Here is a 50,366-nt window from a genome sequence, read left to right on the forward strand (position 1 = left end):
ATTGAAGATACAGCCTTAATCATAGGAGGCGGTATTGGTGTTCCGCCCTTGCTGCAGGTAGCAAAAGAATTACATAGCAAAGGGGTCAAGGTCACTTCAGTTCTTGGATTTGCAACAAAAGCCGCCGTTATTTTGGAAGAAGAGATGAAAAAATATGGTCGTGTCATCGTAACAACAGATGACGGTTCTTATGGTCGCAAAGGCTATGTTTCCTCTGTTGTGAATGAGTTGTCAGAAAGTTTTACAGCGGTTTATGCTTGTGGAGCTCCCGGCATGCTCAAATATGTTGATGAAACATTTCGTAGTCATCCGCGAGCTTACATTTCTATGGAGTCACGAATGGCTTGTGGAATGGGAGCTTGCTATGCTTGCGTACTTCATGTGGCTGGTAAGGATCAATCAGTCAATAAGCGTGTCTGTGAAGACGGTCCAGTTTTTGCGACTGGTACAGTTTTGGTGTAGGAGGTGAACATGTCGAAAAATCGTTTAGCAGTTTCTCTTCCGGGTTTGGAACTGAAAAATCCAATTATTCCAGCTTCGGGCTGTTTTGGTTTTGGTCAAGAATATGCCAAATATTATGACCTAGATGTGCTTGGCTCGATCATGATTAAAGCAAGCACGCAGAATCCTCGTTTTGGCAATCCGACACCGCGCGTGGCGGAAACACCAGCTGGTATGCTCAATGCTATTGGTTTGCAAAATCCTGGTGTAGATGTGGTGTTAGCAGAAAAGCTTCCTTGGCTGGCTCAACATTATCCTAATCTGCCGATTATTGCTAATGTTGCTGGATTTTCTAATGAAGAATATGCTTTTGTTGCGGGAAAAATTTCTCAAGCACCAAACGTTAAAGCAATCGAACTCAATATTTCTTGCCCTAATGTGGATCATGGCAATGGAGGATTATTGATTGGGCAGGTGCCGGATTTGGCGTACGAGGCTGCGAAGGCAGCAGTAGATGTATCGGAAGTGCCGGTCTATGTGAAATTGACACCTAGTGTAGCAGATATTACGCAGATAGCTATGGCAGTTGAAGCTGCAGGAGCAACAGGCTTTACTATGATTAACACTTTGGTTGGCATGCGGTTTGACTTAAAAAGCAGAAAACCCATTATTGCAAATGGAACGGGTGGGATGTCAGGACCAGCTGTTTTTCCAGTCGCCTTGAAGTTAATTCGTCAGGTAGCTCAATCCAGCAGTTTGCCAATCATTGGTATGGGTGGAGTAGATTCAGCAGAAGCAGCCATTGAAATGTTTATTGCGGGAGCATCAGCTATTGGTGTTGGCACGGCAAATTTCACTGACCCTTATGCTTGTCCTAATATCATTGAGAACCTACCTAAAGTTATGGATAAGTATGGCATTGAAAGTTTGGAAAGTCTGCGAGCAGAAGTTAGAGAAAATTTTCTTGCTTAATTGATGTTTTACTTGACAAGAGATAAAGTAAATTATAAAATAATTGAAATAAAACCTTTAAAGAAGTCCAGAGAGGCTACTAAGGAAGATACGGTTAAAATGGCAGTTGCTGCCAATTTTCGTGTAACCTTGCCTCGGGCAAGGTTTTTCTATAGCTCGTAATAAGGCAAATTTAGAGCTATTGATGATTAGCTAGTGCTACTAAGCAACTTCACCGTTTGATGTAGTATAGTCAGTATTGAAAGGTGGCAGAGCTATAGATTCTGTCAAAAGGTTAAAAATGGCGAAAAGCCTATAAAAAAGGAGAAGAATCCATGCGTGAAGAACGTCCTATTATTGCCCTTGATTTTCCGTCATTTGATGATGTCAAGGAGTTTTTAGAGCATTTTCCAGAAGACGAAAAGTTATATGTCAAAATCGGTATGGAATTTTTCTATGCCATTGGGCCGGAAATTGTGCATTATCTGAAAGGTTTGGGACATAGCATTTTCCTAGATTTGAAATTGCACGACATCCCAAATACAGTGCGCTCTGCCATGTCAGTTTTGAGAACCTTTGGGATTGATATGGTGACGGTTCATGCGGCAGGTGGCGTGGAAATGATGCGAGAAGCCAAGAAGGTTTTAGGTAATCAGGCAAAGCTAGTAGCAGTGACTCAGCTGACTTCTACCAGTGAGGAAGATATGCGGGATTGCCAAAATATCCAAACAACTGTTTCAGAATCTGTTGTCAACTATGCCTGCAAAGCTAAGGAAGCTGGACTGGACGGAGTTGTTTGTTCGGCTCAGGAGGTTAAGCTGATTAAAGCCGCAACATCAGAAGATTTTCTGTGCGTCACTCCAGGTATTCGACCAGCTGGTTCTGAAATCGGGGATCAAAAACGAGTTATGACGCCGCAAGAAGCTCATCAAATTGGTAGTGATTACATTGTGGTTGGGCGTCCAATCACACGAGCAACTGATCCAGTAGCTGCTTACCGAGCTATAAAGGCGGAATGGGTGAATGGTTAGAAAAATCTATCGAGCAATCATTGACAGACCAATAGGTTACAAAGACAACTTTGGCAATTGTTATCCTATCAACTATGGTTATATTCCGGATTTATTTGCTGGAGACGGCGAAGAACAAGATGTTTATATCATTTCGGAAAAAATACGAGAACCTTTGGAATCTTTTGAAGGAGAATTGATTGCTGTTATTCACCGACAAGATGATGTGGAGGATAAGTGGGTACTGACCTCTACAAATGAGAATATTACCATAGAAGATATTAAAGAAAAGACATATTTTTTGGAACAATATTTTGTTTCCACTATTGAATTATTGTAAGGGAGAAATCATGACTTTAGAAAAAGATATTGCCCGTGACTTACTGAACATTGAGGCTGTTTACTTGAAACCGAAAGAACCTTTCACTTGGGCAAGCGGTATCAAGTCTCCAATTTATACAGACAATCGTGTGACCTTGGCCTATCCAGAAACGCGAACGTTGATTGAAAATGGCTTTGTAGAGAAAATCAAGGCTGAATTTCCAGAAGTAGAAGTGATTGCTGGAACAGCGACAGCGGGTATTCCTCATGGTGCTATTATTGCAGACAAGATGAATTTGCCCTTTGCCTATATTCGTAGTAAACCAAAAGATCATGGGGCTGGAAATCAGATTGAAGGTCGGGTAAAATCAGGTCAAAAAATGGTCGTGGTTGAGGATTTGATTTCAACTGGTGGTTCTGTTTTGGATGCCGTTGCTGCAGCAAAGCGAGAAGGTGCAGATGTCATTGGAGTGGTGGCTATTTTCACTTATGAATTACCTAGAGCAGAAAAGAATTTTTCAGATGCAGGTGTGAAATTAGTAACCTTATCTAACTATACTGAATTGATCAATCTGGCAGAACAAGAAGGCTATGTTTCAGCAGAAGGTTTGGCTCTACTTGAGAAATTTAAGCATGATCAAGAAAATTGGCAGGGATAAGAAAGATAAATCTAATAGAACTAAGTAGGAAGTATCCTCAGGCAGAAGTTTGGGCACATCCAGATGAATTTCCAGACTTATATGATTTGACATTGAGAGGAATTAAGCAAGCGACAAGTTCTTGGTTTGAAGAGTATGAAAAAGACAAGGTATCGTTACCTAAAGTTGGAGAAGTCTCCATCATGCTAGATAGAATGGAGAATCCTAGTCGAGCCTTGGTTATGGTGACAAAAAAAGTTCTTGTCCGTCCCTTTCATCAAGTGACAGCAGAAGAAGCTTTTGTAGAAGGGGAAGGCAATCGTAGTTTAAGAGATTGGCAGGCTATTTTTGGTGATTATTGGCGTAAAACCTTGCCAGAAGAAGGATTAGAATTTTCAGAGTCTGGTTTGGTTGTTACAGAAATTTTTACTGTTTTAGAAGATTATCTTTTAGACAATGAAGAAAACGGACGTAGCAAGTAATTAGACGTTAAGCAGCAATCTGACGATTGTTGTTTTTTTAAATAGCGAAACACTGTAGATTTTGTTATAATATCCCTATGCTAAAAATGTATTCTTTTTTCTTTTCGGCTTTGCAAAAAATTATGTTACTGATTGGCTTGCATTGGTTTTTTACTGCGATTAGTCATCTAGGGACAATTTCAAGTCTTGCTTTGATTGGAACAGTCATACTAGTATTTCTAGCTTATCGTTATCTAGAAAATTTAAAAAAATGCTACCACTACCTGATGAAGCACAAAGTTGTTATTATGATAGCGGTAATTATATTTCAGTTAGCAATGCTTTTGTCTGCTCAGTTGCTGATTCGGCGAGATGCAGCAGTTGTTTTCAACGGTGCTTTCAAATACTTAAAGGAATCTTCTATTTCCAGTTATTTGACACGCAATCCTAATAACTTTTTTCTCTTTTTATATGAGCGCTTTTTTTATAATATCTTTGGAAGCTCGGCTTTATGGATTTTGCAGGGATTAAATATATTTTATGCTGATATAACAGCACTCATTTTGTACAAGGGAATGAAAAAATATGTGAGCAAGCCTGCTGCTGATATGACATTTAGTTTGTATGTCTTGCTAGTTGGCTTTTCACCTTATTTTTATTCGATGTACACGGATATATGGCCTCTTCCGCTCATTGCTTTACAAATATTCTTACTTTTTGATTTATTTGAACTTCAATGGCAGGATAAGAGAGGACTCTTCATAAAGACAATCGGATTGGGCTTGATAAGTGGTCTTGCAGTTCTGATTCGACCAACTGTGTTGATTGTCATTATGGCAGGTTTTATGTTGCTATTTTTCAAAAAGGAATGGAAGAAATTTATCCTAATCTTTTTCACCTTTCTCTTATCATTTGGCGTAGCTTCTATCAGCGGAAACTATCTGAAAGCGACGCAAAGAGAAGTGACATTGATACAAGAGAAAGGATTGTCTAAAAGTCCTCTGCTCTTTATTGACTTAGGGTTGACTTTTATTGGACACGATCAAGAAGACATGAAAGAGGGTTTGCTTCAATACATTGATGTGGATCAGAGAGAACAGTATAATAATGGAATGTTTAAGCAAGAAAATGTAAAAAAAGAAATCAAACGACGTTTAAAAGAGTATTCATTTTTTGGATTTCTCAATCATCTTTACTATAAGCATTCATTAACTGTTTCAGAAGGAACTCTAGGCTGGTTGTATCGAGATGTGGAATATGAAAAAACGCCCTATATTTCTCCTCTTTATCCTTATACAAAAAAGAATCCTGTGGCGCAGTTTATCAGAACTTATTTTCTGAGTGTCGATAAGAATGAGTATCGGTATTATGAGATTGTGAAGCAGGTTATTTGGATTGTGATGAGTCTGGGTCTTGTTTTTGCCTTGTGGAAATATCGTGCAGATGATAAACTCAATATGCTCAGTCTTGCAGTCTTTGGTGGTTTGTTGTTTTTGCTCATTTTTGAAGGTGGAAAGACGCGGTATTTAATACAATTTTTACCGCAAATCATCATATTGTCTGCATTAGGATTGACTAAATATTTACCGGATTGGTTAAAAAGTAAGAAAGGAGAAAAGATAAAATGAGAAAATCGTTTTACACTTGGTTGATGACGGAGCGCAATCCCAAAAGCAAAGCACCGAAGGCGATTTTAGCAGACTTGGTGTTTCATGAAACAAATTTCCCTAAGCACACGGCTGATTTTGATGAAGTTAGCCGTTATTTGGAAGAACATGCTGACTTTTCCTTTAATCTTAGCGATTTTGATGCGATTTGGGAAGACTATCAGGCTCATTAGTTCGGAGAAATGATAGAATTTTCCGAGTTACTTTGCTATAATAATAGTAAATAATGTGAAGAAAGAGGTTCTTTATTTGCAAGAACATTCAGTAGAAATTACCTTACAGCATCCGGATGATGCTTTTCATCTTTTTGGTTCCAATGAACGTCACTTGCGTTTAATGGAACAGGAGTTACAGGTAACCATTCATGCAAGGACGGAGGTTGTCCAGATTATCGGTAGCGAAGCAGCTTGTGAGGAGACTCGCCAGGTGCTTCAAGCTCTGCTAGTTTTGGTGAATCGCGGGATGACGATTGGGACACCAGATGTAGTGACGGCTATTACCATGGTCAAAAATGGTGAAATTGATAAGTTTGTGGCTCTGTATGAGGAAGAAATTATCAAAGATTCTTATGGCAAGCCCATTCGTGTCAAGACCCTAGGGCAGAAAGTTTATGTCGATAGCATTAAGAACCATGATGTTGTCTTTGGGATTGGACCAGCAGGAACAGGTAAGACTTTTCTTGCCGTAACTTTGGCTGTGACAGCGCTGAAGCGAGGGCAGGTCAAACGGATTATATTGACTCGTCCGGCGGTTGAAGCTGGTGAGAGTCTAGGATTTTTACCAGGGGATCTAAAAGAAAAAGTAGACCCTTATCTACGACCAGTTTACGATGCATTGTATCAGATTTTAGGCAAGGATCAAACAACGCGCCTTATGGAGCGAGAAATCATAGAGATAGCCCCCTTGGCTTACATGCGTGGACGGACCTTGGATGATGCCTTTGTCATTCTCGATGAGGCGCAAAATACGACCATCATGCAGATGAAGATGTTCTTGACGCGTTTAGGTTTTAATTCTAAGATGATTGTCAATGGAGATATCAGCCAGATTGACTTGCCGAAGAATAGTAAATCAGGTCTCATTGATGCGACAGAGAAATTGAAAAATATCAAGCAAATTGATTTTGTTTACCTGTCAGCCAAGGACGTTGTGCGTCATCCTGTGGTTGCAGAGATTATCCAAGCCTATGAACATTCTACTGAAGTGGTGCATCATCATTTTTCTAAAGAAGAAAAATCAAGTTTGACCAATTCCAAAATCGTCGGTGAGCCAGCCAAGGAGTCAGAAGATGATGAAGGAAAAGCTCTTGACTAATCTGGACAAGTTGCACACGACTGATTTTGAGGAAGTACGCTTGCAAAAGAATCTGCTACGTGACTGATGACTATCAATGCATCTTCCTATGTCATAATCACAGGACACAGAAAGTAAGAATTAAAAAATGATTGACCAACTATCTAAGTATTACAGTTGTAGAATACTAACTGAAAAGGATATTCCAAGTATTTTATCTTTATATGAAAGCAATCCTCTATATTTTCAGTATTGTCCACCAAAGCCAAATTTGGCAAGTGTAAAAGAGGACATACTTCGTCTACCTGAAGGTAAAGCTAAGGCTGATAAGTTTTATGTTGGATTTTGGAATGGCTCTGACCTTGTGGCTGTTATGGATTTTGTCTATGCATATCCTGATGAGGAGACTGTTTTTATTGGTTTGTTTATGGTTGATCAAGCCTATCAGAGGAAAGGGATTGGCAGTCAGATTGTGACAGAAGCGCTAGCTTATTTTGCTAACAACTTTCGAAAAGCACGTTTGGCCTATGTTAAGGGAAATTCTCAATCTCAGCATTTTTGGGAAAAGCAGGGCTTCAAACCAATTGGAAGTGAGGTCAAGCAAGAACTCTATACGGTTGTTATCGTTGAACAGAGCTTAGGAGATTAGAAATGGCATCAAGTAAGAACTATTTGGAATTTGTTTTGGAGCAATTATCAGGATTAGATGATGTGACTTACCGTTCCATGATGGGGGAGTATATTCTTTACTTCCGTGGCAAGATTATTGGTGGCATTTATGACGATCGCTTTTTAGTTAAACCCGTGCAAGCAGTCTTAGATAAGATTGACCAACCTTCTTTTGAGTTTCCATACGAAGGTGCCAAAGAAATGATTTTAGTGGAAGACCTTGAAAATCAGGTGTTTCTAGAAGACTTAATTTTAGCCATGTATGATCAATTGCCGCTACCTAAACCTAAAAAGAAAAATAAATGGAATGAAGCAAAGAGGTGGATTTGAAAGCTCTTTTCTTATAGTTATACGACTTAAAATGATAAGTAAAAAAGAGTCTGGGACAATAGCGTCTCAGACTCAAATTATTTTTATAATAAATGAGTAGTGTAGTAGGTGATTGTTCAAAAAAACTGCAAGGTGGTGTATAGGACTTGCGAAGCAAGTTGGCATATCCTTTTATTTTCAAAACTTATACTAAATCATTGATATCGGTGTAGTCACGATTAAGCCCTTCTGCGACGGGTCGGCTAGTGAGATAACCTTTATAAGTAGTCACTCCTTGTTGTAGCCCCCAATCATCTGCAATAGCTTGTTCAAACCCTTTGTCCGCCAAAGCTTCAATGTAAGGAAGTGTTACATTTGTTAAAGCAAGAGTTGATGTGCGAGCAACAGCACCAGGTATGTTGGCAACGGCATAGTGAAGTACACCATGTTTTTCATAGACAGGTTCATCGTGAGTGGTTACACGATCAGCAGTTGCAACAACTCCACCTTGGTCAACGGCTACGTCAACGATGACAGAACCTGGACGCATTTGGCTGACCATATCATCCGTAACGAGTTTAGGTGCTTTGGCACCAGGGATTAGCACGGCTCCAATCACTACATCAGCATCTTTGACGCTTTCAGCAATATTGAAAGAATTAGACATAAGGGTCTGGATTTGGTGACCAAAAAGGTCTTCTAGTTCTGACAGTCGTTTAGCGCTGATATCAAGAATAGTAACATGCGCTCCCAGTCCTAAAGCGATGCGAGCTGCGTGTGTCCCAACAACTCCACCTCCGATGATAGTGACTTTTCCTTTAGGAACACCAGGAACGCCGCCTAGTAGCACGCCGGAACCGCCTTCTTGTTTGGTTAGAAAGTGAGCCCCAATCTGCACAGCCATTCTCCCTGCAACCTCACTCATAGGAACGAGCAGAGGAAGTTTTCCTTCTTGGTCACGAACGGTTTCGTAAGCAATCCCTGTTGTCTTGCCCACAATCATCGCATCGGCCAATTTAGGCGCAGCAGCCATGTGTAGATACGTGAAAAGCAAGAGGTCATCACGTAAGAAACCGTATTCAGTAGCTAAGGGTTCTTTGACTTTGACAACTAGATCAGCTGCCCAAACTTTGGCTGCAGTTGTAACAATTGTCGCTCCCTGTGCTTTGTAGTCAGCGTCTGTAAATCCAGAACCAAGACCAGCTTTGGTTTCAATCAAAACCTGATGACCTTTTTGGACGAGACTGTGAACGCCAGCTGGTGTTAAAGCAACACGATTCTCATTGTTTTTAATTTCTTTTGGAATACCGATTAACATAGATTTACTCCTTTTTTGAGATGTTTTTATTGTATATGAAAACGCTTTAAAAATCAAGGCAAAATTAGAAACATTGATTTCAGTGAATATTTATGTTATGCTATGAGGCAACATAGGAGGTTCGTGTAAAATGGAAAGTATTTATCTAAAGCTAGCTGAAAACCGAACTTTGGAAACAGAGCGCCTGCTCCTACGACCTGTGACCTTAGATGACGCTGAGGGCTGAGGCTATGTTTGAATATTCTTCTGATGAAGAAAATACTCGCTATACTTTTTTACCTAACAAAGACTTGGAAGAAACTAAAAATATTATTGCTCGTTTGTTTATGGGTCGACCACTTGGAAATTGGGGGATTGAGTTAAAAGAAAATGGAAAACTGATTGGCAGCATTGACCTACACAAGTTAGATCCGGTCCTCAAAAAGGCGGCTATCGGCTATGTGATTCATAAGAATTACTGGAATCAGGGCTTGGCAACGGAAGCTTTGAAAGAAATAATCCAGCTGGCTTTTGAAAGTTTGAATATGAATATGTTGGTGGCTCTCCATGATGTGGAAAATCCAGCTTCAGGACGAGTTATGGAAAAAGCTGGTATGAACTTTTCTCACATAGATCCGTATGCTGCCTTGGATTTACATAAAGAAGGTCGAATTTCTCAGAGAGCTTATTATCGTTTGACAAAGGAAGATTATTTAAAAAAATATTGATGTGAATGTGAGATTTATAGGAAATTTCAATGGTGACTAGGTTCTTTTTGGAACGTTCTAGCAAAATTTTTTTCTTTTAATGAAAACATTTTTCAAATCTATTGACAAGAATCTATCTGCATGATATAGTAGATAGGTACTGCTGATTTAGCTCAGTTGGCAGAGCGCATCCATGGTAAGGATGAGGTCGCCGGTTCGATCCCGGCAATTAGCATGAAGAACAGGAAAAAGCCCAATTTTAATGGGCTTTTTTGCATTGGTGACGATATTAAGACATCAAATTCATCAGCTATTATAGGTGATGGTATTCTCTTAGGTCAAAGCGTTGGCACAGACCTAGTCGGTTTGGACTTCTATCAAATAATGCCGGCAAATAATGCTAGTATCTGACCCGATTACAGGCGCCTCCGGCTAACTTCATCATGGTCAATACTTAAGGAAAACGTTTTGTAGATGAGTACGGTAGTCGAGATAAATTGGACCAAGCAGCGATTGACAATGGCGGTCTTTTCTATCTGATTGCAGACGAAAATATCAAAGAAACGGCTTATAATACCAGTCAAGAAAAGATTGATGCGCAGGTAGCACATGGAATGATTTACCGATCAGATAGTTTGGAAGAGTTGGCTTAACAGCGACAAATGGAGCTACAGGTCTTTATCAAGACGATCACAGCTTATAATATTTATGTTGATGCGGGCTATGATCCTGAATTTGAAAAGGAAGCTTTCGATCTCAAGGTTGAAAAAGCACCGTTTTATGCCACTCTTCGAAAACCAGCCGTTCACCACACTATGGGTGGGCTTAAGATTGATACGGAAACACATGTTATCAATAAACAAGGACAAGTTATCCAAGGTCTCTATGCAGCTTGAAAGTAGCTGGCGGATTGCATGCCGGAAACCGTTTAGTTGGCAATTCTCTTACTGATATTTTCACTTTTGGACGTATCGCAGCCGAAACCGCTATTGCAGAGAAATGTTAATCTTGATTTTTAGGTAGAAATCCTCTCAGTTTTGGGAGGATTTTTTGTAAATATTCTTGACAAGCATTTCTTTTAATGTTAAAGTATTAACTAATTAAAAGTAGAAAGGAGAATGTATCATGAATGATGTAAAACAAAACAGTACTCAGGTATATCATACGACAGAACTCCTTTCTAGCACAGCACTGTAATTTATTTTTGATGAAAAAATAAATAAAACAAGTAAGCTCAGGACAGGTTTATTCTGTCTTGGGCTTTTTTGTGCGTTTCGGGAAGGATTAGGATGATTAAAAGTTTGTTTGGATATATAAAAGAGCATAAATGGTTATATTTATCCATTGCTCTGGTTTTACTATTGTATGATTTTACCATGTTGATTCCAACACAGGTGATTCAGCGTTTGGTAGATCATCTGTCGCATCATACTTTGACACAGCAGAATTTAATTAGAGACGTTGGTTTGTTAGCTTTGGTGACAATTTGCAACTATCTGTCGGCTTACTATTGGCATTTAAAAATATTTCAGTCGTCTATTGACTATAAGTTTCTCATGCAAAGAAGAGCTTTTGAGAAATTGGTAGCTATGAGAACGCCTTTCTACGAAAAATTTCGTTCTGGCGATATTCTAACGCGTTTTTCAACAGATGTTGAGGGAATGATGGAGATGGCTGGCTATGGGATTGTCATTCTCTTATACGCAGGAGGCATGATTGCCTTTGTCGTTCCGACCATGTTTTTTATCTCATGGGAAATTAGCTTACTGGCTATGCTTCCGCTTATGATATTGATGATATGGATTTATGTTCTTGGGAAAAAACAAGATAAATTAGTTGAAAATAATCGTGAAGCAGTGGCATCTTTGAATGATGAGGTATTGGAAACGATAGAGGGAGTCCGAGTTGCGCGTGCTTATAGCAAGAAAGCAACTCAGAAAGAACAGTTCCAATTGCGCACGAAAGCTTTATCTAAGGTCGGCGATCAAATTGCTGGCATTCAATATCTTTACGCACCGCTCTCCTCGGTCTTTATCGCTTTATCAACGATTATTGTGCTTCTTATTGGTGCTGCTTTTATAAAAACGGGACAGTTGACAATTGGGCAAGTGATTGCTCTTCAATTGTATATGATTAGCCTGATTGAACCTTTTTGGATGCTGTCGGATTTTATCTTGGTCTATCAAACGGGGAAGACGTCTTTTAAAAAGGTAACAGAACTGATTGAAACGACAGATGATATGGAAATGAGTGGAAAAGAGGAGTTGCAACATCTTATCTCTATTCGTTTTCAGGATTATCATTTCACTTATCCACAAACAAAAAGACCTAGCTTGCGTAACATAGCTTGGCAAATTGAAGCAGGAAAGACGTATGGTATTGTTGGAAAAACTGGCTCTGGTAAAACAACCTTAGTTCGTCAGCTTCTTCAGCAATATCCTATTGGACAAGGTGAATTTCAGATAAATGGAAAATCTGTCGGTCACTATTCACGTCAGTCGATTGAAGCGATGATTGGCTATGTCCCACAGGAACATATTTTATTTTCAAAATCCGTCAAAGACAATATTGCCTTTGGCAAGAGGAATGCGACATTAAGTGATATTGAGCGGGCTATTGAAACAGCGGCATTTTCAGAAGATTTAAAACGAATGCCAGACGGACTGGAAACTCTTATTGGTGAGAGGGGAGTGTCAATATCTGGCGGTCAAAAACAAAGAATTTCTTTGGCACGCGCTTTTATTAGACAGCCAGAAGTCCTTATTTTGGATGATTCTTTGTCTGCAGTTGACGCTCAGACAGAACGCCGAATTATCCAAAATATCCAGAAGGTACGAGCGAATCAGACAACAATCATTGTGACGCACCGTTTGTCAGCTATCCAGCAGGCAGACTGGGTTCTTGTCTTAGAAGACGGACAAATTATAGAAGAAGGGACTCCGAACCAGTTGCTTAATAAAGGAGGTTGGTACGCCGAACAATATCAGCGGCAGCAACATCAGAAAGGAGGGAGTGAATGAGTATCATTAGTCGTTTATTAAAAGAACTAAAAGTTGTTCGAATTGCATTTTTTCTTGCGGTTGGAATTGCTGTCTTAGCAACGGTGACTAGTCAACTGTCCCCTCTCTTTTTGAGAAATATGATAGACGGACCGCTTACACAGATTGGAAACGGAAAAGATTGTCAGGTTCAGCTTTTGCAATTAGCTGGATTATACCTAATTGCTGTAGTTTTGGGGAGTGCCTTGACTTACTTAGGCGACCGACTTTTAGCGCATTGTGGCAACAAAGTCGCCGAACATCTGAGAAATGAAGCTTATCAAGTCATGCAAAATTTGCCGATTTCTTACTTTGATGATAAGCCGGCAGGGAAGATTGCGACCAGAATTGTAAATGATACGGAAACCTTACGCAGACAATTTTATGCCAGTTTGGTTAGTGTTTTGATTCAAGTCCTTCGGATTGTTTTTACCTACGTTTTGTTGTTTTATCTTAATCCGCTTGCTGCCTCTATGCTGTTGCTGTTGCTTCCTGCTTTTTATGGGATACAAGTATTTTATAAAAAACTAACGGACAAGCCGATGAAAGACTTTTATGATTCACGTAGTGACATCAATAATCAAGTGAATGAATTGATGCATGGAGCTAGTCTGATACAGCTATATCATCAGGAAAAAACTGTTCTTTCAGAATTTGATGTAACTGCCCGAAAAATGAGCCAAGCTGATAAACAAATTGTATGGGTAAGCGCTCTTTCGTCTTGGCCGTTAACGGAATTTTTGAAAAATGCAGTGCTTGCTGTTATTTTGACAATAGTTGGTCAGCAATTTTTAGGCGGTCATAGCGTTATTACCGCAGGTGTACTGTTTGTCTATCTCAATTATATTATTGATTTATTTGAGATGATGGGTTTTCTGGTTCGACTTTTCCCGAATGTACAACGATCATTGGAAACAGGAAAACGAGTTTTAGAATTGCTAGATCAACCTCAGGAAGCGGATGAGAAAACGCAGTTAATAGTCAATAAAGGTGAGGTTGTGTTTGAACATGTGAGCTTTGCATATGAGAAAGAAAAAACTATCCTGCACGATATTAGCTTTAAGGCAAAGCAAGGAGAGACGATTGCTTTGGTAGGGCATACCGGCTCTGGAAAATCTTCTATCATGAACCTACTTTATCGTTTCTACGATCCCCAAAAAGGGAAAATATATATTGATCAACAAGACATCCAACAATATTCTCGTGAAAGTCTTCGTAGTCACATGGGGATTGTTTTGCAAGATCCTTATCTATTCACAGGAACACTAGCAACTAATGTAGCGATGAGCCATTCAGGCATCAATCGTGAAAAAGTTTTGGAATCTTTAGAAAAAGTCGGTGCAGGGGACTTGCTGGCTCGTTGTAAAGAAGGAATTGATGAGCCTGTAAAGGATAAAGGGGCAGCATTTTCAAGCGGTGAACGGCAACTGATTTCATTTGCTCGAGCTCTCTATGCTAATCCTCAAATTTTAATATTGGATGAAGCAACTTCTCATATTGATACAGAAACCGAAGAACTGATTCAAAAAGCAATGGCGGTGGTCAAGGAGGGGAGAACGACTTTTATCATTGCTCACCGTTTATCCACCATTCAAGATGCAGACCAAATTTTGGTTATTTCTGAAGGAAAGATTGTGGAGAGAGGGAAACATGATACATTGGTAAAACAAAATGGAATCTATGCGCAAATGAGCCGTCTCCAGCAACAAGTATAAGTTTTGAAAGAAAAAATGTGCAATAAAGAGCAGAACTAAATAGTAAATGATTTATAAATCAGGCATCCCTATCTGAAATATGGTATAATGAAGTGATACTAATAAAGTGGGTGTAATATGTATATAGAAATGGTCGACGAGACAGGGCAAGTTTCAGAAGAAATCATCAAGCAAACACATGATATACTGGAATTTGCTGCTAAAAAGATTGGCAAAGAAGAAAAAGAAATGGCAGTGACATTTGTTACCAACGAGCGCAGCCATGAGCTGAATTTGGAATATCGAAATACAGATCGTCCGACAGATGTTATCAGCTTGGAGTGCAAGCCTGAGCTGGACATTGCCATTGACGAGGAGGATTTACTAGAAAATCCTGAGCTGGCGGAAATGTTAGAGGATTTTAATGCCTATATCGGAGAACTCTTTATTTCCATAGATAAGGCGCGTGAACAAGCAGAAGAATATGGTCACAGTTTTGAGCGGGAGATGGGGTTTCTTGCAGTGCATGGTTTTTTGCATATCAATGGATACGATCACTATACGCCGGAAGAAGAGGCGGAAATGTTTGGTTTACAGGAAGAAATTTTGACTGCTTATGGACTTACAAGACAATAAAAAAAACAAGCGCAAATGGAAGAATCGGGATGTCATTTCGAGTTTAGAATTTGCTCTGACAGGGATTTTTACGGCAATCAAAGAAGAACGTAATATGCGTAATCATGCCGTTTCAGCAGTTGCGGTCGTGCTTGCAGGATTGCTTTTTCGGGTATCTGCGATAGAGTGGCTCTTTCTCTTTTTGAGTATTTTTCTAGTCATTTCTTTTGAGATTATGAACTCTGCTATTGAAAATGTGGTAGACTTAGCTAGTGATTATCACTTCTCCATACGAGCTAAAAATGCCAAGGATATGGCAGCAGGAGCTGTTTTGGTTGTTTCGGGTTTTGCGGTTATAACAGGATTGATTATTTTCGTTCCGAAAATTTGGAATTTACTTTTTTAACATGAAAATCGGAGAATCCTTTCCGATTTTCTTATATTAGACTAATAAGGAATAAACGAGGTGAAAAATGACCTTTAAATCAGGATTTGTTGCTATTTTAGGACGTCCAAATGTTGGAAAGTCTACTTTTTTAAATCATGTTATGGGGCAAAAGATTGCTATCATGAGTGATAAGGCTCAGACGACTCGTAACAAGATTATGGGAATTTACACGACAGATCAGGAGCAGATTGTTTTTATTGATACGCCGGGGATTCATAAGCCTAAGACTGCCTTGGGCGACTTTATGGTGGAATCCGCTTACAGTACCTTGCGTGAAGTGGATACAGTTCTTTTTATGGTTTCTGCCGATGAAAAACGCGGTAAGGGTGATGATATGATTATGGAGCGTTTAAAAGTGGCTAAAGTTCCTGTTATTTTGGTCATCAATAAAATTGATAAAGTACACCCGGATCAGCTGCTGAGTCAGATTGATGATTACCGCAAGCAGATGGACTTTAAGGAGGTTGTGCCAATTTCTGCTCTTCAAGGCAATAATGTTTCGCATCTAGTTGATATTTTAAGTGAAAACTTAGAGGAAGGTTTCCAATATTTCCCAGCTGACCAGATTACCGACCACCCTGAGCGTTTTTTGGTTTCTGAGATGATTCGGGAAAAGGTTTTATTGCTGACACGTGAAGAAATTCCGCATTCAGTAGCGGTAGTCATTGACAGTATGAAGCGGGATAAGGAGACTGATAAAGTGCATATCCGTGCTACCATTATGGTGGAAAGAGACAGTCAAAAGGGCATTATCATCGGCAAAGGCGGCTCTATGCTTAAGAAAATCGGCTCTTTGGCACGCCGCGACATTGAACTCATGCTGGGTGATAAAGTCTTTCTTGAAACTTGGGTTAAAGTCAAGAAAAACTGGCGGGACAAAAAGCTAGACTTGGCAGATTTTGGATATAACAAAAAGGAGTATTAGAGGCTGAGGAAGATGAGGTCGTTATTTGTTGCAGAAAAAGGTCACCAAAATGATAAAAGTATTGTCCTTTTGCATGCGTCTGGTTCTAGCAGTTAGATGTGGGCACATCATATCGCTGAGTTAAAAAATGATTTTCACTGTATAGCTGTTGATTTGCCTGGACATGGTTCTAGCCGCGACATTGGGTGGACAAATTTTAATGATGTTACAGAAATGATTGCTGATATCATCAAAAACAGGGCTCACGGCAAGCCGCACCTTGTTGGACTATCGTTGGGAGGCAGTCTCGTTCTTAAATTGTTGGAAAAACATGCTGATTTATTTGATAGAGCGATTGTTGACGGTGCCTGTCACCACCCTATAAAAGGCTACCGCAAAGTCATTGCCGGTGTTTACATCATGTCGTTATTAAAAAACACTAAGCTAATGGGCAACCTTATGGCAAAAATGATGCAGAAAGATGGTGTACCTGAAGAGAGCTATCGTTAGTTCATAATGGATTTGCAAAGGGCTTCTGCTAAGTCTTTTCGCCGAGCAATGTTACAGGCAAATCTGCTGAGGATTACTGCAAATTTCGACAATCCTGTTTTCTCTGTTTCGGGCGGTAAAGAATCGAAGTCAATTCATGAATCTCATAAAGAATTGGCAAGAAAAAACAGACTGAGTAATTGTGCCTATTATCCAAATAAAGGGCATACTTGGTTGTTTAGTGATATTGACACGCATATACAATTACTCCGCTACTTTTTTAAGACGGAGCATTTCCATATAAATTGAAAGGTTTCTAAATATGGACTACATTTCCTACATTCGCTCAAAAGTTGGGCATGACAAGGTTATCCTGACCTTTGCTGGTGGTATTTTAGCAGATGACAAGAGATGCGTGCTGTTGCAACTACGCGGGGATAAGAAAACATGGGCTATTCCAGGCGGTGCAATGGAGCTTGGCGAATCCACTCTTGATACTGCTAAGCGTGAATTTTTTGAAGAAACTGGCATTGAAGTAGAAGCTACTCGTTTTCTCAATGTTTATAGTAATTTCGAGGAAGTTTATCCGAATGGTGATGCGGTGCAGACGGTTGTCTTCATCTATGAGCTGGCGGCGGTTTCACCAGTGAATATTGCAGATTTTCACAATGAGGAAACTCTACGCCTGCGTTTCTTTTCTAAGGAAGAAATTGAGAATTTAGAATCTGTGAGTAGTAAGCATCGCCTGATGTTAGCTGAGTATTTTGATGACAACTTTGCGATGGGACATTGAGTTGAGATTGACATATAATCCGTGATTAATTTATTTTTTAAGGAGGTAGGGCAATGGAATTTGTAAATCTTTTAGTGGAAAATGTGGAACGAGCCGAGGAGCGTTTTTTGTCGGTGCTGACTAATTTATCTGTGGAAGAAGCGAATGCTTTTCCGGTTGCGGATACAGTTCCATCCATTAAGTCTGTGACTTGGTTGACTTGGCATACGGCGCGGGAGCTGGATTTTCAGATTGCTGATTTAGCTAAGACCGAGCCAGTCTGGTTCTCTAAAGGTTGGAAGAAAAAGTTTGCCTTGGATTTGCCAGATGATACGGAAGATTGGCACCATACTCCTCAAGAAGCGCATAAAGTTGTGGTGACAGATATTGAGTTGCTCAAAGACTATCTGTCTGATGCGGTTGCGGCAACAATTGCTTATTTATTAGAGGTGAATGAAGACAGTTTGGACGATGTTGTTGATGAGAATTGGACTCCAGCTATTAAACGTGGGAATCGTTTAGTATCGATCATTGACGATGCTGCTATGCATTCAGGTCAGGCAATCTATGCTCGCCGCCTGCTAGGAATAGAAGATTGAAAAAGGTAATGGTAGGGGAAATTCGAGCGGTTGAAAAATCTCATCTAGCTGACTGGGCTTACTTTGCTCATTTAGCTTGGAAGATAGAGAAAAAGAAATTACTAGCAGCATTTTCTGAAGGCAAATTTCCTAATGAATTTTTATACTACTTAGAGGGAGAAGCCGTTGCTTGGATCAGCTTATCTATGCGTTCGGAGTATGTGGAAGGATCAGAGCAACTTCCTATCGCATATATTGAAGGCATAGCGGTAGCACCTGCTTTTCAAAGAAATGGCATCGCTCATCAACTTCTAGAGTTTGCACAGTCGTGGGCGAAAGAAAAAGGAGTGTACCAGCTAGCTTCAGATTGTGATATAGACAATGTAGTCAGTCAAGCTTTTCACAAGAGTGCGGGATTTGAAGAAATAAGTCGAACTGTTCATTATATGTTACATTTGGATAAGAAAGGATAAAGATTTTATGCCCGAATTACCAGAAGTAGAAACGGTACGCCGTGGTTTAGAGCGGCTGGTTAAAGGAAAAGAGATTGAAAAGGTAGATGTCCGTTATGCCAAGATGATTGGAACGGGGGCAGATCCTTTTGTCTTAGAATTACCGGGGCAAAGCATTGATGCTGTTGGGTGTCGGGGCAAGTATCTGATTTTTTATTTGACGAATTGGGTGCTGATTTCGCATTTGCGCATGGAAGGAAAGTATCTTTTCTATCCTGAAGAGGTCCAGTTGACGAAGCATTCTCATGTAATTTTTCATTTTACAGATGGCAGCAGCCTCGTTTATCAGGATGTTCGGAAATTTGGTACGATGGAGTTGTTGAGAAAAGAGCAATTAGAATCCTATTTTACTAAGCGAAGACTAGGACCAGAACCGACCGAATCAGATTTTCATTTACTGCCATTTGAAACCGCTCTGAAAAAATCTAAGAAATTGATTAAACCTTACCTGTTGGATCAAACTTTAGTAGCTGGTCTTGGCAATATCTATGTAGATGAAGTATTATGGCGGGCGCAGATTCATCCGGCAAGAGCAGCTCAAAGTTTGACTGCTGGAGAAGCAGAGGAATTACGCAAGCAGATTATTGCAGTCTTGCAGCTAGGTATTGAAAAAGGCGGTTCAACCATTCGCACCTACCGCAATGCTTTGGGAGAAGACGGAACCATGCAGGATTTCCTACAAGTCTATGGAAAAACAGGCCAACCTTGTACTAGATGCGGTCACGAAATTGAAAAAATCAAACTAGCTGGTCGTGGAACTCACCTTTGTCCACATTGTCAAAAAATGAGGTAGGACATGGCAAAAATAATCGGAATTACAGGCGGTATTGCTTCTGGCAAATCGACAGTCACAAATTATCTCAGGCAAAAGGGCTATCAGGTCATTGATGCGGATCAGGTGGTCCATGAATTGCAGGCGAAAGGCGGTAAACTCTATCAAGCATTGGTCAGCTGGCTAGGGTCTGCTATCTTGAACGAAGCAGGTGAGCTTGATCGTCCTAAACTATCTCAGCTCATTTTTTCTAGCCAAGAAAATTTAGCGAAATCTTCCCAGCTACAAAATGATATCATTCGGAAAGAGTTAGCCAATCGACGCGACCAACTGGCTAAGACTGAGGAGACTTTCTTTATGGATATTCCGCTCTTATTTGAGCAGGATTATGCAGACTGGTTTGATGAGGTTTGGCTGGTTTACGTGAATCCAGAGACACAAATCAAGCGGTTGAAGGCACGAAATGGCTATTCACAAGAAGAGGCGCAGCAACGCCTTGCCAGTCAGATGAAGCTGGAGGATAAAGTTCCTTATGCAGATTTTGTAATCAAAAATGATGGCAATTTAGAAGAGCTGATAGAACAGATTGATAAGAAGCTTAGGAGATTAAGAAATGATGAAAGCAATGGTTTATAGAGGAGGCGATTTGGGGAATGCTTTTGAAGTAAAAGAGATAAAACGCCCAATTCCTAAGGAACACCAGATTCTAGTGAAAGTAAACTATTCTTCTCTAAATAATGTTGACTATGAGCGCTTTAAAGGGAAAAAACTGTCTTTGTTTGCTCGAGCAACCCTTCTTTTTGGAGGTAAAGGAAAAATTTTGGGAGGTGAAGTTTCAGGGCAGGTCGAAGCAGTTGGAGAACAAGTTCAAAACTTTAAAAAAAGAGATGAGGTCTTTGGTCAAACATTAGGTTTCATGGCTTTCGGAGCTTGGGCTGAATATGCTTTACTGGAAGAAAAGCAGACTGTACTTAAACCAAGCTACCTCTCATATGAAGAAGCAGCTGTTTTAGCTAGTGCCTCTAAGACAGCCATAGGCGCTTTATGTACAGGGCAATTGCAGTCTGGTCAGAGTGTCTTAATTTATGGTGCTTCGGGCGGTGTAGGGCATCTTTTAGTGTGTTACGCCAAAGCTTTAGGAGCATCTATAACCGGTGTATGCAGCCAGCGCAATTTGAAGATGGCAACTGATTTGGGATGTGATAGAGTCATTGATTATCAACATGATGACTTTGAGAAAGCAGCAGGAAAGGATGATCTCATTTTAGCCGTTAATGGACATGTTGATTTGAAGATACTAAAGGCACATTTGAAGAAAGATGGTATTCTAGTAGGTGTAGGAGCGAGCTATCTGCCTGCTTCATTCTTGCAATCTTTCTTTTCAAAAAGGGTTCGCTATTTTAGTTACTTTCTAAAACCAAGAGCAGCTTATTATAATGAAATGCAGATGTTAGTGATGAAGAAAGAAATCAAACCTTTCATTGATAAGGTCTATCCCATTACTCAGGTTTCACAAGCCATCCAATATGTGATGAACGAACACCCCCAAGGAAAGATTGCTTTAAGAATGCATTTTTAGTATAGACAACCCTATATTAGATAGGCTATCATTCAGATGATGCTCAAAGTAGTCTAATAGATTGATTATTGGTTAATGACAAAGGATAAGAATTGTGTCAATTGAACATTGATTATAAAAAATTTTTAGAGACTGGCTGGGAAAATCATTATTAAAAATGCACAACTAGGATCTTCAGAAGAATTAAAAAGGCAGAGTGATGTTTATTATTCTGTGTTATAAACAAGTTGGAAAGAAGATGATTTTATTAAGAATCAAGTGAATTGGAAACGGAATTTATGGATTGCTTGGTTGGGGAACTTTTTTATAGGTGCTAGCCTGTCACTAGTTGTTCCCTTTATGTCTTTATACGTGGAAGAATTAGGCGCTAGAGGCTCTATGGTTGAATTTTATTCAGGCTTGGCGGTTTCGAGTACAGCTTTGACAGCAGCGCTTTTATCGCCTGTCTGGGGAAGTTTAGCTGATAGGTACGGTCGCAAACCAATGATGATTCGGGCAGCTTTTGCAATGACCTTTACGATGGGAGGCTTGGCTTTTGTACCGAATGTATTTTGGCTCATTGTATTGAGACTGTTAAATGGGGTGTTTTCTGGTTATGTACCGAATAGCACGGCTTTGATTGCTAGTCAAGCTCCTAAAAAACACTCTGGTTATGCCTTGGGAACATTGTCAACAGGTGTCGTAGCGGGGACTCTGATGGGACCTCTTTTGGGAGGAATGATTGCTCAAAGCTTGGGAATGAGAAATGTCTTCCTTTTGGTTGGATTTTTCTTGTTTGTTGTTACTTTGTGGACCATTTTTGGGATAAAAGAAGATTTTCATCCCGTCTCTAAGGAAAAAGAAGTTTCGACCAAGCAACTCTTTCAACGAATTCCTCAAAAGTCAATCCTTTTTGCTTTGTTCATTACTAGCATGGTGATTCAGATGATTGGGCAGTCCATTTCCCCTATTTTGACACTTTATATCCGCTCTTTAGGGCAAAAAGAAAATCTGCTGCTAGTATCTGGTGCAATCGTTTCAGCTATGGGAGTTTCAAGCATATTTTCATCTAGTTGGCTGGGAAAACTAGGAGATAAAATGGGAAATCACCGTTTGCTCTTACTGGCTCTTTTGTATAGTTTTGTTATTTATATTTTCTGTGCGAGGGCTGGTACGCCACTTGAATTGGGAATTTATCGTTTTCTGTTTGGTCTGGGGACGGGTGCGCTTTTGCCTGGAGTTAGCTCTCTGCTCAATAAAATTACTCCAAAAGAAGGTATTTCACGGATTTTCAGTTACAATCAAACCTTCTTTTATATTGGTGGCGTTATTGGACCGTTAATGGGGTCAGCTATTTCTGTTCATTTTGGCTATCATTGGGTTTTCTATAGCACAGCAGGTTTAGCTTTATTGAACTTCTTCTTTTTATTGTTTAGTTTTAGAAAATATTTAGGAGCAAAGGAAATCAGTGCGAGTAAAAATTAATTTAAAGTGTTCTTCTTGCGGCAGTCAGAATTATTTAACGAGTAAAAATATGAAAACACATCCAGAAAAGGTTGAGGTATTAAAATACTGTCCCAAAGAAAGAAAAGTGACCTTACATCTTGAATCAAAATAAGTTTTATGGTAAAATAAATGAGATTTTAAGGAGTTTGATATGTATAATTTATTATTAACCATTTTATTGATTTTATCAGTATTTATTTTAATTGCAATTTTTATGCAACCAACCAAAAATCAATCAAGTAATGTATTTGACGCAAGTGCGGGTGATTTGTTTGAACGACCAAAAGCCAGAGGATTTGAAGCAGTTATGCAGCGTTTGACGGGAGTGATGGTTTTCTTTTGGTTGTTGATTGCATTAATGCTGACAATCTTATCTAGTAAATAAAATGGGCTCTGACTTTGTCTTTGCCTATTTTTTCTGTAGTAGATGAGTAAAGGCGACTTAAAGTTTAGAAAACATAAGAAAAAAGGAAAGAATGAAAGAAGAAATTTTAAGCTATTTAAGAGAAAAAAAAGAAGCTAGTATGGATGAACTGGCGCAGGGATTAGGGAAAGAAAAGGCGAAAGACTTTAGAAACCTAGTCAAAACGATTTCTGAAATGGAGCGAAAACGTCAGCTGGCCTTTAGCGATGCAGGGAAAATCCAGCTTCGCAAAGAAAAGCAAATGCTTACCTTGAAAGGAATCTTTCACGCCCATAAAAATGGCTTTGGTTTTGTTACCTTAAATGAAGAAGAGGATGATCTTTTTATTGGTCGCAATGATGTCAACTATGCGATTGATGGTGATACGGTAGAAGTTGCAATCACTAAGGTTGCAGATCGCAGCAAGGGAACATCTGCTGAAGCCAAGGTTATTGATGTTTTGGAACACAGCTTGAAAACAGCAGTGGGTCAGCTTATCTTAGACGAAGAGAAGCCTAAGTATGCTGGCTATATTCGGTCAAAAAATCAGAAAATCAGTCAACCTATTTATATTAAGAAGCCTGCTTTGATTTTGGATGGAACAGAGATTTTAAAAGTAGAGATTGATAAATATCCAACTAAAAAGCATGACTTTTTTGTAGCTAATGTTTTAGATGTGGTCGGTCATAAGGATGATCCAGGAATTGATGTTCTGGAAGTTTTGGAGTCCATGGATATTGTGTCTGAGTTTCCAGAAAGAGTTTTGAAGGAAGCATCAACGATTCCAGAGGCGCTGTCTGAAAAAGATTTTGAAGGACGTTTAGATCTGCGTAATGAAATTACCTTTACCATTGACGGGGCGGATGCGAAAGATTTGGATGATGCAGTTCATATCAAGAAGCTGGAAAACGGGCATTTTGAACTAGGAGTTCACATTGCAGATGTTTCTTACTATGTCAAAGAAGGATCTGAGTTGGACAAGGAAGCCCTCAATCGAGCGACATCGGTTTATGTGATTGACCGAGTGGTGCCTATGCTACCTGAGCGCCTGTCCAATGGCATCTGCTCGCTCAATCCTAATGTAGATCGGCTGACGCAATCGGCTATCATGGAGATTGACCAAAAAGGTCAAGTTGTCAAGCATACTATTACTCAAACAATCATTAAAACTACCTTTCGTATGACCTATAGCGATGTGAATGACATGATTGCAGGAGATGAGGAAAAACGAGCAGCTTTTAAAGCGATTTTACCGAGTGTTGAAGCAATGGTGGAACTTCATACAATTCTTGAGCGGATGCGATACAAACGTGGAGCTCTTAATTTTGATACGAAAGAAGCTAAAATTTTGGTCAATAAGACCGGACGTCCAGTAGATATTGTTTTGCGCCAGCGTGGACTTGCGGAGCGTATGATTGAGTCCTTTATGCTAGTCGCCAATGAAACAGTGGCGGAGCATTTTGCTACGTTAAACCTGCCCTTTATTTATCGAATCCACGAAGAACCTAAGGCTGAAAAAGTACAGAAGTTTATTGACTATGCTTCCACTTTTGGCGTTCGGGTTTACGGAACTGCTAATTCTATGAGCCAATCTGCCCTTCAGGATATTATGAAAGCAGTTCACGGTCAGCCTTATGAGGAAGTGCTGTCTATGATGCTTTTGCGCTCCATGCAGCAGGCTCGTTACTCAGAGCACAACCACGGTCATTATGGTTTGGCAGCCGAGTTTTATACTCACTTTACTAGTCCGATTCGCCGTTATCCAGACCTTTTGGTTCACCGTATGGTGCGCGATTACGGGCGTTCTAAGAAAATAGCAGAGCATTTTGAGCAAGTCATTCCAGACATTGCCAGTCAGTCTTCCAGCAGGGAACGGCGAGCTATTGAAGCAGAGCGAGAAGTAGAAGCTATGAAAAAGGCTGAGTTTATGGAAGAATTTGTGGGAGAAGAATTTGATGGTATTGTATCAAGCGTTGTTAAATTCGGTCTTTTTGTTGAACTTCCAAACACAGTTGAAGGTTTGATTCATGTAACCAACCTGCCAGAATTTTTCCACTACAATGAACGCAATCTAACTTTACAGGGTGAAAAGTCAGGTGTTGTTTTCCGTGTCGGTCAACAGATTCACATTAAGCTAGTTCGGGCTGATAAGGCTACGGGAGAGATTGACTTTGAATACCTACCTAGTGAATATGACGTGATTGAAAAGAGAAAGCAATCCAATCGTGATAGGCGTCAACAGTCGCATCAAGATAACAGAGAACGAAGAGACAAATCTCCGAAAGGAAAAGCTCCTAGGGATAAGAAATTAAAGAAAAACAAGGGCAAGAAACCCTTTTATAAAGAAGTGGTAAAGAAAGGAAGCAAGAATGGCAAAGGGAGAAGGAAAGGTCGTAGCGCAAAATAAAAAAGCACGACACGACTATACGATTGTTGATACGATTGAAACGGGCATGGTTCTGACCGGAACTGAAATCAAAAGTGTGCGGGCTGCACGAATTAACCTGAAAGACGGCTTTGCTCAAGTCAAAAACGGAGAGGTCTGGCTCAGTAATGTTCACATCGCTCCCTATGAGGAGGGCAATATCTGGAATCAAGATCCTGAACGTAGGAGAAAATTGCTATTGCATAAAAAGCAAATCCAGAAATTAGAGCAGGAAACCAAAGGAACTGGAATGACTTTGGTTCCCCTCAAAGTTTATCTTAAGGACGGTTATGCCAAGTTACTTTTAGGATTGGCTAAAGGGAAACACGACTATGACAAGCGTGAATCCATTAAACTTCGTGAGCAAAATAGAGACATTGCTCGGACGATGAAGGCTTATAATGTGAGATAATATACAAGATGTAAAAATCGGAAGTTGTTTCCGATTTTTTAGTAGTTCGAGGTAGTTGATTGGTCAATCTTTATCAAAAACCCTTTTCTAACATGGCAAAATCTGAGAAATTTTTTCAGCTTTTTTATTTGTTTTACGAATAAATAGATAAAGCAAATTTTCATTCAACTTAGGAGGAAAGATGTTAGAGACAATCATTGAAAAGATGAAAGAGTATAAAATTTTGATTGGTCTAAGTTTGATTGGTTTGATAATAGCAGGATTTTTTCTGATGACTAGTAAATCTGCTAGACAATCTAATGTGGGAGATATTGCACAAGAGGCCACAAATGCAAAACTAGAACGGAAAGAAACTTCAACTGAAACGAAGAAAAACTCACAGAAAGAAAAAGCAGAGCCTCAAACGAGTTCCAGTGAAGAATCAGAATTTTTAACCGTAGATGTCAAGGGTGCAGTCAAAAATCCAGGTATTTATCAACTGAAAAAGACCAGCCGTATCAATGATGCGATTCAAAAAGCAGGTGGTTTAACGACAGACGCTGATAGCAAATCCGTCAATTTGGCGCAAAAGCTAACGGATGAAGCTGTTGTTTATGTGGCAACTATGGGTGAGAATGCGGCGAGTGTTTCAAGCAATACAGGACAATCTTCAACGTCAGGAACTAGTGAAGTCGCATCGCAAAAAGGGAATAAGGTCAATCTAAATACAGCTGATTTATCTGAGCTGCAGACCATTTCTGGTATTGGTCAAAAACGTGCACAAGATATTTTAGATTATCGTGAGGCAAACGGGAAATTTAATTCTGTTGATGACTTGAAAAATGTATCAGGAGTAGGCGCTAAAACACTAGAAAAATTGAAAGAATATGTCACAGTGGATTAAAAAATTTCCGATTAAGCCAATTTACATTGCTTTTTTGCTTGTCTGGTTATATTTTGCAATCTATCAAAGTAGCTGGTTAGGCTGGTTGGGTTTTATCTTTCTAGTAATTCGTCTTTTTCGCTTTTATTCACCAAAAGAATGTTTCATGACCTTCATGATTCTCTCTTGTTTTGCTGGTTTTTTCTTTGTTCGTAGGGAAATGGTAGAGCAGAAGACGAAAGTAGAACCTTCTCCCGTAAGACAAGTAGCAGTTCTACCTGACACGATTAAGGTAAATGGAGATTCACTTTCTTTCCGTGGTAAAACAAATGGGCAGACTTATCAAGTTTACTACAAATTGAAATCAAAGGAAGAACAATTGGCTTTTCAAAATCTCTCTAGTTTGGTTACATTGACAGTTGAGGGAGAATTTGAAATCCCTGAGAAGAAGCGTAATTTTGCTGGTTTTGATTACCAATCTTATTTAAAAACGCAAGGGATTTATCGAATTTTAAAAGTAGATACCATTTTATCGAGCCAAGATAGAATCAGCTTGCACCCTTTGGAGTGGTTCTCTAGCTGGCGAAGAAAGGCACTGGTATTTATCAAGAACCATTTTCCAAATCCGATGAGTAATTACATGACGGGGCTCTTATTTGGCGCCTTGGATACAGCCTTTGACGAAATGAGCAATCTTTATTCTAGCTTGGGAATTATTCATTTATTTGCGCTGTCTGGCATGCAAGTTGGCTTTTTTATGGAGGGATTTCGCAAGTTACTGTTAAGGCTGGGGTTTACGCAGGAAATGGTTCATAAATTTCAATATCCATTTTCTTTCTTTTATGCGGGAATGACTGGATTTTCAGTATCCGTTGTACGGAGCTTAGTTCAGAAATTATTATCGCAACATGGTATCACTAAGTTAGATAATTTTGCTTTAACGATGATGATTTTGTCCTTGATTATGCCGTCCTTTCTTTTGTCGGCAGGAGGAGTTCTCTCTTGTGCCTATGCTTTTGTCATTAGTGTGATAGATTTTGAAAGTTTGACTTCTTGGCGAAAGGTTGTTGTAGAGAGTAGTGTCATTTCACTTGGTGTTTTACCGATTCTAATCTTTTACTTTGGCGAATTTCAACCTTGGTCTATTTTGTTGACATTTGTTTTTTCACTAATTTTCGATGCAATGATGCTGCCAGGCTTGACGTTGATTTTTCTTTTTTCGCCTTTGATAAAGCTAACTCAGGTCAATTTTCTATTTGAAGGGTTAGAAAATAGTATTCGTTGGATAGCAAGTGTCTTTGGCAGACCAATCGTTTTGGGGCAGCCCAGTCCGCTTTTGCTGATTATTATGCTGCTTGTATTGGCTATTTTGTATGATGCTAGAAAAAATAAAAAATGGGTAATATTTCTTAGTCTGTTTCTTTCATTACTCTTTTTCATAAATAAATTTCCTTTGCAAAACGAGATCACAATGGTGGATGTCGGGCAAGCAGATAGTATTTTTCTGAGAGACTGGAAAGGAAAAAATGTATTGATTGATGTTGGCGGACGTGAGGAAATTAGAACAAAAGAAGCTTGGCAAAAACGAGCAACTAGCTCAAATGCAGAGAAAACTTTGATTCCTTACCTAAAAAGTCGTGGCGTAGATACGATTGATACTTTAGTCTTAACAAATCCTAATCCAGATTATGCAGGAGATGTATTAGGAGTTGCTAAAAAGTTTGCAATAAAGAAAATTTATATTTCCAGAAGTAGTCTAAACAATGCAGATTTTCTAAAGAAATTAGGGGAGACAAACACATTCATTCATGTCGTAAAACAAGGCGACAAACTTCCTATTTTTGATCATCATTTGCAAGTTCTTTCGGGTGCTAGCAAGAACGACCATTCGATCGTTTTATATGGTCAGTTTTTCCGTACAAGATTTTTATTTGCAAGCGATTTGAAAGAAGAAGAGGAAGCAAAGCTGATGCAACATTATCCAAAGTTGAAAACAGATGTCTTGAAAGTCGGGCAACATGGAGCCAAGGACTCATCAAGTTCAAAATTTTTGCAACAAATAGAACCAACGGTTGCGCTCATTTCTGTCGGGAAAAATAATCAATCTAAGCAACCTAGTCAAGATACAATAGAGCGATTTGCACAATTGCCTGCTAAACTCTATCGGACAGATGAACAAGGGGCAGTTAAATTTTCAGGGTGGACAAACTGGCGATTAGAAACGGTCAAGTAATTGTTCTCTAAAAATTAATTTCCATTGATTTATTAGGGAAAGTATGATATTCCTATTAGAAATTAAAATGTTAGGAGATTTATGATGTTTACAGCTTATAAAAAGTTTTGGACTCACTATGCTGATTTTGAAGGAAAATCAACTAGATCTGACTATTGGTGGTCTGTTTTGTACAATATTTTAATTACACTTCCATTTGGTATTATGGCTTTTGGGTCAATTTTGGTTGCAATCTTCAATGTTGTACAGCAAGCGACTTATTATGATTATGAAGGAGAATTTGATCCAAGTATTTTTATAAGTAGTTTAGGTTCCGAATTTTTTATCATTATTTTATTGAGTGTTTTTGGGATAGCAACTTTAGTCCCAAATTTGGCGATTATTGTGCGTCGTTTGCGGGATGCTGGCTATCATTGGGCATTTATCTTTTTATATGCAGGTCCTATACTTTTGATGTGGGTTCCATTTTTAAATATCTTGGGTGCTTTAGCTATGTTACCATGTTCTATCGCTCTAATTGTCTTACTTTGTATGCCAACTAAAGTACAACCTATGGTTTACCAAGGACAGTTTACAACGCAACAAGCACAACCTCAGCAACAACCTGTTCAAGCACAACAATTTACTCAACCACAAGAACCAGTTCAAGAACAAGCAGTTGAACCTGAAATAACACCAAATCAACCTCAACAAGAATCTGCGACTACAACTGAAACTCCAGAACAAGTTGTTCAATCAGATGAGAAAGAGTTGGACTCAGCTATCTCTGAAGATAACTAAACTAGAAATGCTCCAATAATGCATTGGGGTGTTTTTTAGAAATGACGATTTTTTTAATATCATTTTTAGGAATTTATTCCTGAATAAGCCAATCTTATATCTCATTTATCTCATTAGAAAAATGACCTATTTAAGCCAATTTTTAGTCTTTATTTGGATCGTTGTGATAATCAATGATAAAGCAAATGATAGCAATCGCAAAAATAAATAATCCAAATCCGATAATAGTTTTTATTATGATATTTGAAAAGTAAAATAAAGCAATAACCAAAAGTAAAAATACAATAAACCAAGACCACATAAAATTGCTCCCTTCTCAATTTATTATAACATAAAGGAATATTCTGAATAATTGTAATCCTTGATTTTATTCGATTGTTTAGATAGAAAAGCATAGTTTGATTTCATAGGATTTTGTCAAAAGGGATGTCTCTGCACAAAAAGTCAGCTAAATGAAGGAAAATTTGGTATGATAAAGATAATTATGTAGCTAGGAGAATGACCATGGAAAATAAGGTACGCTATAATTGGGCAACTTTAGGTACAGGTGTGATTGCTAATGAATTGGCACAGGCCTTGGAGAAATTGGGTGGAAAACTCTATTCTGTTGCCAATCGAACGTATGCAAAAGGTGTGGATTTTGCACAGAAATATGGTATTGAAAAAGTTTATGATCAGATTGATGACGTATTTAAGGACGAAAATGTGGACATTATCTATATTTCCACACCACATAATACGCATATTGATTTTTTACGAAAAGCATTAAAAAACGGGAAACACGTTTTATGTGAGAAGTCCATTACGTTAAATTCAGAAGAATTGGAAGAAGCAGTTTTATTAGCCGAGCAAGAACATGTCGTTTTGGCAGAAGCGATGACGATTTACCACATGCCAATCTATCGAAAATTGAACAACATCATTTCTAGTGGTCAATTGGGTGATCTAAAAATGATTCAAATGAACTTTGGTAGCTACAAAGAATATGATATGACAAATCGTTTCTTTAATCGTCAGCTTGCTGGCGGTGCACTGTTAGATATTGGCGTGTATGCCTTGTCATTTGTTCGGTGGTTTATGACATCTAGCCCTAACCAAGTCCTTTCGCAAGTGAAATTTGCACCAACGGGTGTCGATGAGCAAGCAGGGATTCTTCTAACGAATGCCGAAGGAGAAATGGCGACTTTGACCTTGAGTCTCCATGCTAAACAGCCTAAGCGAGGAACAATTGCTTATGATAAAGGCTATATTGAAATATATGAATATCCTCGAGGACAAAAGGCGGTTATTACCTATACGGGGGACGGGCATCAAGAAATCATTGAAGCTGGAAAGACGAGTGATGCTTTAATGTATGAAATACTTGATATGGAAGAAGCAGTAGCTGGTGACAAAGATGAGATGTACTTGCATTATAGTCGTGATGTCATGAAAATCATGACAGATTTACGAAAAGAATGGGGAATGACCTATCCTGAGGAAGAAAAGTAATTGAGTATAGAAGAGGAGAAAACAATGGAACATTCAGCTTGGCATAGTTTGATTAAGCAGCAATTGCCTGAAGGGTATTTTGGTAAAATCAATTACTTTTTAAATCAAGTTTATTCATCAGGCACAATCTATCCACCGCGTGAAAAAGTTTTTAATGCGATTCAAACGACGGATTTAGCAGATGTAAAAGTAGTGATTTTGGGACAAGACCCTTATCATGGTCCGCGTCAAGCGCAGGGGCTGAGCTTTTCAGTACCAGATGATATTCCAGCGCCGCCTTCTCTTCAAAATATTTTGAAAGAGTTAGCAGATGACATTGGCATCAAAGAATCTCATGATTTGACACCATGGGCACGGCAAGGAGTCTTGCTGCTGAATGCCAGTTTGACTGTTCCTGCTGGGCAAGCAAATGGACATGCCGGTCAAATCTGGGAACCGTTTACGGATGCTGTGATTAAGGTTGTCAATGAAAAAGATACACCTGTTGTCTTTATACTCTGGGGCTCTTATGCACGCAAGAAAAAAGCCTTGATAACTAATCCTAGACATCTCATTTTAGAATCTCCTCATCCGAGTCCCTTATCCGCTCATCGTGGATTTTTTGGCAGCAAACCTTTTTCTAAAACCAATGCCTTTCTAACAGCGCAAGGGATAGAGCCGATAAATTGGTTATTATAAGTAGTTTTATATAGTGGTATTTTCGAAAGGAGAAAAATGGTTAAGTTAGCAACGATTTGCTATATTGACAACGGCAAAGAATTTTTATTGCTACATCGAAATAAAAAGCCTAATGATGTTCATGCTGGTAAGTGGATTGGTGTTGGGGGTAAATTAGAGAAAGGTGAAACGCCGCAGGAGTGCGCTGTAAGAGAAATCTTTGAAGAAACAGGTTTGCGGGTCAATAAGCCAGTATTAAAAGGTATTATCACGTTTCCAGATTTTACACCTAACCATGATTGGTATACCTATGTATTTAAAGTGACGGAGTTTGAGGGAGACTTGATTGACTGCGATGAGGGGACTTTGGAATGGATGCCTTATGAACAAGTTTTGTCCAAACCAACTTGGGAGGGAGATCATACGTTTCTATCTTGGATTTTAGAAGATAAACCATTCTTCTCGGCTAAATTTTCTTACAAAGGAGAGAAGTTGGTGGAGAGTCATGTTGATTTTTATGGAGAATAAGGAGAAAAGTACATGTTGTTAATTAAAAATGGTCGTGTCATAGACCCTAAGTCTGGTTTAGATCAGATTTGCGATGTTTTGGTTAAGGATAAAAAAATTCTTAAAATTGGTCAGGATTTGAAGGCAGAAAACGCTCAGGTGATTGATGCGACTGGATTGGTGGTGGCGCCAGGGCTGATTGATATTCATGTTCATTTTCGTGAACCTGGTCAGACGCATAAAGAAGACATTCATACGGGTGCTTTAGCTGCGGCAGCGGGTGGATTTACAACGGTTGTCATGATGGCAAATACCACTCCAACGATTTCAACAGTAGAGACGTTGAAAGAAGTATTAGAATCTGCCAATCGTGAAAACATTCATATTAAGTCTATCGCGACCATTACAAAGAATTTTGATGGACAGCATTTGACAGATTTCAAAGCGCTTTTGGAAGCGGGAGCTATTGGTTTTTCAGATGACGGAATTCCATTAAAAAGTACAAAAGTGGTACGCGAAGCTTTGGAAGAAGCTGACAAAAATGGTACATTTATCTGCCTTCACGAAGAGGACCCAGAACTCAATGGTATCCTTGGGTTTAATGAGCAGATTGCCAAAGAACATTTTGGATTTTGCGGTGCGACTGGGGTCGCTGAATATAGTATGATTGCGCGTGACGTGATGATTGCTCATGCAACCAATACTCATATTCATATCCAGCATTTATCAAAAGCAGAAAGTGTGAAAGTCGTGGAATTCGCTCAGCAATTGGGCACTCACGTAACAGCAGAAGCAGCGCCGCAGCATTTTTCTAAGACAGAAGAGCTATTGTTGTTAAAAGGTAGCAATGCTAAGATGAACCCGCCCCTTCGTTTGGAATCAGATCGTTTAGCTGTCATTGAAGGACTTAAGTCTGGAGTTATTTCAGTCATTGCGACAGACCATGCACCTCATCACTCTGATGAAAAGAATGCAAAAGACATCACCAAAGCACCGTCTGGTATGACAGGTCTAGAAACGTCACTTTCGCTTGGTTTGACTTATTTGGTGGAAGCAGGTCATTTGACACTCATGCAGTTGCTGGAAAAAATGACAATTAACCCAGCGCAACTCTATGATTTTGAAGCGGGCTACCTTGCTGAGAATGGGCCAGCAGATCTCACCATTTTCGATGCAGATGCTGAACGCATGATAACAGAAGATTTTGTCTCAAAAGCAGCTAATTCACCATTTATCGGTGAAAAATTAAAAGGTGTTGTTCACTATACGATCTGTGATGGGCAAATTGTCTATGGAAGCAAATCATCATAACAAGCATAAGGTTGGAAGTGTTTTTCAACCTTATTGTATTTTAAATTTCTTATAATTTTTAGAAAATTTTCTGTTTATTAGGATAAAAAATGATACAATAGAGAAGTTAAAATAGTCCCGAAAAGGTAGTCAAAGATTAAATATTAACCATAGAGACTAGTGCTTTGTAACTTTTTAACGTAAGTCTGTTTACAGATTTTCAAGTAACTTCCTAGCAATAATAGAATTTTTAGGAGGGAATATTTCATTAAAAGGGGGACATGAATATGTCAGAACGTAAACTCTTCACGTCTGAATCTGTATCTGAAGGACATCCAGATAAGATTGCAGACCAAATTTCAGATGCTATTTTAGATGCTATCTTGGAGCAGGATCCAGAAGCTCATGTGGCTGCTGAGACAGCTGTCTATACAGGCTCTGTCCATGTTTTTGGGGAAATCTCTACCAATGCTTATGTGGATATTAACCGCATAGTTCGCGATACAATTGCAGAGATTGGTTATACAAAAGCTGAATATGGTTTTTCAGCAGAAACAGTGGGGGTGCATCCGTCGCTTGTTGAGCAATCACCAGATATCGCTCAAGGGGTGAATGAAGCCCTTGAAATTCGTGGAAATACTGAACAAGATCCACTTGATTTGATTGGTGCTGGAGATCAGGGGCTTATGTTTGGTTTTGCCGTAGATGAAACACCTGAACTAATGCCGTTGCCCATTTCTCTCAGTCACAAATTAGTCCGTCGTTTAGCAGAGCTTCGCAAGTCTGGAGAAATTTCCTATCTTCGTCCGGATGCAAAATCTCAAGTAACGGTTGAATACGATGAAAATGACCAACCAGTGCGCGTGGATACTGTTGTTATTTCCACTCAACATGACCCAGAAGTAAGCAATGAGCAGATTCATCAAGATGTGATTGAAAAGGTCATTAAAGAAGTAGTTCCAGCAGAGTATTTAGATGAAGAAAGCAAGTTTTTCATCAATCCAACTGGTCGCTTTGTTATTGGTGGGCCTCAAGGAGATTCTGGTTTAACTGGACGTAAGATTATCGTTGATACATACGGCGGTTATGCACGCCATGGAGGTGGGGCTTTCTCAGGAAAAGATGCCACAAAAGTCGATCGTTCTGCTTCTTATGCAGCGCGTTATATTGCTAAAAATATTGTTGCAGCAGGATTAGCTAAGAAAGTAGAAGTTCAGCTAGCCTATGCTATCGGAGTTGCACATCCAGTATCAGTCCGCATTGATACTTTTGGTACAGGTGCAGTTTCAGAAAGCAAGCTTCAAGAAGCAGTTCGACAAATTTTTGATCTTCGTCCAGCGGGTATTATTCAAATGCTTGATTTGAAACGACCAATTTACCGTCAGACTGCTGCCTATGGGCACATGGGACGTACGGATATTGACCTGCCGTGGGAAAAACTTGATAAAGTAGATGCTTTGAAAGCAGCTGTGAAATAACAAGTAGGTCGCTTAGACTAAAAATCTTTAGTTTCAAAATAAACCAGTAGCGCAGTTGGCTGATTACTCAAAGCAGGACTTGGATATAGCGAACAGAGCTTGTGCTAAGCAAGTCTCAAGACTATTCGTTTTTCAAGCTCAGAAAAGAGTACTTTTGATAAAAAACTTTTACCTCTCAACAGTCTAGGAAATTGTTGAGCAACCTTTCGGGGATGAGATTACGAACTAAAAATTTTCAAATTTTAGTTCGATCTCACTCCTTTTTTAATGTTACAAAAATAAAATGGCTCTGTAATCGTTATATAACAAGAATGACAAGTCAAAAGAGATTTCTTTAAAAGGATAGGATTTTCCCAGAAACTGTGTTATAATAAAGTGCAGTATATTTGATTAGAAATTCTTTGAAAGAGCTGAAAATGAAAAAAATTGTAATTAATGGTGGTCGCCCCTTAAAAGGAGAGGTGACTATTAGTGGTGCTAAAAATAGCGTAGTCGCTTTAATTCCGGCGACAATTTTATCTGATGAAATCGTGACATTGGACTGTGTGCCAGATATTTCCGATGTTGTGAGTTTGATTGACATTATGGAAGCTATGGGAGCTACTGTTGAGCGCCAAGATGATACGCTGAGAATTGATCCTCGTGGTATAAAAAATATGCCCATGCCTTATGGTAAAATCAATAGCTTGCGTGCTTCTTATTACTTTTATGGTAGCCTATTAGGCCGCTACGGCGAGGCAACAGTTGGTTTACCTGGTGGCTGTGATTTGGGTCCGCGACCTATTGACTTGCATTTGAAAGCATTTGAAGCCATGGGGGCTACTATGTCTTACGAGGGGAATTTCATGAACCTTTCGACAGGTGGTAAACATCTCCACGGAGCTAGTATATACATGGATACAGTCAGTGTTGGGGCGACCATTAACACCATGCTTGCGGCAGTAAAAGCAAAAGGGCGCACCGTTATTGAAAATGCAGCTCGTGAGCCTGAAATCATTGATGTAGCGACACTTTTGAATAATATGGGAGCACACATTCGAGGAGCTGGTACGGATATTATTGTCATTGAAGGTGTTAACAAACTTCATGGTACTCGTCATCAAGTCATTCCAGATCGAATTGAAGCAGGAACTTATATCTCAATGGCTGCTGCAATTGGTGAAGGTGTGCAAATCAACAATGTCCTTTATGAACACTTAGAAGGCTTTATTGCGAAATTAGAAGAAATGGGAGTTCGCATGACCGTTTCTGAAGATAGTGTGTATGTCGAAAAGCAACATGATTTGAAAGCAATTAATATTAAGACGGCTCCTTATCCAGGCTTTGCTACAGACTTGCAACAGCCTATTACGCCACTTTTGTTAACTGCTAAAGGACGTGGCTTAATTATTGATACGATTTATGAAAAGCGAGTAAATCATGTCCCTGAGTTAGTAAAAATGGCAGGAAAGATTTCAACGAGTGCCAATCATATTGCTTATGAAGGCCCTAATCAATTGCAAGGTGCAGCGGTCAAAGCAACTGATTTGCGGGCAGGAGCAGCACTTGTAATTGCAGGCTTGCTAGCTCATGGAAAAACCGAAATTACAAATGTAGAATTTATTTTACGAGGTTATTCAAATATTATTGAAAAGTTGACGAGTTTAGGAGCAGACATTCAGCTTGTCGAAGAATAGATTCGAAACAACGTTGACATGATGAGGTGAAATAGCCCAGTTGGCGTACCAACTGGGTCTTATCTTTAGAGGTAAGATATGAATTTGTGGACAAAATTGGCGGAATTCGCCTTTATAGAAACAGAACATTTAGTATTACGTCCATTTTCCTTTATGGATAGTGAAGATTTTTATAAAATTGCCTCCAATCCTGAAAATCTACGCTTCATTTTTCCTGTGCAGGCTAATTTACAAGAAAGCCAACATGTATTGGCTAATTATTTTATGAAACATCCTCTTGGAATTTGGGCGATTTGTGATAAAGATTCTGAGAAAATGATCGGATCTATCAAATTTGAAAAGATAGACGAAATCAAGGGCGAAGCAGAGCTTGGTTATTTTCTTCAGCATGATTATTGGGGACATGGTCTGATGACTGAGTGCGTCAAAAATATTGTTTATTTGGCATTTACACAGTTTGATTTGAAGCGACTTTATATTATAACTCATCTGGAAAACAAAGCCAGCCAAAGGGTTGCCGAGAAGACAGGATTTTCTTGTAGGCGGCAGTTCAAGGGGAGCGACCGTTATACACGTAAAATGCGGGATTATTTAGAGTTTTGCTATGAAAAAGGAGATTTTCATGAGTAAACATCAAGAAATTATCGCTTATTTGGAAGAATTACCAGTAGGAAAGCGTGTTAGTGTACGCAGTATTTCCAATTATTTAGGAGTAAGCGAGGGGACTGCTTATCGTGCAATTAAAGAAGCTGAAAATCGTGGATTGGTAGAAACACGTCCTCGTAGCGGCACGATTCGCGTAAAATCTCCCAAAGTAGAGCTGGAGCACTTAACATTTAAAGAAATTGCTGAAATTACGAAATCAGAAGTCTTAGCTGGTCAAGACGGACTTGAAAAGGAATTCAGTAAATTCACAATCGGGGCAATGACCGAGAAGAATCTCTTACGTTACTTAACGGAAGGAGGTCTCTTGATTATTGGAGACCGCACCCGTATTCAGTTATTGGCTTTGAAGCATGAAAATGCTGTTTTAGTGACGGGTGGCTTAGAAGTGAGTTCTGATGTTTTAAAATTGGCGAACCGCTTAAGCATTCCTGTTCTAAGATCCCAACATGATACCTTTACAGTTGCAACGATTATCAATCGTGCTCTGTCCAACATGCAGATCAAAACAGATATTTTAACCGTGGAACAGGTTTATCGTGGTAGTCATGAGTATGGTTTCTTAAAAGATACAGATACCGTTCGTGATTTTATGGATTTGGTTCGAAAAAACCGTAGCAGTCGTTTTCCTGTTGTTAATCAGCATAATATGGTCGTTGGCGTGGTGACTATGCGTGATACTGGTGACAAGTCTCCTCACACGATTTTAGATAAAGTCATGACGAAAAATATCTATGCCGTTACTTTAAACACCAGTATTGCCAATGTTAGCCAGCGCATGATTACAGAAGACTTTGAAATGGTACCAGTTATTCGGAGCAATCAAACTCTTCTTGGAGTCATTACGCGTCGTGATGTCATGGAAAAAATGAGTCGGGAACAAATCTCCAGCCTACCGACTTTTAGTGACCAAGTCTCTCAAAAACTTCGTCATATCAACAATGAATTTTCTTTTGTTGTGGAACCTTTTATGTTAGAAAGTAACGGTGTTTTGTCTAACGGGATTCTAACAGAGATTTTAACGACAGCAACGCATCAATTCATGACATCTGGCAAGAAAAATATTATTATTGAACAGATGATGATTTATTTCTTGCAAGCTGTTCAGATTGATGAAACTTTGACGCTTCGACCAAGAATTGTTCGACAAACAAGGCACTCTGCTATTTTGGATTACGATATTTATTTAAAACTTCAATTGGTTGCAAAAGCGACCATTACAGTAAAGATAAACTAATACCTCAGATATTAAGGAGAAAGAATGATAACTTTAAAATCACAACGTGAAATTGATTTAATGGAAAAAAGCGGTGCATTTCTCGCCAGTATTCATATTGGTTTAAGGGATTTGATTAAGCCAGGTATTGACATGTGGGAAATTGAAGAATACGTCCGCAGACGTTGTAAGGAAGATAATGCTCTTCCACTTCAAATTGGTGTAGAAGGGAGCATCATGGACTACCCTTATGCCACTTGCTGCTCATTGAATGATGAAGTGGCACATGCTTTTCCACGCCACCAAAAATTGGTTGAGGGCGACCTAATTAAAGTCGATATGGTTGTTGGCTTGGTTGATAAAGCTGAGTTAGATGTTTCTAAACTCGATTTCAATAATGTAGAGCAGATGAAACACTATACGGAAAATTTCCGTGGAGGTGTGGCGGATTCTTGCTGGGCTTATGCAGTTGGTCAAGCAAGTGAAAAAGTGCAACAACTGATGGACGTGACAAAAGAATGCCTTTATCGTGGAATTGAAGCTGCTAAAGTTGGCAATCGAATTGGTGACATTGGTGCAGCGATTCAAGAATATGCGGAAAGTCATGGCTATGGAGTCGTTCGTGACTTGGTAGGACATGGTGTTGGACCAACCATGCACGAAGAGCCAATGGTGCCTCATTACGGGCGTGCTGGACGCGGATTACGTCTTCGTGAAGGTATGGTCTTGACAATTGAGCCAATGATTTCAACAGGTACTTGGGAGATTGACACAGATTTTGAAACGGGTTGGGCTCACAAAACGCTGGACGGTGGACTTTCTTGTCAATACGAACATCAATTTGTGATTACCAAAGATGGTCCTGTTATCTTAACCAGCCAAGGAGAAGAAGGAACTTATTAAAAATAAGAATGGAAAGGGGCTTTTTGCTCTGTATTCTAGTAGGAGACGAGATGAAAAAGTTTGTTTCTAAGATTGGACAGAACCCGTTTTTACAATCCTTTTTTAAATTTTATCAAGCATCAGAGATTGATTTGACAAGCATTGCGGTGGCATATTATTTGCTAATTTCGATTTTTCCGTTGCTATTGATTGTTGTGAATATATTGCCTTATTTTCAAATTCCGATAGCAGAATTTTTGGAAGCAATGGAAGATGTTCTGCCTGAATCGCTGTATGAAGTCGTTGCAAAGGTTACCCGAAATTTGCTAACTCAGCCTTCTTCTGGCTTGTTGAGTTTTTCTATCCTTTCGGCTCTATGGGCATTTTCACAATCAATGTCATTTTTGCAAAAAGCATTTAATAAAGCTTATGGTGTTGCAAAAGATAGAGGTCTGATATCACATAGATTATTTAGTTTAGTCATTAGCTTGGGGTTGCAATTTCTCTTTGCCTTGTCTCTTTTACTGACAATGTTTGGGAGAATGTCGCTTCGCTTGCTTCATAGCTTTTGGGAGTTTGATGATCAACTATATGCCAGTTTGCAAAGAATGACCCAGCCAACTATTTACACCTTGCTGTTTCTTTCTTTACTGATGCTTTATTACTTTTTACCCAATGTAAAAATCAGGAAAATCCGCTATGTTCTGCCAGGAACGATTTTTGTAGTTTTTACGATTGGGGTATTGTTAAATTTATTTTCCGTTTATTTGGACACTTATGTAAATCACTTAATGGATGTCCGATTTTTTAGTTCCATTTTTGTTGTCGTCGTCATGATTTGGTTTACCCTCATTGCCCAAATTATGATTATTGGGGCAATCTTAAATGCAAGTTACCAAGGATGTCACGAAAAAGAATTTGAAACGAGACATAAACAACTGACAACGAGACTTATAAAAAATAAAGAGAAGTTCAAATGAAACTTCTTTTTTTGTGGTGTTTTTTGTTGCATTTGCAATAAAATGTGGTATAATATTGCTTAAGGAGGCAATATGACGATTTTGCGAGAGATTGGTATCATCGCTCGAGCGTTGGATTCAATGGCGAATATTGAATTTCGCCATGTTGATTTGGCCAAAGGGCAGTACCTTTATTTGGTTCGTATCGTAGAAAGTCCCGGTATTATTCAAGAAGAGCTTTCTGATTTGCTGAAAGTTGATCGGTCAACCGTTGCTCGCTCCGTCAAAAAATTAGAGAGTAAAGGTTTGATTGAAAGAAGAAGTGCAGCTGGAAATTTAAAAAATAAAGAGCTTTTTGCGACAGACACAGGAAAAAAACTTTATCCGTTTATCTTAGCAGAGCACACTTATTCTGAGCAGCAGGCTTTGACAGGATTTTCCAAAGAAGACGCTCAATTGTTAGAAGACATGTTAGCAAAGGTGCGACAGAATCTTACTGATGATTGGGAATTGGTTAAAAAAGGACAAAAAAGAAATTATTGAGAGGTGTAAAATGAAAGTCACAGTTGAAAATGAATTTTGGGAATTATTTCCTCAAGCACAAATTAGCATTATGGTTGTTAAAGGCTTGGATAATAGCGTTGACGAAAGCAAAGACCCTTATTTTAAATCTTTGTTAGACAAGGGAAGTAAGCGTGCAGAAGATTTTATCGTAGATGAAACCTTTACGCAAAATGACGTGATTCAAGAATGGCGTGGTGCTTTTAGTAAGTTTAAAACTAAAAAAGGTGCGCGTTCTTCTATTGAAGCTCTTTTAAAAAGGGTAAGTCAAGGTCGTGAGTTCAATCCGATCAACCCATTGGTGGATATTTATAATAGTGTGTCACTTTCCTATGCCGTTCCTTGTGGTGGTGAAGATATTGTTAAGATTCAAGGAGGCTTGCATCTTGGAAAAGCGCAAGGAGGCGAACCTTTCTTTCCACTTGGTGCAGAGACAGACGCCCCAGCTCTTCCAGAAGAGATTATCTATTATGATAATGAAGGAGCGGTTTGTCGTTGTTTTAACTGGAGGGAAGCGCAACGGACAATGCTGACTGAAGGCACAACGGATGCAGTATTAGTCATCGAAGCAATCAATGAAGACCAAGCTAAACGCGCGCAAGCAGCTATGCAGGAATTGCAAAGTTTAGTTGAAGATTATTTTGGAGTCAAAGGAGAAATCACTCATCTAACAATTGACAATCCAAGTGTAGACATTTAAGAAAAAAAGAGCATTAAAGCTCTTTGAGATTGCAGACAAACCACCATTTGAGGTAGGTTTGTCTTTTTAATTAGTTGATTTATTTTTAAATACAAAGACTTTACTAAAAACATAATTGAGCACAATAATAACGATTTGAGCAAATAAAGTTTCAATGGTATTAACTGCTTTGATGTTATTGTGGACAAATTGCCCGATAATGTTAGGAAATGTTGTGACAAAAATGAATGTGAGCCCCATGTCCAGCAGAAAAGTGGAAAGTCGCGCAAGAGCAAATTTGACAAAACGAGCACCCCAGCCTTTTCTTTCTTGTTTAAAAACGATCGTATCATTTGTTGCGAAGGCAAAGAGAATACCAGCGATATTTCCTAAAGCTGTAGCAAGTAATTCATTGCTCGTCAAAGCGTAACAAAGCATACGAGTAAGGACGGCGACAACAGTTGTAGCAACACCGAAAAACAAATAAGATAAAATTTCGTTGTCAAAAAAGTGTTTAACATATTTTTTCATAGATTTAGTCTATCATATTTGCAAAAAATGTGCTATACTTGAAAAGCTGTATTCGTTTTGTCAATACAGCCCTTGGCGCTTAGTTCCCTTTCGTCAAGCATATTACACGCGGTTTAGCCGCTAAAGGAGAAAACATGGAAAAAATTACTGTTCGTGATATGGCTCAGATTGCTCTTGTTGCTGCGATTTATGTCGCACTAACAATGACACCGCCTCTGAATGCTATTAGCTATGGTGCTTACCAATTTCGGATTTCCGAAATGATGAACTTTATGGCTTTTTATAAACCTAAGTACATCATCGGAGTCACGTTGGGGTGTATGATTGCAAATTTATTTAGCTTTGGAATCATCGATGTCTTTGTCGGTGGTGGCTCAACTTTGGTCTTTTTGAGCTTAGGTGTGTATTTCTTTAGAAAATACATGCATGAATACTTGTTTAATGGACTGATCAATAAAGCTTTCTTTTATTTTGCGATTTTCTTTTCACTTTCTATGGTTACCATTGCAGCTGAATTGTATCTTGTCGCTAAAGCACCGTTCTTTTTGACTTGGTTTACGACAGCAGTAGGAGAGTTTGCTTCACTCATCATTGGTGGAATTTTAATGGACAAGCTAAATAAGCGGATTGATTTAGGAAAATAATTTTCGTTAATATTAGATTCAATAAAAAATATGCCCAAAAATTCTTCGGCATATTTTTGTTTATCTGGCAATTAAAAAATATAAGACCATATCGTTTTAAGATTTTTGTAAAAACAATGAATTTTCTAGCTAAGTTTATTTTGCACCTAATAATTGTTCTTTACAATGGACGAGTTCAGTTATAAGGGCACAGTATGGCGTGTCTACACCATATTGTTGTCCCTTTCGTGCAATAGCTCCGTTGATATAATCAATTTCTGTCAAACGATTGTGCTCGTTCAAATCTTGATACATTGACGGATAATGCAAGCCAATTGTATCGCGATTATAACAATTCTTTTCAATGTAGTCCACGGTTTCTGTGACATTCAAGTCTACATTTTCGTGTTTTGCAACTTCTGCAAACTCGCTAACAATTTTCACAACAATATTATGTGCAGGAGTAGTGTCTCCAAAGTCTGCCATATTAGCAAGCAAAAGGGTACACAAACTATTCATCGTTCCGTTGACACAAGCTTTTTTATAAATGGCATATAAGATATTTTCTGTGTATTGCGCATTTAATCCGGCAGAATTCAAGGTTTCAATGACTTTATAAGCTGCTTGTTCGGCTTTTGGATCTACGACTAAATTCTTCAAAGCGATTGAGCCGTTTCCGAATAATTTTGCACGTCCAGGTTCTTCCATACCAGCAGTCCACATGGTATTTCCAATCATAATTTGATTTCTTGGGACATATTTTTCAATGACTTCTTCATGACCAATCCCATTTAATAGACAGAGAACAGCTGTATTATCATGTATCAAAGGTTGAATATCTGCTAACATCGCTTCTAGCTGCATGGCTTTTGTAAACAGAATAATTAAGTCATTAGATAAGGTTGGATCTACTTCGCTTTGCAAATAGATGGGCAACTTGGCAACAACTTCTTCGCCGTTTAAGTTAGCTTGTAAGCCATCTTTTTGGATAGCTGTGACATGTTCTTTCCAACCATCTACTAAAGTCACTTTATGCCCTGCTCGATGCAACATCAGAGCAAAGCGGCTACCCATGGCACCGACACCTGCAATTGTAATATTCATACTAACAATTCTCCTAGCTTTTTTATTTATAGTATATTTTACTTCTTTTATGTATTTTAATCAATTAAATTTTGGAAATTTATCATATTTGATGTGACGATGATTATTTTTCTGTTATTTTACATTTTTGTCTAATTTTTTGTAAAGAATATAGGTAAGAATGCTGTAGAAACGCATGAATTATGATAAAATAGAAATATGAAAGACAGAATGTTAGAACTGGTGAAGTTGCTCAATCAGTATGCTCATGAATATTATACGACTGATAATCCAAGCGTATCGGACAGTGAATATGATAAGCTGTATCATGAATTATTAGATTTAGAAAAGCAGTATCCAGAGTTCGTTCAGCCTGATAGCCCAACTCATCGTGTGGGAGGTAAGGTTTTAGAAGGTTTTGAAAAATACCAACACCAGTATCCGCTCTATAGTTTGCAGGATGCTTTTTCACGTGAAGAGTTAGATGTATTTGATGCACGGATTCGGAAAGATTTTCCAGATGTTAGCTATCTATGTGAACTAAAAATTGACGGCCTCTCTGTTTCTCTCATGTATGAAAAGGGGATTTTAGTTGCAGGAGCGACTCGCGGAGACGGTTCTGTTGGTGAAAATATCACAGAAAATCTGAAAAGAGTGAAAGATATTCCTTTAAAGTTGCCAAGCGAAGTTGATATGACTGTCCGTGGTGAATGTTATATGCCACGTAGCTCTTTTGATGCGGTGAATCAGCTACGTCAGGAAAACGGAGAACCAGAATTTGCTAATCCGAGAAATGCAGCGGCAGGAACATTGCGTCAGTTGGATACGGCGATTGTTGCCAAGCGAAATCTTGCAACCTTTCTCTATCAAGAGGCCAGTCCGACAAGTGCGACGAGCCAAGAAGCTGTTTTAAATCAGTTATCTAAAAATGGATTCAGTGTGAATGAGTGGCATATTTTGGCACATTCGATGGATGAAGTGTGGCGGTTTATTGGACAAATCGCTCAAGAACGCGACCAGTTACCGTATGATATTGACGGTGTTGTAATCAAGGTAAATGATTTGGCGGTACAAGAAGAGCTTGGTTTTACCGTAAAAGCACCTAAATGGGCGATTGCTTACAAATTTCCAGCCGAGGAAAAAGAAGCGCAGCTTTTATCAGTTGACTGGACGGTTGGGCGGACTGGAGTTGTTACGCCGACCGCCAACTTGACGCCTGTGCAATTAGCAGGGACAACGGTCAGCCGAGCCACTTTGCACAATGTAGATTACATTGCTGAAAAAGATATTCGCAAAGACGATACAGTTATCGTTTATAAGGCGGGCGACATTATTCCGGCTGTTTTGCGAGTGGTTGAAAGCAAGCGCCAATCAAAAGAGAAATTGGAGATTCCAAAGAATTGTCCAAGTTGCAACAGCGAGTTGATTCACTTTGAAGATGAGGTTGCTTTGCGCTGTATCAATCCACGTTGTCCTGCACAAATCAAAGAAGGCTTGATTCATTTTGCTAGTCGCGATGCCATGAATATCACTGGTCTTGGTCCTGCTGTTGTAGAAAAGTTATTTGATCAGCAGTTGGTAAATGATGTGGCTGGCATTTATCGCTTGACTGTCGAAGATTTGCTGCAATTGGAAAATTTTAAGGAAAAATCAGCTAATAAGTTGTATACTGCTATTCAGGCTTCCAAGGAAAATTCTGCTGAGAAATTATTATTTGGCTTGGGCATTCGCCATGTTGGAAGTAAAGCCAGTCAGATTTTGTTGGAGCATTTTCATGATTTGGAGCAATTAGCAAAAGCAAAAAGAGAAGAAATTGCTGCGCTGGATAGTCTAGGAATGGTGATTGCTGAGAGTCTTTCCAGCTATTTCGCACAAGAAGGAACTCATATTTTATTGTCGGAATTAAAAGAAGCGGGGTTAAATTTCACCTACCTTGGCGAAAAAGTGGCAGCAGATGCAGCGCTTTCTGGATTGACCGTTGTTTTAACAGGAAAATTGGAACGTCTCAATCGTTCAGAAGCAAAAGCGAAATTAGAAAGTTTAGGTGCAAAGGTGACGAGCTCGGTATCTAAGAAAACAAGTCTAGTCGTTGCCGGAGCAGATGCAGGAAGTAAATTAACAAAAGCTCAAGAGTTGGGCATAACCATTCGTGATGAAATTTGGCTTGAGAGTTTATAGAGGTTTGTATGGAAACAGCTAGAAAAAGAGCACGATTGATTTATAATCCGACCTCTGGTCAGGAAATTATTAAAAAAAATATCGCAGAAGTTTTAGACGTTTTAGAAGATGTAGGCTATGAAACAAGTGCTTATCAGACGACGCCAGCTCCTTTATCAGCTCAAAATGAAGCAGAGAGAGCAGCCAAAGCGGGATTTGATTTAATTGTTGCAGCTGGTGGCGATGGGACAATCAATGAAGTGGTCAATGGGGTAGCACCGTTGGAAAATCGTCCAAAGTTGGCGTTTATTCCAACTGGTACGACCAATGATTATGCACGCGCCCTCAAGATTCCAATGGGGGATCCAGTGGCAGCTGCGCGGATTATTGAAAAAAATCAAACCATAAAAATGGATATTGGTCAGGCTTATGGGAAAAAATATTTTATTAACATTGCTGCAGCGGGAACTTTGACAGAATTGACCTATAGTGTTCCAAGTGAAGTCAAGTCACGTCTAGGCTACCTTGCCTATGTCGCAAAAGGAGCAGAAATGCTGCCAAAATCTAAATTACGTAAAGTACATATTGAGCACGACCACGGTGTGTTTGAAGGTAAGGTCTCTTTGATTTTTGTTGCCTTGACAAATTCAATCGGCGGTTTTGAAAAATTAGCGCCAGATACAGTGCTAGATGATGGTAATTTTACCTTGATTTTGGTGAAAACTGCTCGGTTGTTTGATATGTTGGCGTTGATGATTCAAGCAATCAATGGTGGTCAACATGTGACAGATGTGAATGTAGAATATTTAAAAACAAGTAAGTTAAAGTTAGAAGTTTTAGACAAAAAAGCCCCATTCATGTTAAATCTGGATGGCGAATATGGTGGAGATACTCCTGTTGAATTGGAAGTTCTTCATAACCATTTAGAATTTTTTGCAAATATTGATGAGATTAGCGATAGTGCTTTGTCATTGGAGAATAAAGAATAATCAGGAGAATGTGATGTTAGACTATCGTGTCTTAATCCATTACCATAATCAATTAGGAAATTATGCAGCCTATAATATGTGGAAATGGCAAATGAATAAATGGGGAGAAGAGAGTACTTTTTCCCAGTATGATGATTTCGGGATTCAAGGAACCTTGTCCTATAAAAGCGAACAAGCTTTGAGTAATGTCCATGTCATTGTAAAAACAACCGATTGGTCTCACCAGTCGGTTGACTATTCCATTCAGTTGTTACCATCTCATTTAGTGACTGAGGTTTGGATTATAGAAGGAGACAGTCAAGTTTATTATTCTAGGCAGGCTGCTATGACTAGTCCGTATTATGCAAAGCAAGATCCTCATGCTTTTGATATGGCATTAGACAGCAAACATTTTGATCAGCATTGGGGGTATCAAGGTTGGCTAGGTTGTCGGTATGATGGTAAAAAAGCTGAATTTAAACTCTGGGCACCGACTGCAAAAAAAGTTCAGCTAGTAGTCTACAAGAATAGCACTAACAAAGCGAAAATCTGGAAGGTCTACGACTTACAAAGAGGAGAAGATTTTTCCAAAGATCATGCTAAAAATACAATCGGAATTTGGTCTCGAGTGATTTCAGATGACTTGGCAAATAAAGCCTATCAGTACCAGCTAGAGTTTGAACATCACAAAACAGTAACACGCGATCCGTATGCGGAAGCCGTAACGGAAGATGGAAAGCGTTCTGTCATTTTATCGCCTGCGGAGCGAAATCCAAAACATTTCCAAGTGAAACAAGGGCAACAGGCAATTTGGCGTCTAAAGAATCCTTGTCAAGCTGTTATTTATGAGATGCATGTACGAGATTTGACGAAGTCTAGCAGTTCTGGCGTGTCTAAAAAACACCGAGGAACCTTTTTAGGGGCTTGTCAAAAAGGAACCAAAAATCGATCTGGCCAGGCGACGGGATTTGATTATATCCAATCTTTAGGTATCAATGTTGTACAATTGCAGCCCATCTCTGATCGACATAAAGAGTATGATTGGCATGGAAATGTGACCTACAATTGGGGGTATGATCCACAAAATTACAATGCTCCAGAAACAAGTTTTTCAACTGATCCAGCAAACCCATCTCAAGGAATGCGGGATTTAAAAACGATGATTCAAGCCTATCATGATGCGGGCATTTCCGTAGTGATAGATGTCGTGTATAACCATATTTATTCGACTCATGATTCACCGTTTCAACAAGCAGTGCCTGATTATTACTATCGAATGAATCCAGACGGATCTTTCCAAAATGGAACAGGTGTGGGGAGCGAGACAGCCAGCGAGCATGAAATGTTTCGTAAATATATGATTGATTCTATCCTTTATTGGGTAAAAGAGTATAATATTGATGGTTTTCGTTTTGATTTAATGGGCATTCATGATATTGAAACGATGCGTCAAATTCGGGAAGCGTTAGATAAAATTGACCCGAGAATTCTCACATACGGTGAAGGTTGGGATATGGGGACAGGATTGCTTCCGCTTGACAAAGCCAAAAAAGATAATGCCTTTGAATTACCTAATATCGGATTTTTCAACGATACTGAACGTGATGCTATCAAAGGCGCAGAGGTTTATGGTGGTTTGAAAGCTGGCTTTGTAAGTGGTCAAGCGACAGAATCAATTGTTGCCAAGGCAATTCTAGGAAGTAGTGAACTAGGAACCTATCTGGAGCCAAAACAAGTCGTTAATTATGTAGAAGCGCATGATAATTACAATTTGCACGATTTGTTAGCTGAACTGCACCCAGATGATGATGAGTTGACTCGTACTAAGCGGATTGAATTAGCGACTGCGATGAATCTCCTCTTACAAGGCATGAGTTTTATGGAGTTGGGACAGGAATTTTCACGTAGCAAACTAGTGGCAACTGGAGCAAATGGGAATGCCATTCAGGCAGATCATAAGCGTGCTATGAACAGTTATAACGCTCCCGATGCTGTCAATCAAGTAGACTGGGATTTATTAGCTCATCATCAAGAAAGTATCAACTATATCAAACAGATGATTCGTTTAAAAACGACAACAAAAGAATTTTCTTACCAGCATTATGATGACATTTACCAGCATGCCTTTGTACATTCGGCGCATTCCGGAAGCGGAATTGTCATTTTTGAAGTGAAGGATGACAATTATTACCTCGTAATTTTTAATGCAAGTGGTGATAGATACAATATTGAAGATATTGGAAATTTGAAACTTGTAGCTGGAAATAGTCGTCAAGTTAGCGATTCTTTTGTTGAAGATCTGACAGCTACAGTCTTTGAAGTCGTAGAATGGTAATATCAAAAGATGTCAAGATTTTTTCTTGACACCTTTTCTTTCTTGTGATAAGATAGAGTATGTTGGGAGTAGCTCTGCTATTCCTAAAAATAAAAAAGAGAAAAGAGAAATTTTTAAAATGGCAGTTAAAATCCGTTTAACTCGTATGGGTTCTAAGAAAAAACCTTTCTACCGTATCAACGTAGCAGACTCACGTTCACCTCGTGACGGACGTTTTATCGAAACAGTTGGAACATACAATCCACTTGTTGCTGAAAACCAAGTAACTTTAAAAGAAGATCGTATTCTTGACTGGTTGTCAAAAGGTGCTCAACCTTCTGATACTGTTCGTAACATTCTTTCAAAAGCTGGTGTGATGAAGAAATTCCACGATTCTAAATACTCTAAATAATAGAAGTGCAGGTTGACTATGGATACGATTGAAAATCTTATTATTGCGATAGTGAAACCTTTGATTTCACAACCAGATGCTTTAACTATCAAGATTGAAGATACACCAGAATTTTTGGAATATCATTTAGATCTTGACCCTAGTGATGTTGGACGTGTAATCGGTCGTAAAGGTCGCACGATCTCTGCGGTAAGAACGATTGTTTATTCTGTCCCAACCGAAGATAAAAAAGTCAGAATTGTTATTGATGAGAAATAAAAATGGAGCCATTCTGTACTGACCCCCAAAAGTTGGACAAATAATTATTGAAAGGATTTAGTTCTGTATTGCACAGGGCTAAGTCCTTTTAGTTTGACCTTAATTCGTTTGTTGTTGTAATAATCAATGTAGTTCACAATAGCTTGTTCAAGGTCTTCTAAAGACCTAAAGTGATTCTCATAGCCATAAAACATTT

The 50,366-nt window shown here is 39.0% G+C and carries 53 protein-coding genes, 1 tRNA gene, 3 pseudogenes and 1 riboswitch (1 of these 58 cut by a window edge); of the genes and pseudogenes, 52 read left to right on the plus strand and 5 right to left on the minus strand.

From position 1 onward, the window contains the following. From IYQ23_RS03410 to IYQ23_RS03460, 11 genes are all read left to right on the plus strand, one after another. Window positions 1-462: the 3' portion of a dihydroorotate dehydrogenase electron transfer subunit gene (locus IYQ23_RS03410; RefSeq protein ID WP_195674073.1), read on the plus strand. The gene continues 345 nt to the left of window position 1, outside the view; only the last 462 of its 807 coding nucleotides appear in the window; the start codon falls outside the window, past its left edge; it ends in the stop codon at window positions 460-462. Between the two features lie 9 nt (window positions 463-471). After that, a complete protein-coding gene (locus tag IYQ23_RS03415) occupies window positions 472-1,413 on the plus strand; it encodes a dihydroorotate dehydrogenase (RefSeq protein ID WP_021001614.1) in 942 nt (313 codons plus the stop codon). Window positions 1,414-1,727: 314 nt separating this feature from the next. Beyond that, window positions 1,728-2,423 (plus strand): orotidine-5'-phosphate decarboxylase, encoded by a 696-nt coding sequence (gene pyrF / locus IYQ23_RS03420; protein WP_004224883.1) that lies wholly within the window; start codon window positions 1,728-1,730, stop codon window positions 2,421-2,423. Continuing rightward, entirely contained in the window at window positions 2,416-2,742 is a 327-nt protein-coding gene (locus tag IYQ23_RS03425; protein WP_003042579.1) for an inorganic diphosphatase, read from the plus strand. The genes pyrF and IYQ23_RS03425 overlap by 8 nt, the downstream gene beginning before the upstream one ends. A gap of 10 nt (window positions 2,743-2,752) precedes the next feature. After that, on the plus strand, window positions 2,753-3,382 hold the full coding sequence (gene pyrE, locus IYQ23_RS03430) for an orotate phosphoribosyltransferase (RefSeq protein ID WP_195674074.1): 630 nt from the start codon (window positions 2,753-2,755) through the stop codon (window positions 3,380-3,382). Continuing rightward, complete coding sequence (locus IYQ23_RS03435) at window positions 3,370-3,843, plus strand: ASCH domain-containing protein (protein WP_229311921.1); 474 nt, start codon at window positions 3,370-3,372, stop codon at window positions 3,841-3,843. Before pyrE ends, IYQ23_RS03435 begins: the two co-directional genes overlap by 13 nt. A gap of 77 nt (window positions 3,844-3,920) precedes the next feature. Then, entirely contained in the window at window positions 3,921-5,450 is a 1,530-nt protein-coding gene (locus IYQ23_RS03440; RefSeq protein WP_195674075.1) for a glycosyltransferase family 39 protein, read from the plus strand. Next, window positions 5,447-5,662 carry a YozE family protein gene (locus IYQ23_RS03445; RefSeq protein ID WP_106100468.1) on the plus strand — a complete coding sequence of 72 codons (216 nt, stop codon included), beginning with the start codon at window positions 5,447-5,449 and terminating at the stop codon, window positions 5,660-5,662. The genes IYQ23_RS03440 and IYQ23_RS03445 overlap by 4 nt, the downstream gene beginning before the upstream one ends. A gap of 76 nt (window positions 5,663-5,738) precedes the next feature. Next, entirely contained in the window at window positions 5,739-6,803 is a 1,065-nt protein-coding gene (locus IYQ23_RS03450; RefSeq protein ID WP_195674076.1) for a PhoH family protein, read from the plus strand. Window positions 6,804-6,930: 127 nt separating this feature from the next. Then, window positions 6,931-7,431, plus strand: a complete 501-nt coding sequence (locus IYQ23_RS03455) for a GNAT family N-acetyltransferase (protein WP_195674077.1) — start codon at window positions 6,931-6,933, stop codon at window positions 7,429-7,431. Between the two features lie 2 nt (window positions 7,432-7,433). Next, window positions 7,434-7,781 carry a TfoX/Sxy family protein gene (locus IYQ23_RS03460; protein WP_195674078.1) on the plus strand — a complete coding sequence of 116 codons (348 nt, stop codon included), beginning with the start codon at window positions 7,434-7,436 and terminating at the stop codon, window positions 7,779-7,781. 184 nt (window positions 7,782-7,965) lie between these two features. On the opposite strand, the gene ald is transcribed toward IYQ23_RS03460, so the two are convergent. Further along, window positions 7,966-9,078 carry an alanine dehydrogenase gene (gene ald, locus IYQ23_RS03465; RefSeq protein WP_195674079.1) on the minus strand — a complete coding sequence of 371 codons (1,113 nt, stop codon included), beginning with the start codon at window positions 9,076-9,078 and terminating at the stop codon, window positions 7,966-7,968. A gap of 130 nt (window positions 9,079-9,208) precedes the next feature. Here ald and IYQ23_RS03470 point away from each other — a divergent pair. The 23 genes and pseudogenes from IYQ23_RS03470 to IYQ23_RS03580 all read left to right on the plus strand — a co-directional run bounded on the left by IYQ23_RS03470 (window position 9,209) and on the right by IYQ23_RS03580 (window position 29,765). Next, window positions 9,209-9,785 (plus strand): annotated as a pseudogene (locus IYQ23_RS03470) (GNAT family N-acetyltransferase). Window positions 9,786-9,926: 141 nt separating this feature from the next. Beyond that, window positions 9,927-9,999, plus strand: a tRNA-Thr gene (locus tag IYQ23_RS03475). A 41-nt stretch (window positions 10,000-10,040) separates the two neighbouring features. Continuing rightward, window positions 10,041-10,770: pseudogene (locus tag IYQ23_RS03480) on the plus strand (FAD-binding protein); the annotation flags it as partial. Between the two features lie 283 nt (window positions 10,771-11,053). After that, window positions 11,054-12,784 carry an ABC transporter ATP-binding protein gene (locus IYQ23_RS03485; RefSeq protein ID WP_195674080.1) on the plus strand — a complete coding sequence of 577 codons (1,731 nt, stop codon included), beginning with the start codon at window positions 11,054-11,056 and terminating at the stop codon, window positions 12,782-12,784. Beyond that, window positions 12,781-14,517, plus strand: a complete 1,737-nt coding sequence (locus tag IYQ23_RS03490) for an ABC transporter ATP-binding protein (RefSeq protein ID WP_195674081.1) — start codon at window positions 12,781-12,783, stop codon at window positions 14,515-14,517. The genes IYQ23_RS03485 and IYQ23_RS03490 overlap by 4 nt, the downstream gene beginning before the upstream one ends. 117 nt (window positions 14,518-14,634) lie before the next feature. Next, window positions 14,635-15,132: an rRNA maturation RNase YbeY gene (gene ybeY, locus IYQ23_RS03495; protein WP_022526933.1), complete on the plus strand. Its 498-nt coding sequence runs from the start codon at window positions 14,635-14,637 to the stop codon at window positions 15,130-15,132. Next, window positions 15,113-15,517 carry a diacylglycerol kinase family protein gene (locus IYQ23_RS03500; RefSeq protein ID WP_022526932.1) on the plus strand — a complete coding sequence of 135 codons (405 nt, stop codon included), beginning with the start codon at window positions 15,113-15,115 and terminating at the stop codon, window positions 15,515-15,517. The genes ybeY and IYQ23_RS03500 overlap by 20 nt, the downstream gene beginning before the upstream one ends. A gap of 67 nt (window positions 15,518-15,584) precedes the next feature. Then, on the plus strand, window positions 15,585-16,484 hold the full coding sequence (gene era, locus IYQ23_RS03505) for a GTPase Era (RefSeq protein ID WP_195674082.1): 900 nt from the start codon (window positions 15,585-15,587) through the stop codon (window positions 16,482-16,484). 96 nt (window positions 16,485-16,580) lie between these two features. After that, window positions 16,581-17,272, plus strand: a pseudogene (locus tag IYQ23_RS09680) (alpha/beta fold hydrolase). 2 nt (window positions 17,273-17,274) lie between these two features. Beyond that, complete coding sequence (locus tag IYQ23_RS03515) at window positions 17,275-17,745, plus strand: NUDIX hydrolase (RefSeq protein WP_195674083.1); 471 nt, start codon at window positions 17,275-17,277, stop codon at window positions 17,743-17,745. Between the two features lie 53 nt (window positions 17,746-17,798). Beyond that, window positions 17,799-18,323, plus strand: coding sequence for a DUF664 domain-containing protein (locus IYQ23_RS03520; RefSeq protein WP_195674084.1), 525 nt, complete (start codon window positions 17,799-17,801; stop codon window positions 18,321-18,323). 8 nt (window positions 18,324-18,331) lie between these two features. Next, window positions 18,332-18,775, plus strand: coding sequence for a GNAT family N-acetyltransferase (locus IYQ23_RS03525; protein ID WP_195674106.1), 444 nt, complete (start codon window positions 18,332-18,334; stop codon window positions 18,773-18,775). A 7-nt stretch (window positions 18,776-18,782) separates the two neighbouring features. After that, on the plus strand, window positions 18,783-19,607 hold the full coding sequence (gene mutM, locus IYQ23_RS03530) for a DNA-formamidopyrimidine glycosylase (RefSeq protein ID WP_195674085.1): 825 nt from the start codon (window positions 18,783-18,785) through the stop codon (window positions 19,605-19,607). Window positions 19,608-19,610: 3 nt separating this feature from the next. Next, window positions 19,611-20,222, plus strand: coding sequence for a dephospho-CoA kinase (gene coaE, locus IYQ23_RS03535; protein ID WP_049517471.1), 612 nt, complete (start codon window positions 19,611-19,613; stop codon window positions 20,220-20,222). After that, window positions 20,200-21,165 carry an NAD(P)-dependent alcohol dehydrogenase gene (locus tag IYQ23_RS03540; protein WP_195674086.1) on the plus strand — a complete coding sequence of 322 codons (966 nt, stop codon included), beginning with the start codon at window positions 20,200-20,202 and terminating at the stop codon, window positions 21,163-21,165. Before coaE ends, IYQ23_RS03540 begins: the two co-directional genes overlap by 23 nt. Before the next feature lie 258 nt (window positions 21,166-21,423). After that, window positions 21,424-22,629 carry a multidrug efflux MFS transporter gene (locus IYQ23_RS03545; RefSeq protein WP_195674087.1) on the plus strand — a complete coding sequence of 402 codons (1,206 nt, stop codon included), beginning with the start codon at window positions 21,424-21,426 and terminating at the stop codon, window positions 22,627-22,629. Further along, on the plus strand, window positions 22,613-22,762 hold the full coding sequence (rpmG, locus tag IYQ23_RS03550) for a 50S ribosomal protein L33 (protein ID WP_003024746.1): 150 nt from the start codon (window positions 22,613-22,615) through the stop codon (window positions 22,760-22,762). The genes IYQ23_RS03545 and rpmG overlap by 17 nt, the downstream gene beginning before the upstream one ends. Before the next feature lie 39 nt (window positions 22,763-22,801). Then, complete coding sequence (secG, locus tag IYQ23_RS03555) at window positions 22,802-23,035, plus strand: preprotein translocase subunit SecG (protein ID WP_003024744.1); 234 nt, start codon at window positions 22,802-22,804, stop codon at window positions 23,033-23,035. Between the two features lie 91 nt (window positions 23,036-23,126). Next, window positions 23,127-25,460, plus strand: coding sequence for a ribonuclease R (gene rnr / locus IYQ23_RS03560; RefSeq protein WP_195674088.1), 2,334 nt, complete (start codon window positions 23,127-23,129; stop codon window positions 25,458-25,460). After that, window positions 25,423-25,890, plus strand: coding sequence for an SsrA-binding protein SmpB (gene smpB / locus IYQ23_RS03565; RefSeq protein ID WP_022526922.1), 468 nt, complete (start codon window positions 25,423-25,425; stop codon window positions 25,888-25,890). The genes rnr and smpB overlap by 38 nt, the downstream gene beginning before the upstream one ends. 181 nt (window positions 25,891-26,071) lie before the next feature. Continuing rightward, a complete protein-coding gene (locus tag IYQ23_RS03570; RefSeq protein ID WP_195674089.1) occupies window positions 26,072-26,773 on the plus strand; it encodes a helix-hairpin-helix domain-containing protein in 702 nt (233 codons plus the stop codon). Further along, window positions 26,757-28,985: a DNA internalization-related competence protein ComEC/Rec2 gene (locus IYQ23_RS03575; RefSeq protein WP_195674090.1), complete on the plus strand. Its 2,229-nt coding sequence runs from the start codon at window positions 26,757-26,759 to the stop codon at window positions 28,983-28,985. Before IYQ23_RS03570 ends, IYQ23_RS03575 begins: the two co-directional genes overlap by 17 nt. A gap of 81 nt (window positions 28,986-29,066) precedes the next feature. After that, window positions 29,067-29,765 carry a DUF805 domain-containing protein gene (locus IYQ23_RS03580; protein ID WP_229311924.1) on the plus strand — a complete coding sequence of 233 codons (699 nt, stop codon included), beginning with the start codon at window positions 29,067-29,069 and terminating at the stop codon, window positions 29,763-29,765. Between the two features lie 142 nt (window positions 29,766-29,907). On the opposite strand, the gene IYQ23_RS03585 is transcribed toward IYQ23_RS03580, so the two are convergent. Beyond that, a complete protein-coding gene (locus IYQ23_RS03585; protein ID WP_003031708.1) occupies window positions 29,908-30,066 on the minus strand; it encodes a hypothetical protein in 159 nt (52 codons plus the stop codon). A gap of 203 nt (window positions 30,067-30,269) precedes the next feature. Between IYQ23_RS03585 and IYQ23_RS03590 the strand changes: the two genes are divergently transcribed. The 12 genes from IYQ23_RS03590 (at window position 30,270) to IYQ23_RS03645 (ending at window position 41,845) form a co-directional block, all read left to right on the plus strand. Next, window positions 30,270-31,256, plus strand: a complete 987-nt coding sequence (locus IYQ23_RS03590; protein WP_195674091.1) for a Gfo/Idh/MocA family protein — start codon at window positions 30,270-30,272, stop codon at window positions 31,254-31,256. A 24-nt stretch (window positions 31,257-31,280) separates the two neighbouring features. Further along, the gene (locus IYQ23_RS03595; RefSeq protein WP_195674092.1) at window positions 31,281-31,934 is read left to right on the plus strand and encodes a uracil-DNA glycosylase; all 654 of its coding nucleotides are present in this window, start codon (window positions 31,281-31,283) and stop codon (window positions 31,932-31,934) included. A gap of 36 nt (window positions 31,935-31,970) precedes the next feature. Beyond that, window positions 31,971-32,441, plus strand: a complete 471-nt coding sequence (locus tag IYQ23_RS03600; protein ID WP_195674093.1) for an NUDIX hydrolase — start codon at window positions 31,971-31,973, stop codon at window positions 32,439-32,441. Between the two features lie 12 nt (window positions 32,442-32,453). Continuing rightward, a complete protein-coding gene (locus IYQ23_RS03605; RefSeq protein WP_195674094.1) occupies window positions 32,454-33,731 on the plus strand; it encodes a dihydroorotase in 1,278 nt (425 codons plus the stop codon). A gap of 266 nt (window positions 33,732-33,997) precedes the next feature. After that, window positions 33,998-35,188, plus strand: coding sequence for a methionine adenosyltransferase (metK, locus tag IYQ23_RS03610; protein ID WP_195674095.1), 1,191 nt, complete (start codon window positions 33,998-34,000; stop codon window positions 35,186-35,188). Between the two features lie 416 nt (window positions 35,189-35,604). Then, the gene (locus IYQ23_RS03615) at window positions 35,605-36,864 is read left to right on the plus strand and encodes a UDP-N-acetylglucosamine 1-carboxyvinyltransferase (protein WP_003034537.1); all 1,260 of its coding nucleotides are present in this window, start codon (window positions 35,605-35,607) and stop codon (window positions 36,862-36,864) included. A 78-nt stretch (window positions 36,865-36,942) separates the two neighbouring features. After that, complete coding sequence (locus IYQ23_RS03620) at window positions 36,943-37,494, plus strand: GNAT family N-acetyltransferase (RefSeq protein ID WP_021001638.1); 552 nt, start codon at window positions 36,943-36,945, stop codon at window positions 37,492-37,494. Then, window positions 37,487-38,764 carry a CBS-HotDog domain-containing transcription factor SpxR gene (gene spxR / locus IYQ23_RS03625; RefSeq protein ID WP_022526912.1) on the plus strand — a complete coding sequence of 426 codons (1,278 nt, stop codon included), beginning with the start codon at window positions 37,487-37,489 and terminating at the stop codon, window positions 38,762-38,764. Before IYQ23_RS03620 ends, spxR begins: the two co-directional genes overlap by 8 nt. A gap of 24 nt (window positions 38,765-38,788) precedes the next feature. Further along, entirely contained in the window at window positions 38,789-39,646 is an 858-nt protein-coding gene (locus IYQ23_RS03630; protein ID WP_106384012.1) for a methionyl aminopeptidase, read from the plus strand. A gap of 50 nt (window positions 39,647-39,696) precedes the next feature. Next, a complete protein-coding gene (locus tag IYQ23_RS03635; RefSeq protein WP_003024700.1) occupies window positions 39,697-40,605 on the plus strand; it encodes a YihY/virulence factor BrkB family protein in 909 nt (302 codons plus the stop codon). A 72-nt stretch (window positions 40,606-40,677) separates the two neighbouring features. Further along, complete coding sequence (locus IYQ23_RS03640; protein ID WP_195674096.1) at window positions 40,678-41,127, plus strand: MarR family winged helix-turn-helix transcriptional regulator; 450 nt, start codon at window positions 40,678-40,680, stop codon at window positions 41,125-41,127. Between the two features lie 10 nt (window positions 41,128-41,137). Further along, window positions 41,138-41,845, plus strand: coding sequence for a B3/4 domain-containing protein (locus IYQ23_RS03645; RefSeq protein ID WP_021001643.1), 708 nt, complete (start codon window positions 41,138-41,140; stop codon window positions 41,843-41,845). Between the two features lie 66 nt (window positions 41,846-41,911). On the opposite strand, the gene IYQ23_RS03650 is transcribed toward IYQ23_RS03645, so the two are convergent. Then, the gene (locus IYQ23_RS03650; protein WP_195674097.1) at window positions 41,912-42,355 is read right to left on the minus strand and encodes a GtrA family protein; all 444 of its coding nucleotides are present in this window, start codon (window positions 42,353-42,355) and stop codon (window positions 41,912-41,914) included. A 28-nt stretch (window positions 42,356-42,383) separates the two neighbouring features. Beyond that, window positions 42,384-42,492, plus strand: a riboswitch (PreQ1 riboswitch). On the opposite strand from IYQ23_RS03650, the gene IYQ23_RS03655 reads away from it, so the two are divergent. Further along, the gene (locus IYQ23_RS03655) at window positions 42,490-42,999 is read left to right on the plus strand and encodes a QueT transporter family protein (protein WP_022526908.1); all 510 of its coding nucleotides are present in this window, start codon (window positions 42,490-42,492) and stop codon (window positions 42,997-42,999) included. It overlaps the preceding riboswitch by 3 nt. Window positions 43,000-43,134: 135 nt before the next feature. On the opposite strand, the gene IYQ23_RS03660 is transcribed toward IYQ23_RS03655, so the two are convergent. Continuing rightward, window positions 43,135-44,082, minus strand: a complete 948-nt coding sequence (locus IYQ23_RS03660; RefSeq protein WP_195674098.1) for a 2-dehydropantoate 2-reductase — start codon at window positions 44,080-44,082, stop codon at window positions 43,135-43,137. Window positions 44,083-44,280: 198 nt separating this feature from the next. On the opposite strand from IYQ23_RS03660, the gene ligA reads away from it, so the two are divergent. The 5 genes from ligA to kphA all read left to right on the plus strand — a co-directional run bounded on the left by ligA (window position 44,281) and on the right by kphA (window position 50,170). Then, window positions 44,281-46,239 (plus strand): NAD-dependent DNA ligase LigA, encoded by a 1,959-nt coding sequence (gene ligA / locus IYQ23_RS03665; RefSeq protein ID WP_195674099.1) that lies wholly within the window; start codon window positions 44,281-44,283, stop codon window positions 46,237-46,239. Between the two features lie 8 nt (window positions 46,240-46,247). Next, a complete protein-coding gene (locus IYQ23_RS03670) occupies window positions 46,248-47,207 on the plus strand; it encodes a diacylglycerol kinase family lipid kinase (protein WP_003029816.1) in 960 nt (319 codons plus the stop codon). Window positions 47,208-47,220: 13 nt separating this feature from the next. After that, on the plus strand, window positions 47,221-49,521 hold the full coding sequence (gene pulA / locus IYQ23_RS03675) for a type I pullulanase (RefSeq protein WP_195674100.1): 2,301 nt from the start codon (window positions 47,221-47,223) through the stop codon (window positions 49,519-49,521). 118 nt (window positions 49,522-49,639) lie between these two features. Further along, window positions 49,640-49,912, plus strand: coding sequence for a 30S ribosomal protein S16 (rpsP, locus tag IYQ23_RS03680; protein ID WP_003024685.1), 273 nt, complete (start codon window positions 49,640-49,642; stop codon window positions 49,910-49,912). Between the two features lie 18 nt (window positions 49,913-49,930). Further along, a complete protein-coding gene (gene kphA, locus IYQ23_RS03685; RefSeq protein WP_195674101.1) occupies window positions 49,931-50,170 on the plus strand; it encodes an RNA-binding protein KphA in 240 nt (79 codons plus the stop codon). A gap of 44 nt (window positions 50,171-50,214) precedes the next feature. Here kphA and IYQ23_RS03690 read toward each other — a convergent pair. Next, a partial coding sequence (locus IYQ23_RS03690; protein ID WP_195673944.1) for an IS3 family transposase occupies window positions 50,215-50,366 on the minus strand: 152 nt, incomplete at its 5' end.

This window comes from Streptococcus sp. HF-100 (assembly GCF_015594635.1).
Lineage (GTDB): Bacteria > Bacillota > Bacilli > Lactobacillales > Streptococcaceae > Streptococcus > Streptococcus vaginalis.

What these genes read in the sequence shown, in the direction of transcription:
- smpB (WP_022526922.1), top strand. Translation starts at nt 25,423, where the DNA reads ATGGCAAAGGGAGAAGGAAAGGTCGTAGCGCAAAATAAAAAAGCACGA.
- rpsP (WP_003024685.1), top strand. Translation starts at nt 49,640, where the DNA reads ATGGCAGTTAAAATCCGTTTAACTCGTATGGGTTCTAAGAAAAAACCT.
- IYQ23_RS03415 (WP_021001614.1), top strand. Translation starts at nt 472, where the DNA reads ATGTCGAAAAATCGTTTAGCAGTTTCTCTTCCGGGTTTGGAACTGAAA.
- era (WP_195674082.1), top strand. Translation starts at nt 15,585, where the DNA reads ATGACCTTTAAATCAGGATTTGTTGCTATTTTAGGACGTCCAAATGTT.
- coaE (WP_049517471.1), top strand. Translation starts at nt 19,611, where the DNA reads ATGGCAAAAATAATCGGAATTACAGGCGGTATTGCTTCTGGCAAATCG.
- kphA (WP_195674101.1), top strand. Translation starts at nt 49,931, where the DNA reads ATGGATACGATTGAAAATCTTATTATTGCGATAGTGAAACCTTTGATT.
- IYQ23_RS03575 (WP_195674090.1), top strand. Translation starts at nt 26,757, where the DNA reads ATGTCACAGTGGATTAAAAAATTTCCGATTAAGCCAATTTACATTGCT.
- metK (WP_195674095.1), top strand. Translation starts at nt 33,998, where the DNA reads ATGTCAGAACGTAAACTCTTCACGTCTGAATCTGTATCTGAAGGACAT.
- IYQ23_RS03620 (WP_021001638.1), top strand. Translation starts at nt 36,943, where the DNA reads ATGAATTTGTGGACAAAATTGGCGGAATTCGCCTTTATAGAAACAGAA.
- rnr (WP_195674088.1), top strand. Translation starts at nt 23,127, where the DNA reads ATGAAAGAAGAAATTTTAAGCTATTTAAGAGAAAAAAAAGAAGCTAGT.
- IYQ23_RS03455 (WP_195674077.1), top strand. Translation starts at nt 6,931, where the DNA reads ATGATTGACCAACTATCTAAGTATTACAGTTGTAGAATACTAACTGAA.
- mutM (WP_195674085.1), top strand. Translation starts at nt 18,783, where the DNA reads ATGCCCGAATTACCAGAAGTAGAAACGGTACGCCGTGGTTTAGAGCGG.
- IYQ23_RS03645 (WP_021001643.1), top strand. Translation starts at nt 41,138, where the DNA reads ATGAAAGTCACAGTTGAAAATGAATTTTGGGAATTATTTCCTCAAGCA.
- IYQ23_RS03640 (WP_195674096.1), top strand. Translation starts at nt 40,678, where the DNA reads ATGACGATTTTGCGAGAGATTGGTATCATCGCTCGAGCGTTGGATTCA.
- IYQ23_RS03440 (WP_195674075.1), top strand. Translation starts at nt 3,921, where the DNA reads ATGCTAAAAATGTATTCTTTTTTCTTTTCGGCTTTGCAAAAAATTATG.
- IYQ23_RS03520 (WP_195674084.1), top strand. Translation starts at nt 17,799, where the DNA reads ATGGAATTTGTAAATCTTTTAGTGGAAAATGTGGAACGAGCCGAGGAG.
- pulA (WP_195674100.1), top strand. Translation starts at nt 47,221, where the DNA reads ATGTTAGACTATCGTGTCTTAATCCATTACCATAATCAATTAGGAAAT.
- IYQ23_RS03595 (WP_195674092.1), top strand. Translation starts at nt 31,281, where the DNA reads ATGGAACATTCAGCTTGGCATAGTTTGATTAAGCAGCAATTGCCTGAA.
- IYQ23_RS03670 (WP_003029816.1), top strand. Translation starts at nt 46,248, where the DNA reads ATGGAAACAGCTAGAAAAAGAGCACGATTGATTTATAATCCGACCTCT.
- IYQ23_RS03540 (WP_195674086.1), top strand. Translation starts at nt 20,200, where the DNA reads ATGATGAAAGCAATGGTTTATAGAGGAGGCGATTTGGGGAATGCTTTT.
- IYQ23_RS03570 (WP_195674089.1), top strand. Translation starts at nt 26,072, where the DNA reads ATGTTAGAGACAATCATTGAAAAGATGAAAGAGTATAAAATTTTGATT.
- IYQ23_RS03445 (WP_106100468.1), top strand. Translation starts at nt 5,447, where the DNA reads ATGAGAAAATCGTTTTACACTTGGTTGATGACGGAGCGCAATCCCAAA.
- ald (WP_195674079.1), bottom strand. Translation starts at nt 9,078, where the DNA reads ATGTTAATCGGTATTCCAAAAGAAATTAAAAACAATGAGAATCGTGTT.
- IYQ23_RS03660 (WP_195674098.1), bottom strand. Translation starts at nt 44,082, where the DNA reads ATGAATATTACAATTGCAGGTGTCGGTGCCATGGGTAGCCGCTTTGCT.
- IYQ23_RS03655 (WP_022526908.1), top strand. Translation starts at nt 42,490, where the DNA reads ATGGAAAAAATTACTGTTCGTGATATGGCTCAGATTGCTCTTGTTGCT.
- IYQ23_RS03425 (WP_003042579.1), top strand. Translation starts at nt 2,416, where the DNA reads ATGGTTAGAAAAATCTATCGAGCAATCATTGACAGACCAATAGGTTAC.
- pyrF (WP_004224883.1), top strand. Translation starts at nt 1,728, where the DNA reads ATGCGTGAAGAACGTCCTATTATTGCCCTTGATTTTCCGTCATTTGAT.
- IYQ23_RS03615 (WP_003034537.1), top strand. Translation starts at nt 35,605, where the DNA reads ATGAAAAAAATTGTAATTAATGGTGGTCGCCCCTTAAAAGGAGAGGTG.
- ligA (WP_195674099.1), top strand. Translation starts at nt 44,281, where the DNA reads ATGAAAGACAGAATGTTAGAACTGGTGAAGTTGCTCAATCAGTATGCT.
- IYQ23_RS03460 (WP_195674078.1), top strand. Translation starts at nt 7,434, where the DNA reads ATGGCATCAAGTAAGAACTATTTGGAATTTGTTTTGGAGCAATTATCA.
- IYQ23_RS03490 (WP_195674081.1), top strand. Translation starts at nt 12,781, where the DNA reads ATGAGTATCATTAGTCGTTTATTAAAAGAACTAAAAGTTGTTCGAATT.
- IYQ23_RS03585 (WP_003031708.1), bottom strand. Translation starts at nt 30,066, where the DNA reads ATGTGGTCTTGGTTTATTGTATTTTTACTTTTGGTTATTGCTTTATTT.
- IYQ23_RS03500 (WP_022526932.1), top strand. Translation starts at nt 15,113, where the DNA reads ATGGACTTACAAGACAATAAAAAAAACAAGCGCAAATGGAAGAATCGG.
- spxR (WP_022526912.1), top strand. Translation starts at nt 37,487, where the DNA reads ATGAGTAAACATCAAGAAATTATCGCTTATTTGGAAGAATTACCAGTA.
- secG (WP_003024744.1), top strand. Translation starts at nt 22,802, where the DNA reads ATGTATAATTTATTATTAACCATTTTATTGATTTTATCAGTATTTATT.
- IYQ23_RS03525 (WP_195674106.1), top strand. Translation starts at nt 18,332, where the DNA reads ATGGTAGGGGAAATTCGAGCGGTTGAAAAATCTCATCTAGCTGACTGG.
- IYQ23_RS03605 (WP_195674094.1), top strand. Translation starts at nt 32,454, where the DNA reads ATGTTGTTAATTAAAAATGGTCGTGTCATAGACCCTAAGTCTGGTTTA.
- IYQ23_RS03600 (WP_195674093.1), top strand. Translation starts at nt 31,971, where the DNA reads ATGGTTAAGTTAGCAACGATTTGCTATATTGACAACGGCAAAGAATTT.
- pyrE (WP_195674074.1), top strand. Translation starts at nt 2,753, where the DNA reads ATGACTTTAGAAAAAGATATTGCCCGTGACTTACTGAACATTGAGGCT.
- IYQ23_RS03580 (WP_229311924.1), top strand. Translation starts at nt 29,067, where the DNA reads ATGATGTTTACAGCTTATAAAAAGTTTTGGACTCACTATGCTGATTTT.
- ybeY (WP_022526933.1), top strand. Translation starts at nt 14,635, where the DNA reads ATGTATATAGAAATGGTCGACGAGACAGGGCAAGTTTCAGAAGAAATC.
- IYQ23_RS03590 (WP_195674091.1), top strand. Translation starts at nt 30,270, where the DNA reads ATGGAAAATAAGGTACGCTATAATTGGGCAACTTTAGGTACAGGTGTG.
- IYQ23_RS03515 (WP_195674083.1), top strand. Translation starts at nt 17,275, where the DNA reads ATGGACTACATTTCCTACATTCGCTCAAAAGTTGGGCATGACAAGGTT.
- IYQ23_RS03485 (WP_195674080.1), top strand. Translation starts at nt 11,054, where the DNA reads ATGATTAAAAGTTTGTTTGGATATATAAAAGAGCATAAATGGTTATAT.
- IYQ23_RS03635 (WP_003024700.1), top strand. Translation starts at nt 39,697, where the DNA reads ATGAAAAAGTTTGTTTCTAAGATTGGACAGAACCCGTTTTTACAATCC.
- IYQ23_RS03630 (WP_106384012.1), top strand. Translation starts at nt 38,789, where the DNA reads ATGATAACTTTAAAATCACAACGTGAAATTGATTTAATGGAAAAAAGC.
- IYQ23_RS03650 (WP_195674097.1), bottom strand. Translation starts at nt 42,355, where the DNA reads ATGAAAAAATATGTTAAACACTTTTTTGACAACGAAATTTTATCTTAT.